General features: G+C 71.4%; 39 protein-coding genes and 1 other RNA gene (1 of these 40 running past the window's edge). 7 read left to right on the top strand and 33 right to left on the bottom strand.

Translation table 11 applies throughout. From position 1 onward, the window contains the following. Nucleotides 1–171: 171 nt before the first annotated feature. From ssrA to pruA, 7 genes are all read right to left on the bottom strand, one after another. Nucleotides 172–547, bottom strand: a transfer-messenger RNA (tmRNA) gene (gene ssrA, locus ACXN5W_RS12300). Nucleotides 548–899: 352 nt separating this feature from the next. Beyond that, nucleotides 900–1,376, bottom strand: coding sequence for an SsrA-binding protein SmpB (gene smpB, locus ACXN5W_RS12295; protein WP_473158352.1), 477 nt, complete (start codon nucleotides 1,374–1,376; stop codon nucleotides 900–902). Nucleotides 1,377–1,901: 525 nt separating this feature from the next. Continuing rightward, nucleotides 1,902–2,777 (bottom strand): permease-like cell division protein FtsX, encoded by an 876-nt coding sequence (ftsX, locus tag ACXN5W_RS12290; protein WP_473158351.1) that lies wholly within the window; start codon nucleotides 2,775–2,777, stop codon nucleotides 1,902–1,904. 69 nt (nucleotides 2,778–2,846) lie between these two features. Then, a complete protein-coding gene (gene ftsE / locus ACXN5W_RS12285) occupies nucleotides 2,847–3,527 on the bottom strand; it encodes a cell division ATP-binding protein FtsE (RefSeq protein WP_377337206.1) in 681 nt (226 codons plus the stop codon). A gap of 118 nt (nucleotides 3,528–3,645) precedes the next feature. After that, a complete protein-coding gene (prfB, locus tag ACXN5W_RS12280; RefSeq protein WP_473158350.1) occupies nucleotides 3,646–4,767 on the bottom strand; it encodes a peptide chain release factor 2 in 1,122 nt (373 codons plus the stop codon). Between the two features lie 77 nt (nucleotides 4,768–4,844). Next, nucleotides 4,845–5,360 (bottom strand): PadR family transcriptional regulator, encoded by a 516-nt coding sequence (locus ACXN5W_RS12275; RefSeq protein ID WP_473158349.1) that lies wholly within the window; start codon nucleotides 5,358–5,360, stop codon nucleotides 4,845–4,847. 298 nt (nucleotides 5,361–5,658) lie between these two features. After that, entirely contained in the window at nucleotides 5,659–7,287 is a 1,629-nt protein-coding gene (gene pruA / locus ACXN5W_RS12270) for an L-glutamate gamma-semialdehyde dehydrogenase (protein WP_473158348.1), read from the bottom strand. A 267-nt stretch (nucleotides 7,288–7,554) separates the two neighbouring features. Here pruA and ACXN5W_RS12265 point away from each other — a divergent pair, with 267 nt between their 5' ends. Continuing rightward, nucleotides 7,555–8,832: a hypothetical protein gene (locus ACXN5W_RS12265; RefSeq protein WP_473158347.1), complete on the top strand. Its 1,278-nt coding sequence runs from the start codon at nucleotides 7,555–7,557 to the stop codon at nucleotides 8,830–8,832. A 223-nt stretch (nucleotides 8,833–9,055) separates the two neighbouring features. Here the strand turns inward: ACXN5W_RS12265 and ACXN5W_RS12260 are convergent, their stop codons facing one another. Beyond that, nucleotides 9,056–9,553, bottom strand: a complete 498-nt coding sequence (locus ACXN5W_RS12260) for a DUF6912 family protein (RefSeq protein ID WP_473158346.1) — start codon at nucleotides 9,551–9,553, stop codon at nucleotides 9,056–9,058. A 236-nt stretch (nucleotides 9,554–9,789) separates the two neighbouring features. Here ACXN5W_RS12260 and ACXN5W_RS12255 point away from each other — a divergent pair, with 236 nt between their 5' ends. Beyond that, complete coding sequence (locus ACXN5W_RS12255; protein WP_473158345.1) at nucleotides 9,790–10,014, top strand: helix-turn-helix domain-containing protein; 225 nt, start codon at nucleotides 9,790–9,792, stop codon at nucleotides 10,012–10,014. 172 nt (nucleotides 10,015–10,186) lie between these two features. Here the strand turns inward: ACXN5W_RS12255 and ACXN5W_RS12250 are convergent, their stop codons facing one another. Then, entirely contained in the window at nucleotides 10,187–10,552 is a 366-nt protein-coding gene (locus ACXN5W_RS12250) for a hypothetical protein (RefSeq protein ID WP_473158344.1), read from the bottom strand. Between the two features lie 300 nt (nucleotides 10,553–10,852). On the opposite strand from ACXN5W_RS12250, the gene ACXN5W_RS12245 reads away from it, so the two are divergent. Further along, nucleotides 10,853–11,236: an Rv3235 family protein gene (locus ACXN5W_RS12245; protein WP_473158343.1), complete on the top strand. Its 384-nt coding sequence runs from the start codon at nucleotides 10,853–10,855 to the stop codon at nucleotides 11,234–11,236. Between the two features lie 199 nt (nucleotides 11,237–11,435). Here ACXN5W_RS12245 and secA read toward each other — a convergent pair whose 3' ends face one another. After that, nucleotides 11,436–14,297 carry a preprotein translocase subunit SecA gene (secA, locus tag ACXN5W_RS12240; RefSeq protein WP_473158342.1) on the bottom strand — a complete coding sequence of 954 codons (2,862 nt, stop codon included), beginning with the start codon at nucleotides 14,295–14,297 and terminating at the stop codon, nucleotides 11,436–11,438. A gap of 343 nt (nucleotides 14,298–14,640) precedes the next feature. Between secA and ACXN5W_RS12235 the strand changes: the two genes are divergently transcribed. Beyond that, nucleotides 14,641–15,816, top strand: a complete 1,176-nt coding sequence (locus tag ACXN5W_RS12235) for a GNAT family N-acetyltransferase (protein ID WP_473158341.1) — start codon at nucleotides 14,641–14,643, stop codon at nucleotides 15,814–15,816. A 49-nt stretch (nucleotides 15,817–15,865) separates the two neighbouring features. Here ACXN5W_RS12235 and hpf read toward each other — a convergent pair whose 3' ends face one another. From hpf to efeU, 8 genes are all read right to left on the bottom strand, one after another. Then, nucleotides 15,866–16,528, bottom strand: a complete 663-nt coding sequence (hpf, locus tag ACXN5W_RS12230) for a ribosome hibernation-promoting factor, HPF/YfiA family (RefSeq protein ID WP_473158340.1) — start codon at nucleotides 16,526–16,528, stop codon at nucleotides 15,866–15,868. 257 nt (nucleotides 16,529–16,785) lie between these two features. After that, nucleotides 16,786–17,499 carry a phosphoribosyltransferase family protein gene (locus ACXN5W_RS12225; protein ID WP_473158339.1) on the bottom strand — a complete coding sequence of 238 codons (714 nt, stop codon included), beginning with the start codon at nucleotides 17,497–17,499 and terminating at the stop codon, nucleotides 16,786–16,788. Nucleotides 17,500–17,555: 56 nt separating this feature from the next. Next, entirely contained in the window at nucleotides 17,556–19,376 is a 1,821-nt protein-coding gene (locus tag ACXN5W_RS12220) for an LpqB family beta-propeller domain-containing protein (protein WP_473158338.1), read from the bottom strand. Continuing rightward, nucleotides 19,373–21,265: an MtrAB system histidine kinase MtrB gene (mtrB, locus tag ACXN5W_RS12215; RefSeq protein WP_473158337.1), complete on the bottom strand. Its 1,893-nt coding sequence runs from the start codon at nucleotides 21,263–21,265 to the stop codon at nucleotides 19,373–19,375. Before mtrB ends, ACXN5W_RS12220 begins: the two co-directional genes overlap by 4 nt. 91 nt (nucleotides 21,266–21,356) lie before the next feature. Next, nucleotides 21,357–22,046: an MtrAB system response regulator MtrA gene (gene mtrA, locus ACXN5W_RS12210; RefSeq protein ID WP_473158336.1), complete on the bottom strand. Its 690-nt coding sequence runs from the start codon at nucleotides 22,044–22,046 to the stop codon at nucleotides 21,357–21,359. Nucleotides 22,047–22,290: 244 nt separating this feature from the next. Then, nucleotides 22,291–23,571, bottom strand: coding sequence for an iron uptake transporter deferrochelatase/peroxidase subunit (gene efeB / locus ACXN5W_RS12205; RefSeq protein WP_473158335.1), 1,281 nt, complete (start codon nucleotides 23,569–23,571; stop codon nucleotides 22,291–22,293). Between the two features lie 15 nt (nucleotides 23,572–23,586). After that, the gene (gene efeO, locus ACXN5W_RS12200; protein WP_473158334.1) at nucleotides 23,587–24,720 is read right to left on the bottom strand and encodes an iron uptake system protein EfeO; all 1,134 of its coding nucleotides are present in this window, start codon (nucleotides 24,718–24,720) and stop codon (nucleotides 23,587–23,589) included. Between the two features lie 15 nt (nucleotides 24,721–24,735). Then, on the bottom strand, nucleotides 24,736–25,731 hold the full coding sequence (gene efeU / locus ACXN5W_RS12195) for an iron uptake transporter permease EfeU (RefSeq protein WP_473158333.1): 996 nt from the start codon (nucleotides 25,729–25,731) through the stop codon (nucleotides 24,736–24,738). A 125-nt stretch (nucleotides 25,732–25,856) separates the two neighbouring features. Between efeU and ACXN5W_RS12190 the strand changes: the two genes are divergently transcribed. Then, nucleotides 25,857–26,021, top strand: a complete 165-nt coding sequence (locus tag ACXN5W_RS12190; RefSeq protein ID WP_473158332.1) for a hypothetical protein — start codon at nucleotides 25,857–25,859, stop codon at nucleotides 26,019–26,021. 26 nt (nucleotides 26,022–26,047) lie between these two features. Here the strand turns inward: ACXN5W_RS12190 and ahcY are convergent, their stop codons facing one another. The 9 genes from ahcY to ACXN5W_RS12145 all read right to left on the bottom strand — a co-directional run bounded on the left by ahcY (nucleotide 26,048) and on the right by ACXN5W_RS12145 (nucleotide 35,661). Then, on the bottom strand, nucleotides 26,048–27,547 hold the full coding sequence (gene ahcY, locus ACXN5W_RS12185; protein WP_473158331.1) for an adenosylhomocysteinase: 1,500 nt from the start codon (nucleotides 27,545–27,547) through the stop codon (nucleotides 26,048–26,050). 222 nt (nucleotides 27,548–27,769) lie between these two features. Continuing rightward, complete coding sequence (gene manA, locus ACXN5W_RS12180; RefSeq protein ID WP_473158330.1) at nucleotides 27,770–29,002, bottom strand: mannose-6-phosphate isomerase, class I; 1,233 nt, start codon at nucleotides 29,000–29,002, stop codon at nucleotides 27,770–27,772. A gap of 2 nt (nucleotides 29,003–29,004) precedes the next feature. Next, nucleotides 29,005–30,060 carry a cation diffusion facilitator family transporter gene (locus ACXN5W_RS12175; RefSeq protein WP_473158329.1) on the bottom strand — a complete coding sequence of 352 codons (1,056 nt, stop codon included), beginning with the start codon at nucleotides 30,058–30,060 and terminating at the stop codon, nucleotides 29,005–29,007. Between the two features lie 28 nt (nucleotides 30,061–30,088). Next, a complete protein-coding gene (locus tag ACXN5W_RS12170; RefSeq protein WP_473158355.1) occupies nucleotides 30,089–31,282 on the bottom strand; it encodes an SIS domain-containing protein in 1,194 nt (397 codons plus the stop codon). Nucleotides 31,283–31,308: 26 nt separating this feature from the next. Next, the gene (locus ACXN5W_RS12165) at nucleotides 31,309–31,512 is read right to left on the bottom strand and encodes a Trm112 family protein (protein ID WP_473158328.1); all 204 of its coding nucleotides are present in this window, start codon (nucleotides 31,510–31,512) and stop codon (nucleotides 31,309–31,311) included. A gap of 203 nt (nucleotides 31,513–31,715) precedes the next feature. Then, on the bottom strand, nucleotides 31,716–33,101 hold the full coding sequence (locus ACXN5W_RS12160; protein ID WP_473158327.1) for a phosphomannomutase/phosphoglucomutase: 1,386 nt from the start codon (nucleotides 33,099–33,101) through the stop codon (nucleotides 31,716–31,718). A gap of 78 nt (nucleotides 33,102–33,179) precedes the next feature. Next, a complete protein-coding gene (locus ACXN5W_RS12155) occupies nucleotides 33,180–34,412 on the bottom strand; it encodes a hypothetical protein (RefSeq protein WP_473158326.1) in 1,233 nt (410 codons plus the stop codon). Between the two features lie 134 nt (nucleotides 34,413–34,546). After that, nucleotides 34,547–35,266 (bottom strand): hypothetical protein, encoded by a 720-nt coding sequence (locus ACXN5W_RS12150; RefSeq protein ID WP_473158325.1) that lies wholly within the window; start codon nucleotides 35,264–35,266, stop codon nucleotides 34,547–34,549. A 26-nt stretch (nucleotides 35,267–35,292) separates the two neighbouring features. Further along, nucleotides 35,293–35,661 carry a DUF3499 domain-containing protein gene (locus ACXN5W_RS12145; RefSeq protein ID WP_473158324.1) on the bottom strand — a complete coding sequence of 123 codons (369 nt, stop codon included), beginning with the start codon at nucleotides 35,659–35,661 and terminating at the stop codon, nucleotides 35,293–35,295. A gap of 294 nt (nucleotides 35,662–35,955) precedes the next feature. Here ACXN5W_RS12145 and ACXN5W_RS12140 point away from each other — a divergent pair, with 294 nt between their 5' ends. Continuing rightward, nucleotides 35,956–36,405: a metallopeptidase family protein gene (locus ACXN5W_RS12140; RefSeq protein ID WP_473158323.1), complete on the top strand. Its 450-nt coding sequence runs from the start codon at nucleotides 35,956–35,958 to the stop codon at nucleotides 36,403–36,405. Between the two features lie 39 nt (nucleotides 36,406–36,444). Here the strand turns inward: ACXN5W_RS12140 and ACXN5W_RS12135 are convergent, their stop codons facing one another. The 6 genes from ACXN5W_RS12135 to ACXN5W_RS12110 form a co-directional block, all read right to left on the bottom strand. Beyond that, nucleotides 36,445–36,702, bottom strand: coding sequence for a WhiB family transcriptional regulator (locus ACXN5W_RS12135; RefSeq protein ID WP_192765159.1), 258 nt, complete (start codon nucleotides 36,700–36,702; stop codon nucleotides 36,445–36,447). 466 nt (nucleotides 36,703–37,168) lie between these two features. Further along, nucleotides 37,169–37,516 carry a phospholipase gene (locus ACXN5W_RS12130; RefSeq protein ID WP_473158322.1) on the bottom strand — a complete coding sequence of 116 codons (348 nt, stop codon included), beginning with the start codon at nucleotides 37,514–37,516 and terminating at the stop codon, nucleotides 37,169–37,171. A gap of 2 nt (nucleotides 37,517–37,518) precedes the next feature. Continuing rightward, the gene (locus tag ACXN5W_RS12125) at nucleotides 37,519–38,919 is read right to left on the bottom strand and encodes a DUF4331 domain-containing protein (protein WP_473158321.1); all 1,401 of its coding nucleotides are present in this window, start codon (nucleotides 38,917–38,919) and stop codon (nucleotides 37,519–37,521) included. A gap of 9 nt (nucleotides 38,920–38,928) precedes the next feature. Then, nucleotides 38,929–39,201, bottom strand: a complete 273-nt coding sequence (locus ACXN5W_RS12120) for a hypothetical protein (protein ID WP_473158320.1) — start codon at nucleotides 39,199–39,201, stop codon at nucleotides 38,929–38,931. Between the two features lie 346 nt (nucleotides 39,202–39,547). After that, a complete protein-coding gene (locus ACXN5W_RS12115) occupies nucleotides 39,548–42,061 on the bottom strand; it encodes a bifunctional FO biosynthesis protein CofGH (protein ID WP_473158319.1) in 2,514 nt (837 codons plus the stop codon). Nucleotides 42,062–42,168: 107 nt separating this feature from the next. Then, complete coding sequence (locus ACXN5W_RS12110) at nucleotides 42,169–42,294, bottom strand: hypothetical protein (RefSeq protein ID WP_473158318.1); 126 nt, start codon at nucleotides 42,292–42,294, stop codon at nucleotides 42,169–42,171. Between the two features lie 208 nt (nucleotides 42,295–42,502). On the opposite strand from ACXN5W_RS12110, the gene ACXN5W_RS12105 reads away from it, so the two are divergent. Beyond that, a protein-coding gene (locus ACXN5W_RS12105; protein WP_473158317.1) for a hypothetical protein crosses the window boundary here: on the top strand, nucleotides 42,503–43,021 show its 5' portion. Its footprint extends 375 nt past the window's final position; the window shows 519 of its 894 coding nt (coding positions 1–519); the start codon lies at nucleotides 42,503–42,505; its stop codon lies off the right edge, out of view.

The following is a 43,021-nucleotide window of genomic DNA, read 5'->3' as shown; positions in this document are numbered from 1 at the left end:
CCCCCCCCCCCTCCCTCGGGTGCTTTTTTTCTAGAAGGTTGGGGGTTGTCTGCCCCTGACCCCCCCCACCCCCCCCCACTTGTCCCGACTCCCTCCCCCCCCACCACTACACGCCCCCCCCTCCCCCACCCGGGTGATCGGGTGGGGCCGCCGCCGTGTCGTGTGGTGCATTCGTGGAGGTGCCGGGAATCGAACCCGGGTCCTTCGGCGCCTTGTCAGGGCTTCTCCGAGCGCAGCTCGCTGTGCCTCTACTCGGCCCCACCGATCACGCGAGCGAGTCGGTGTGACGGGCCCAGCCGCTGATTAATCTCGCCGCACGGACCCCGCGACCGGGTCCGATTGGCCAGCCTTCTAGCTGATGCCGGCTAACTGGGTCGAAGGCACTCCCAGGCCGACAGACTAGCTACTCGCCTCAGGCGGCGAGAGCGTAGTCAGCGCGATTAACCTTGGCGCTTATAGGTTTCCGACGACCGATTATCGAGACGACGTCGGCTTCCTCGGCTCGCTTCCCCTGCCGTAACGAACGAAGTCGAAACCAGTCACCCCCTGGATGGTGCCCGCCACGACTGTCGTGGCCAGGCTGGCTGAAGATCTCAGCCACCCCAAGTCTAACGCCCGCCCACCCCAAGTTCATCCCCGATCCCCCACCGCGAATCAGGACCAACAGCAGGCACACCGGCCCCAATCACCCCAAACACCCCGACCAGCCCATCCGAACCCCGCCAGGCAGCCTGCGCAGGCCCCAGCAAGGCAGCCTGGCCGAGCCCCCCGCAAGGCAGCCCAGCCTTGGCCGGGCCCCCGGCAAGGCCGCCTGGGTGGGCAGCGAGGTTCGCCCAAGAGGTTAGGAGGGGGCCCTTCCTATACAAAAAGCGATAAGAAGGTGCCCTTCCTTTCATCCGTCAGCGCATGCCCTTACCGCGCCGGCCGACGACCCGGGCGATCTCCCGGTCCGCGTCCCGCTTGGCGAGGTCCTGCCGCTTGTCGTACGACTTCTTGCCCTTGGCCAGCCCGATCTCGACCTTGGCCCAGCCGTCCGAGAAGTAGACCTGGAGCGGCACCAGGGTGAGCCCGCTCTCCCGGAGCTTGCCGATCAACCGGTCGATCTCGATCCGCTTGAGCAACAGCTTGCGGGTCCGCCGTGGCTCGTGGTTGGTCCAGGTGCCCTGGGTGTACTCCGGGATGTGCATGGCGTGCAGGAACAGCTCGCCGTTGCGCTCCTGGGCGAACGCGTCGACCAGCGAGGCCCGGCCCGCGCGCAGCGACTTGACCTCGGTACCGGTCAACGCCATGCCGGCCTCGTACGTGTCCAGGATGGCGTAGTCGTGGCGCGCCTTCCGGTTGGAGGCGACGACCTTCCGCCCCTTCTCCCGTGGCATCCGCGCCACCCCCCTCTAGATCATCTGAGCCGCACCATGTTACCCGGCCCACCCGCCACGCCCAGCCGATTTACCAACCACCCCGACAACAGCGGCAACCCCGACAACACAGTCCAGCCGCCAGAGCTTCCCACCCGACAACACCCGCCAGCCCCGCTACCCGCCAGCCCCGCTCAATCCACCCCGCAGGCCCACCGCCGGGACCGGGCCGAACGGATCCGACCGCCCGGCCGAAAATCGAGCCAACCAAAGTTCCCGCCGGCCCCACCCGAAGACCGAGCCCAACGATGGTTTCCGCCGGCCCCGCCCACGACGGGATCAAGCCTGACCGCCCAGAGTGGGCGGGGCCGGCGGAAACCACCCCCACCCCCTGACCGCCCAGAGTGGGCGGGGCCGGCGGAAACCACCCCACCCCCTGACGGCCCAGACTGGGCGACGCCAGCGGAAACCACCCCCACCCCCTGACCGCCCAACGCGGGCGGGGCCAGCGGAAACCAGAACCGGAGCGGCTGGGCCGGGCGAAAACTAGACCCGCAGGTAGAACCGGAGCGTGATCCAGGCGGTGACCGCGCTGACGAGGCAGCCGACGCCGGCCATGACCGGGAACATCAGCAGTACGCTGCTCCACTCGATCTGGGTGAGCAGGTTCGTCAGATCCCGCAGCGAGCCGTCCAGCAGCAACCACTTGAAGATCGCCAGCAGGCCGAAGGCCAGGATCGAGCCGACCAGGCCGGCGACCACCGCCTCCAGCACGAATGGTGCCTGGATGAACCAGTTCGAGGCGCCGACCAGCTTCATGACCGCGACCTCGCGCCGTTTGCTGTACGCGGCCACCTGAATGGTGTTCGCGACCAGCAGCAACGCGGCCAAGGCCATGATCGCCGCGGCTCCCAGTGCCAGGTTCCGGACCGAGTCGAGGATGTTGAAGACCTTGTCGAGCAGCTTGCGCTGGTCGATGATCTGGTCGATGCCCTCGGTGCCCTTGTACTTGTCGTAGATCTGGGTGAACTGTTCGGGGTTGTTCAGCCGCACCCGGTACGACTCCGGAAGCTGGTTCTCGTTCACGGCGCCGACCAGGTCGGGCGCGTCCCGATACATGTCCTTGAACTTCGTGTACGCCTCGGCCCGGGACTCGAAGACGAAGTCCTTGACCAGCGGATCGCTCTTGAGTTTGGCGTCCAGGCTGGCCTTCTGGTCCGGCGTCGCGTCCTGAGCCAGGAACATCGCGACTTCGATCTTGCTGTAGTAGAAGTCCTTCATGCTGTTGACTTGAAGGAACATCAGGCCGCTGGCGCCGAGCATGGTGAGCGAGACCGCCATCGTAATGATCATCGCGATCGTCATGGTGACGTTGCGCCACAGCCCGACGAGGACTTCGGACATGACGTACTTCACGCGCATCGGGGGTTCCTTCCGGATCTCCGCAGAGGATCGTTCGTGGTCGAAGCGGGGGACGACGCGACCAGGGGGTCAGCCGTAGACACCACGGGCCTGGTCACGCACGATCCGACCGCTCTCGATCTCGATCACGCGCCGACGCATCTGGTTCACGATGTTGGAGTCGTGGGTGACCATCACCACGGTGGTACCGGTCCGGTTGATCCGGTCGAGCAGCCGCATGATCTCGATCGACGTGTCCGGGTCCAGGTTTCCGGTCGGCTCGTCGGCCAGCAGGATCAGCGGGCGGTTGACGAACGCCCGCGCGACCGCCACCCGCTGCTGCTCACCACCGGACAGCTCGTGCGGGTACCGGTGCTCCTTGCCACCGAGCCCGACCAGCTCCAGCACCTCGGGCACGACCCGCCGGGCGACCGCCTTGGTCTTGCCGATCACTTCGAGGGCGAATGCCACGTTCTCGTACGCGGTGCGGTTGGGTAGCAGGCGGAAGTCCTGGAAGACACAACCGATCGAGCGGCGGAAGTGGGGGATCTTCCACGACCGCATCGATGTGACGTCCCGGCTGTTGACGACGACCTTGCCCTTGTTGGGGGTCACCTCGTGCAGCAGCAGCTTGATGATCGTGGACTTACCTGAACCGGATGGGCCGATGAAGAAGACGAACTCGCCCTTCTCAATCCCCACCGACACGTTGTCCAGCGACGGCCGGGACGCCTTCGGGTACGTCTTGGTCACTTGCTCAAGCTGAATCACGGGTGGTGAGTCTACGCGGTGTAACGGAAACGCCAAGTCCGGCGCCGGGGCGGCGCCCGATGTTGTCAGCTAGGTGAAATTTGTCGTCCTCATCGAACCGGTCCGGGCGACGGAACGGTCACCCGGCGTCGACGGCCAGCTGCCGCTGCTTACGCCAGCGGATGCCGGCCTCGATGAAGCTGTCCAGCTCGCCGTCGAAGACCGCGCCCGGATTGCCCGTCTCCTGCTCGGTACGCAGATCCTTCACCATCTGGTACGGGTGCAGCACGTACGAGCGCATCTGGTCGCCCCAGGAGCCGGCCGCGTCGGTCTTCAGCCCGTCGAGCTTGGCCTGCTCCTCCTGGCGCTTGCGCTCCAGCAGCCGGGCCTGGAGCACCCGCAGCGCGGAGGCCTTGTTCTGGAGCTGGGACTTCTCGTTCTGGCAGGTGACCACGATCCCGGTGGGGACGTGCGTGAGCCGCACGGCCGAGTCGGTGGTGTTGACGCTCTGGCCGCCGGGACCGGAGGACCGGTAGACGTCGACCCGGATCTCGTTCTCGGGGATGTCGATGTGGTCGGTCTGTTCGGTGACCGGCAACACCTCGACGCCGGCGAAGCTGGTCTGCCGGCGGCCCTGGTTGTCGAACGGACTGATCCGGACCAACCGGTGCGTGCCGGACTCGACGCTGAGCGTCCCGTACGCGTAGGGCACCTTGACCGCGAAGGTCGCCGACTTGAGCCCGGCCTCCTCGGCGTACGAGGTCTCGTAGACCTCGGTCGGGTAGCCGTGCCGTTCGGCCCAGCGCAGGTACATCCGCAGCAGCATCTCGGCGAAGTCCGCCGCGTCCACCCCGCCGGCACCGGCCCGGATCGCCACCAGGGCCTCCCGCGAGTCGTACTCGCCGGAGAGCAGGGTGCGGACCTCCATCTCCTGGATGGCCTTGGTCAGCCGACCGATCTCGGTCTCCACCTCGGCCACGGTCCCGGCGTCGTTCTCGGCCTCGGCCATCTCCAGCAGCAGCCGGGCATCGTCCAGGCGACCGCGCAGGCTCTCCAGCTTGCTGATCTCGCCATTGACGTACGACAGCCGCGAGGTGACCTGCTGTGCCCGCGCCTGGTCGTCCCACAGGTCGGGTGCGGACGCCTCCTGCTCGAGGGCGACCTTGTCCTGGCGGAGCTTGTCGAGGTCGAGAACGGCCTCGATGGTCCGCATCGTGGCGTCGAGGTCCTTGAGCTGATCGGCAAAGTCGGCAGGTGTCACAACAATCAACAATACGTGCCCGCGGACCGGACCCGGTCACCCGCCATGGCGGAGGGGCGGGTGGATTGTGGCGGCGATCACCCGGCCGGGGCGTTCTTGAGCCAGGACAGCGCCGCCTTGTGGTACTGGACCGCGAACTCGAGCGCGGCGGCTCCGTACTGGTCGCCGGCCTTCTTGGCGTCCTTGGCCTGCTCCCGGGCGGCGGCCAGGGCCTCGGCGTGGTAGTCGTTCGCGGTCGCGTAGAGCGACTTGAGCTGGGTGGTCGAGTGCTGCGGGCCGAACGCCACCCGCAGCGCGGTCGGATTGCGCAGCGTGTCGCGGCCCGGGTGCTCGGTCAGCCAGCGGGAGAAGACCCGCTTTCCGGCAGCGGTGATCGCGTACGGCTGGCTCGACCGTGGGCCCGGCTTGCCGAGCCGGACATAGCCCTGGTCGGCCAGCACCGGCAACTCGCGGTAGACCTGGCTGCGGGTCATCGACCAGTACGGCGCCAGCCGGCGCTCGGCGGCGGCCATCAACTGGCCGCCTGTCATCGGTCCCTCGTGGAGCAGTCCGAGCAGCGCCGCGGCTGTCGGGTTGATTGCTGTTTCCGCCATGCCCTCCACGCTGCCACTTTGTCGACCCGGCGTCCAGGATTTGGCACGATCCGCCCTATCTGCTCTCCACTGTGCACTGTCTTGGCGCGACAGCGGGCGGAGAAGATCGACGTGGATCCGGCCACCGAGCCGACCGGATCCACGTCGCCGGTCTCGATCCGGAAGCCCCGGCCCCGCCGCGAATCCGGCCGGAGGGCGCCACGAACTTCCCTCGCCTCCCGGCGATCTTGCGCTGTCGGACACTTTTGTCCGGATTATTCCCTGACCAGCGCAAGATCGCCGGGAAAGGCGGTGGAGGTCAGCTCATGTGCGGGTACGTGTGGTCGGTCGCCGGCACGAAGGTTTCCTTGATCGTGCGCGGTGACATCCAGCGCACCAGGTTGTGCCAGGAGCCGGCCTTGTCGTTGGTGCCGCTGGCCCGGGCCCCGCCGAACGGCTGCTGCCCCACCACGGCACCGGTGGGCTTGTCGTTGATGTAGTAGTTGCCGGCGGCGTACCGCAGCCGGTCGGTGACCCGGTCGATCACCCGGCGGTCGGTCGCGAAGATCGAGCCGGTCAGGGCGTACGGCGCGACCGACTCGGCCTGCGCGACCGTCTCGTCGAAGCGGGCGTCATCGAAGACGTGAACGCCCAGGATCGGGCCGAAGTACTCGGTGGTGAACGTCTCGTGCGCGGCGTCGACACACTCGAACAGCGTCGGCCGGACGAACCAGCCCTCGGAGTCGTCCGCCGTGCCACCGGCCAGCACCCGGCAGTCGGGGTCGCTGGAGATCAGTTCAAGAGCGGCCGTGTGCCGGTCGAACGCCTTGGCGTCGATCACGGCACCGCCGAAGTTGGCGAAGTCGGTGACGTCTCCGTACCGCAGCGAGTCGGCGGTCGCGGCCAGCCGGTCGCGCAGGCCGCCGTCCCAGAGCGACCGCGGGACGTACGCCCGGGAGGCCGCCGAGCACTTCTGCCCCTGGTACTCGTAGGCACCCCGGATCAGCGCGGTGTGCAGCGCGTCGACATCCGCGCTGGGGTGGGCGATCACGAAGTCCTTGCCGCCGGTCTCCCCCACCAGCCGGGGGTAGCCACGGTAGCGGGAGATGTTCTCGCCGACCGTCCGCCACAGGTGCTGGAATACCTTCGTCGAGCCGGTGAAGTGGATGCCGGCCAGGTCGGGGTCGGCCAGCACGACGTCCGAGACCTCCTCGCCGCGCCCGGTCACCATGTTGATCACGCCGGGCGGCAGGCCGGCCGCCTCGAACAGCCGCATCGTGAAGTGCGCCGCGAACTGCTGGGTGGGCGCCGGCTTCCACACCACCGTGTTGCCCAGCAGGGCCGGCGCCGAGGGCAGGTTGCCGGCGATCGCGGTGAAGTTGAACGGCGTGACCGCGTAGACGAAACCCTCCAGCGGGCGGTGGTCGAAGCGGTTCCACACCCCCGGCGACGAGTTCGGCTGCTCGGCCAGCAGGCGCCGGGCGAACGACACGTTGAACCGGAGGAAGTCGATCAGCTCGCAGGCCGAGTCGATCTCGGCCTGGATCGCGGTCTTCGACTGGCCGAGCATCGTCGCGGCGTTCAGCGTGTCCCGCCAGGGCCCGGAGAGCAGGTCGGCGGCGCGCAGGAAGACCGCCGCCCGGTCCGCGAAGGACAGGGCCCGCCAGGCCGGCGCGGCCTCCTTCGCCGCCCGGACCGCCGCCTCCGCGTCGGCGTGCGTGGCGTGCGCCGTGCTGCCCAGCACGTGCGCGTGCCGGTGCGGCTGGACCACGTCGATCCGGTCGCCGCCGCCCATCCGGGCCTCGCCGGCGATGGTCATCGGCAGGTCGAGGCGGTCGGCGGCCAGCTCCGCCAGCCGGCGTTGCAGGCGCTTCCGCTCGGCGCTGCCCGGCGCGTAGTCGTGGACCGGCTCGTTGCGCGGCTCGGGTACGGAGAACACGGCGTCCATTCCAGCTCCTGGCGATCTCGACTGCGGTGGCGAAATCGGACCCGCCGGCCCCGGTCGGATGAACCGGGCACCATGATCCGCGCGAGCCGGTGATGCCACCTCGCGCGGCGGCGGGGCCTCGGCCAATCTTCCCACGCCAGCCCGCGTCCACCCGGCCGGCGGGGGTCACCACCAGCGGCAGCGCGTACCCTCGCAGGCGGCGGTTCGGGACCGCCGCAGCCGGATTCCGCGCCGTCGCTGGCGCGTACCCATTCTCCGAGGGAGACCATGAGCGACAAGCCCGGCAGCACCGCGGCCGAGCGCCCGCCCGCCACGGCCCCGGGCGGCGCCGACACCGCGACCGACACCCCCGGCGGTACGCGGGCGCGGGCCGCCGCCGACGCCCCCGGCGGTACGCGGGCCGCCGCCGCCGCGCCCGCCGCGCCCACCCTGGCGCTGCTCGCGGTCGCCTGGCTGACCGCCATGCTCTGGTCGACCCACCTGGCGCTGTCCGCGAACGGCGGGACGACCGCGATCTTCTCGGCCGCGTACGCGCTGCCCGGGTTGATCTCCGCGAGCCTGGTCGCCGGTGCCGCCGCCGGGCTGCTGGTCACGGGCCTGCTCGACCGTCGGGGTGCGGGCCGGCCGTGGGTACGCTCCGCCGTGGCCGTCGGCACCGGCGCGCTGCTCGGGGTGGCCGCCGCGGTGGTGGTGAGCCTGGGCAACGGGGGCGGATCGGTGGTGGCGGTGCTGGCCGGCACCGTCGCGGCCGCCACCGTGCTCGGCGGTGCGGTCGCCGCGCTGCGCGCCCCGCTGGTGGGCGCCATCGTGACCGCGGCCCTGGCCGTCTTCGCCGCCACGTTCGTGCTCAGCTACTTCCAGCGGGAGATCACCTCGCTGTACGGCTCGGGCGACAGCATCGACTCGCAGTTGACCGCGCTCAAGTGGTTCTCCCGCACCCTGTCGGTGGCCTGCGGGCTGGCCGCCGGCCTCGCCGGGTACGCCTACCTGAGCCGGGCGGACCGGCGGGTGGCGACCCGGGACGCCGGGCACCGGCCGGCGCGCTGGCCGGGATATCTGGCCGTCGGCGCCGGGCCGGGTGCCTTCCTGCTCGTCGCCGAGGCGCTGATCTGGACCGCGGGTGGCCGGCTGCTTCGGCTGGCCGGCCAGCTCAGCGAGGCGGACCGCGCGGCACAGCAACTCCTCGGCGGCTCCCGGGCCGTACACGGGTTGAGCGTGCTCTTCCTCGGCGCCTTCGTCGCGATGATCGCGTTCGGTCGTACCCTCCGCCCGGCCGACGACGGCCCGGAAGTCCCGACAGCCAACGACCCGGCCCGCCCGAGAGCCAACCGCCCGAACCGTCCGACGGCCAACCGCTCGAACCGCTCGGCAGCCGGCGACCCGAACCGTCCGGTGCTCGACGCGGCCGGCGACGGTCCCTCGACGGTCGACGGCCCGGACCGCACGGCGGTCGCCGGCGACGGTCGCTCGGCGGTACGGGATCCCGACCGGAACACCGAGTGGGACAAGCTCAGCCACGACGAGCCGGCGGACGCCCCGGAGTAGTCCGCGGCCCGTCATCACGGCCCTCGCCGGCCCGGCCCACGGAGGCGAGCGGGCGGAAGCGAGGCGGCCAAGCCTGCCGGCAGGGTGAGCGGGAGAGCCGGCCGGCAGGGCGGGTGCAGTTGGCAGGGTGAACGGGCGGCGAGCGCGGCCGGCTGGCGCGGCGGGCGCGGGCGCGGGGCGGGCGCGGGCGCGGGCGGCGGGCGGCGGGCGGGCGGGGCGGGGTTCAGAGCAGGCTGTCCAGCTCCGACACGTCGTACCACTCCAGCTCGTGGTCCTCGGCTCCGTCCACGGTGAACTGGGCGTCCTCGTCGCCGGCCAGTGCCGCCGCCACCGCGTCGGCGGCGGCGGCCACGTCGTCGGTCGCGTCCGCGCCGTCCAGGTGTACGGCGGCGACGGCGGCCAGTGGCACCGGCCCGGTCAGCTGGACGTTGCTGGTGCCCAGTTCCCCGCCGGCGAATCGCACCGTGCCGGGCGGCAGATCGGCGGAGATGACCACCCGACGCCGGGGCGCCGTGGAATCGGCACGCAGCAGCCGCAGCGCATCCTGGGCCGCCCGGGTGAAGGCGACGTACTCCAACTCCTCCTCGTCGCCCTCGGCGTACCACTCCCGCAGCCCGGGGGTCACCGCGTGCGCCGTCTCGGCCAGCAGACCCGAGCGGCGCAGGTCGGCCAGCATCGGCAGCGTGGCCGGCAGGTACACCCGCACGAGTTGGTCGTTCATCGTTGTCGTCTCCCGCTCGCCAGCTCCGCGACCCGGTGGCCGTGCGCCGATCATGCCCGGCGTCGTTCCCGTCATACACCGCGGGGCCGGTCGGCGCAGTACCGGCACGCCGCAGTCCCGGTGGGGTGCTGTCCATCGTCGGCGGGCTGGCTGGCGACGCGCTGCAACGGGTCGGGTCGACCAGTCGTAGGTCAACGATGGCAAACTGAGGAAAAGCCGCCCACCGGGAGAGGTCCGTGGAGCCGAGGTTCCTGCTGCTGTCCGACGTCGCCGCCGAGCTGAACGTCTCGGATTCGCAGGTCTACCACATGGTACGCAGCGGCGAGCTGCCCGCGATCAAGATCGGTGGACGCGGACAGTGGCGGGTCGAGCGAGTCCGGCTGGAGGAGTACATCCAGCGCAAATACGCCGAGACAGCCGACTGGGTACGCCAGAACCCCCTAGCAAGCGACCCCGACTAAACCGCCCCCGCCACCCCCAAACCCACAACTTCCAGATCTTGGAGTCCTGCTGCCCTCCGAGGGGCAGCAGGACTCCAAGATCTTCTTCAATCGATGTTCACGCATTGACCTGACGGTCATCCCTCGATTACAAATGAGAGGCAAGCAGAAGCAAACGAAGGCAAACGCAAGATCAAGGATTCGAGGTGGCGCGATGGGTACGGCGCGAACGCCGGCACGAACCCGGAAGCCGGTCCGGATCAGGCCGGTGCCACCCCTCGATCCGCCGTTCGAGGACGAGTCCCTGCCGTACGCCTGGTGGCGGCAGCCGCCGGGACAACTCGCGCTGGAGTTGCCGCCGGCCCGGACGCAGCATCGTGCCGGCTCCCCCGCCCGCCCGGCTCGCCGCCCCCGGACCGGGCGTACCGACCAGACCAACCGGCCCGGTCACCCCGCAGGCACCGACCAGGCCGGTCATGCCGATCACCCCGCTCGCACCGACCAGGCCGGTCAAGCCGGTCAGGCCGGTCAGGCCGGTCAGGCCGATCAGACCGGTCAAGCCGATCAGACCGGCGACGCCGAGGGCACCAGTCTCATCGACAGCGCCATCCGAACCGACCAGGCCGAGCAGGCGTCGGCCGGGCGAGCATCGGCCGCACAGGCGCGAACCGGACGGGCATCGGCCGCACAGGCGCAGACCGGACGAGCATCGGCCGCACAGGCGCGGGCTCGGACCGGGCAGGTACCGACCGTCGTAGCCCCGGCGGCACCGCACGGAACGCGTCCGTTGGCAGCACACCCGGCGGGCCGGAGGGCACCAACCGCCGCCTCGGTGGCACCGCACACGTCATCGTCGACCATGTCGCGCGCGCCGGCGCCGGCTCCGACCGCGGGGGCCAGTTCGGAGGCCCGGCAGGCGGTACGCCACTTCCTCGGCTCCTGCCTGGAAATCCTCGACGGTCACCGGCCCATCGGGCACATCCGCCAGCTCTGCGACCCCGAACCGGCGCTGCGGCTGGTCGAACGGCTCACCATGGCGACCCGGCGGCTGCGCCGGACCACCAGCACGGTCGGCCGTCGTCCGGACCCGCTGCGGATCCGGGTCGCGCGGATCTGCGAGCCGTCGCACGGGGTCGCCGAGGTGGCCGCGGTGGTCGGGCGGGGCGATCGGAGCTGGGCCCTGGCGGTACGCCTGGAACGCCGCGCCGGCCGGTGGCTCAGCACCGCCATCGACCTGCTCTGAGCCCGGTCGGCGGTCATCGGCAGGCCCTCACCGGACGCCGGAACCCGCTCGCCGAACCCCACGCCGGAGTGCTTCCCCGCCGTCTACACAGCGGCCCCGACCCGGTGCCGGGTCGGGGCCGAAGTGGAACGGGCGGTCAGCTGGCGTACGCGCCGTCGCCGTGGAGCTGGCGTACAGCCGTCGCCGTGGAGCGGAGCGGTCAGCTGGCGTTCGGGGCGCCGTGGCAGCGCTTGTACTTGCGGCCGGAGCCACACGGGCACGGGGCGTTGCGGGACGGGCCGTTGCTGGCGGCCGCGGTACCGACCGGGGCCGGCTGGGCAGCGCCGCGACGGTTCGCGGTGGGCGGCGCCGCCGGTCCACCGAGACCGAGCGCCGGAGCCTGCGGTTCGGCACGCTGCACCGCCACGCCGCCACCGACCCCGGCCTCGCCGTCGATGGTCGGCGCCGAGTACTGGAGACCCTGGCTGCGCGGCGTCGGCTGGAGACCCTTGGCCCGGATCTCCACCGGCTGCTCAAGCAGCTTGACCTCCTCGGCCGGCGCCGGCTCGGGCTCCTCGACCTGGACCTCCAGGTTGTAGAGGAAGCCGACGGTCTCCTCCTTGATCCCGTCCATCATGGTGGCGAACATGTCGAAGCCCTCGCGCTGGTACTCGACCACCGGGTCGCGCTGGGCGTACGCCCGCAGGCTGATGCCCTCCTGGAGGTAGTCCATCTCGTACAGGTGCTCCCGCCACTTGCGGTCGATCACCTGGAGCAGGACCATCCGTTCGAGCTGGCGTACCGCCTCGCTGCCCAGTTCCTCCTCGCGCCGCTCGTACGCGGTGTGCGCGTCCTCCTTGATCCGGGCCAGCAGGAACTCGGCGTCCAGGCTGTTGCGCTCCCCGCCGGCCTCCTCTTCGAGGTCCTCGATGGTCACGCCGATCGGGTAGAGCTGCTTGAGGCTGGACCACAGCTGCTCAAGATCCCAGTCCTCGGGGTAGCCGTCGGAGGTGGCGCCGGTGACGTATGCGGTGATCACGTCGTCGATCATGCTCTGGACCTGGTCGTTGAGGTCCTCGCCGTCGAGCACCCGCTTGCGCTCGGCGTAGACGACCTTGCGCTGCTTGTTCAGCACCTCGTCGTACTTGAGGACGTTCTTGCGGATCTCGGCGTTCTGACCCTCGATCTGGGCCTGGGCGCTCTTGATCTGCCGCGTCACCATCTTGGACTCGATGGGTACGTCCTCGGGGATGTTGAACCGCTCCATGACAGCCTCGACCGCCCCGGCCCGGAACCGCCGCATCAGCTCGTCCTGGAGCGACAGGTAGAACCGCGACTCGCCCGGGTCACCCTGCCGGCCGGACCGACCGCGCAGCTGGTTGTCGATCCGGCGCGACTCGTGCCGCTCGGTGCCCAGCACGTAGAGGCCGCCGACCTCGGTGACCTCCTCGGCCTCGGCGTCGCAGGCTTCCTTCCACTTGGGCAGGACCTCCTCCAGCGCCTTGGCGTAGTCGTCGCCGTGCTCGATCGGGTCGAGGCCCCGCTGCCGCAACTCGTTGGCGGCCAGGAACTCCGGATTGCCGCCGAGCAGGATGTCCGTACCCCGGCCGGCCATGTTGGTGGCGACGGTGACCGCGCCCTTGCGGCCGGCCTGCGCGACGATCTCCGCCTCCTTGGCGTGGAACTTCGCGTTCAGCACCGAGTGCGGGATGCCGCGGCGGCGCAGCAACTGCGACAGCACCTCGGAGTTTTCCACCGACACCGTGCCCACCAGCACCGGCTGGCCCAGGTTGTGCCGTTCGGCGATGTCCTCGACCACGGCGTGGAACTTGGCCTTCTCGGTCTTGTAGATCACGTCGGGCCGGTCCATCCGGACCATCGGACGGTGCGTCGGGATGCTCACGACGCCGACGCTGTAGACCTTGTTGAACTCGCCGGCCTCGGTCTGCGCCGTACCGGTCATGCCGGAGAGCTTGTTGTAGAGCCGGAAGTAGTTCTGCAGGGTGATCGTGGCAAGAGTCTGGTTCTCCTGCTTGATCTCCACGCCCTCCTTGGCCTCGATGGCCTGGTGCATGCCCTCGTTGTACCGACGGCCGTGCAGGATCCGGCCGGTGAACTCGTCGACGATCAGGACCTCGCCCTCGTTGACGATGTAGTCCTTGTCGCGCTTGTAGAGCTCCTTGGCCTTGATGGCGTTGTTGAGGTATCCGACCAGCGGGGTGTTCACCGACTCGTACAGGTTGTCGATGCCCAGCCGGTCCTCGACCTTCGCGACACCGCGCTCGGTGATCGCGATGGTCCGCTTGGAGTAGTCGACCTCGTAGTCGCCCTCGCCGTCCTTGCCCGCCTGCAGCCGCGCGACCACCCGGGCGAACTCGCTGTACCACCGGGCGGAGTGCTCGGCCGGACCCGAGATGATCAGCGGGGTCCGCGCCTCGTCGATGAGGATGGAGTCCACCTCGTCGACCACCGCGAAGTTGTGCCCACGCTGCACCAGCTCGTCGGCCGACCAGGCCATGTTGTCGCGCAGGTAGTCGAAGCCGAACTCGTTGTTCGTCCCGTACGTGATGTCGCAGTGGTACGCGGCCCGGTGCTCGGTGGCCGGCCGGTTCGGCAGGATCACCCCGACCGTGAGGCCGAGGAACTCGTGCACCCGGCCCATCCACTCGGCGTCGCGCTGGGCGAGGTAGTCGTTGACCGTGACCACGTGTACGCCGTCGCCGGAGAGCGCGTTGAGGTAGACGGCCATGACCGAGGTCAGCGTCTTGCCCTCACCGGTCTTCATCTCGGCGATGTTGCCGAAGTGCAGCGCCGCGCCGCCCATCACCTGGACGTCGTACGGGCGCTGGCCGAGCACCCGCGAGGCGGCCTCGCGGGTCACCGCGAACGCCTCGGGGAGCAGGTCGTCGAGGGTTTCGCCGGCGGCCAGCCGCTCGCGGAACTGGTCGGTCATCCCGCGCAGCTCGGCGTCGGTCAGGTCGACGTAGTCGTCCTCGATCGAGTTGACGGCGGCGGCGATGGCCTTGAGCCGTCGCAACATCCGACCCTCGCCGGCGCGAAGGACCTTTTCAAGAATCGACACGGATCAACGCTCCCTAGAGTCTCTGCCAACCCATGGTAGGCGCTCCGTCGGGTTGTCCGTCAGCCGTGCCCAGCCACCGAGTAGAACGAACCAGACATTTCTCCCTGATCAGCGGATGGTTGCCCCCTTCTACAGTTACGCCCAGCGCGAAGTCGTGCCACAGAACGGACATCTCTGACCAATCGCCGGGACCATCGAGGGGCCGGGACCATGGGGCCGCGACCCGCACGGCGCCGGCACCGCCGCGCACGACATCGGCAACGACCCGGCGGCACCGGCAGCGACACGCGCGGCGACCGGAAACCCGGTAGGTCCCAGCCGCGCCGTCGGTCAGGATGGCCGGATGGAGCCGCCGAAGATCGTCGAAGCCGACCTGTCGCTGCGCGGCTGGTCCCCGACCGATGCCGAGGACGTGTGGCGCGCGTGCCAGGATCCGGACATCCAGCGCTGGACGACCGTCCCGGCCCCGTACCGGACGGAACACGCGCGCGAGTTCGTGGCCGGATCCGCCCCCGCCGCCTGGGCCGGCGGCACCGGCGCCCCGTTCGCGGTCTGCGACGCCGGCACCGGCGAGTTGCTCGGCTCCTGCGGCCTGGTTGCCCTGGACCGGCGACTGCGCTCGGGCGAGATCGGTTACTGGGTCGCGCCCTGGGCCCGGGGTCGGGGTGTGGCGGTCCGGGCCACCCGGGCCGTCGCCCGGTGGGCCTTCGACGCGCTCGGCCTGCGCCGGCTGGTCTGGCAGGCCGAGGTGGGCAACCACTGGTCCCGGCTGGTCGCGTGGCGTTCCGGGTTCCGGGTGGACGGCCGGCTACGACTGGCCGCACCGCATCCGCGGGGCACCGACGAGGCATGGGTGGGTTCGCTGCTGCCCGGCGAGGTGCCACCGGCCGATGCCGAGGCCGACGGCGGTACCGGCCCGTACGGTCCCGGGTCGCTGGCCGCCCGCCGGGCCGCCGTGTTCGGCCGGCCCCAACCCGAACTGTTCGCCGGTACGTCCCGGGGCGATCTGCGGCTGCGCCCGCTCGTCGAAAACGATCTTGACCGGATCGTCCTCGCCTGTCGGGATCCGGAGACGGTCCGCTGGACCACGGTGCCCGACCCGTACCACCGGACCGACGCCGAGCACTTCGTCCACCGGATCGCGGTGGACGCCTGGTCCGCCGGCACCGGGGCGTACTTCGCGGTCGCCGACGAGCGGGACGACTACCTCGGCGCCATCGATCTGCGGATCTCACCGACAGATCCGCTGGTGGCAGCGGTCGGCTTCATGATCGCGCCGGAGTTTCGGGGCCGGGGTCATCTGCCGGCCGCGCTGTCCGCGCTCGCCGCCTGGGGGTTCACCTCGCTCGACCTGGCCCGGTTGGAGTGGCAGGCGTACACCGGCAACGCGGCATCGCGCCGGGCCGCCGAGAAGGCCGGTTTCAGCTTCGAGGGGACGCTGCGGGGCGCGCTGAACCATCGCGGCCAGCGGGTCGACGCCTGGACCGGTGCTCTGCTACGCGAGGATCTGCTCGGCTGACCCGCGAGCGCGGCCGGCCCGCGACGGCGGGCCGGCCGGCTCCCGGTGGTCACGCCCCGAGGACGATGAGTCCGTAGTCGTAGCCCTTGCGCCGGTAGATCACGCTCGGGCGGCCCGAGTCCTTGTTGAGGAACAGGTAGAAGTCGTGGCCGACCAGCTCCATGTGGTGCAGCGCGTCGTCCACGGTCATCGGTTCCGCCGGGTGGACCTTCTCGCGGGCGATGTGCCAGGGCTGGTAGTCGTCGTCACGGTCGGCGGCGAAATCGTCGAACCCGGACGGCGCCGGCAGAGTCGCGGTGGCGCTGCGGCCGTTCCCGTTCGACCCGACCGGTGCGAGCGGCTCGTCGAATCCGGCTACCCGCAGTCCCGCGGTGGCCTCGGCCACCGACACCGGGGCGTGCCGGCCCCGGTGGACCCGGCGCCGGTCGGCGGCGCGGCGGAACCGGGCGTCGAGCTTGGCGATCGCGCAGTCGAGCGCGGCGTAGAAGTCCTTGGCACACGCCTCGGCCCGGACAACCGGGCCACGGGAGACGCAGGTGATCTCGACTCGCTGGCAGTTGTCCGACTGTCGCGGATTGCGTTCGTGAAACAGCTCGACGTCGACGCGAATAAGTTTGTGATCGTACCGTTCGATCTTGGCGAGCTTTTCTGCTACGTGTGTCCGGTAGTGCTCCGGCACCTCGACGTTACGACCCTTGACCACGATGTCCACGCGTGACCTCCAGAATTGCGGGCGGTCCTGCACAACAGAATCCGATCGCCCGAGACCTCTGGGCACTCCATTCGGCGGCGATCGGTCGGCTCCGGCTACGCCTCCTTCCACCCACCGGGGATGCGGGTTGAGCTGGCTCTTACCCCGGTCCAAAAACGCTAACCCCTGATCGACCCCGAGTCACCCCCAGTTGCCAAGACCTTTTCGAGAACTTTTGCGACTACGGCACGATAAGGTGAAATGGGCAACACCCTCCGTCACCTGAGGCGCCGTCGACTCGTTGCCGCGAGCACCGCGGCCGCATTCGCCGGCACGCCGCAACCGTCGAGCAGTGCGGCAATTGCCGCGATACTCGAACCGGTGGTGACGATGTCGTCAACCACCACGACTGCCCGACCAGTCGAAACGCTGCGTAACCGACTGACGGCCATCGGACGGACCCGGAAGCCCTCGGCGGCGGCCGTCGCGCGGGCCGCGCTGTCCAGCCCGGCCGAGTCCGGTCGGGGCAGCGCACGCAGCGGCCGGGCCACCGCCACGGGCCAGCCCGCCGCCACCAGCCGGTGCCGCGCCGCGCGGACCATCCGGGCCAGGTGGTCGCCGTGCCGGGCCCGGACCGCCCGCGCGGTGGTCGGCACCGGCACCAGCAGCGTCGGCTGCCGGCTCGGCACGGCCGCCGCCACCGCCTCGGCCAGCAGCGCGCCCAGCGCCCGGCCCAACCCGTGCCGGCCCCGTTCCTTGTACGACAGCAGCACCTCGCGCAGCACCCCGGAGTACTCCCCCAGGGCCGTACAGGGCGGCAGCCCCGGCGGCGCGGGGGTGGGCCGGACCGCCCTCGGCAGCAGCCCGTCGAGTTCACCCGCGCAGCGGACGCAGACGCCCGCCCGCAGTGGCACGCCGGCGCGGCGGCAGCCGGCACAGTCCGCCGGCAGGACCAGGTCGGTCAGCGCCGAGAGCACCGTGTCGGTACGCATCCGGTCACCTCCGTCATCCGTTCCGACGCAGGTAGTCTCGCCCGACCGGGCTGGGTTCAGTAGAGGAAGAAGGGTGCCTTCGGGGTGGCCTCCACCACCCCCGGATCGGCCACATCGTCCGCCGGGATCCGGACACTGCTCCACTGCCGGTAGGCCCAGCCCTGACCGTTCACCTCGTACATGTAGCGGCTGGCCGAGGAGCCGGCCACCGGGTTGTCCGGGTACGCGCTGAGCATCGTGACGATGCCGCCGGTCCCGCTCAACTGTTCGGTGCTCATCCCACCGTCGATCGAAATCTGGTCGATGGTGCCCCGCTGACCGGCCCGGGTGCCCGCGACCAGCAGGTCGCTCTCGTTGATCCAGTCGAGCGCGGTCGGCGCGGACAGCGAGATGGGGACCGGCCGGACGGTGCCGAGGGTGACCGTGCCGCCGTCCAGCGCGAGCGCCACGACGTACACGTGCTCACCGGCGATGATCGCGAGCCGCCGGCCGTCGAGGGCCGCGCCCACGGCGGTGACCGGCCCGTCGGCCCCGGGCAGCGGCACCTCGACCAGCTGCGCGAGCGCGCTGAACCGGTACAGCCGGCCGTCGGCCACGACGAAGCCCACCGGGCCGCCGGGATCGGCACCCTTCAACCAGACCGGCCGGCCCATCGAGGCGTACGTGTCCCGGCTGGCGTGGCTCGGGTCGACGAAGCCCGGACCGACCCCGGTCACCAGGCGGCGTCGCTTGCCGCTGGTGGTGACGAGCGCGACCGCCACCTCGCTGCCACTCCCGCCGCGTGACATGGCGGCCGACTCGACGTCCCGGTTCCGGTCGTTCTGGATCGGCACCGGGTCCCGCGGATCGGAGACACCGATCAGCGGCCGGACCTGGCCGCCGTAGACGCAGAACCGCTGCGGCGGTCCGTTCACCGCGTACAACGGCGCGGCCTGGCGGACGTCCTCACCGACGAACGGGGGGCGGTTGGAGTTGCGCAGCCGCAGCTCGAAGCGGGCCGCGCCGAGGTCCCGCATGGACCAGGCGAGCTGGATCTCCAGCAGCCGCAGCACCGCGTCCTGGTTGTCGGGCTCGCTCGGTGGGCTCAGATTGATGCTCAGCAGCCCGTCGGTCTCGGCCACGTTGCCGGTCAGTTGGACACCGTCCGGCAGCGGGCGGACGGCCTGCCCCAGCCAGTCCGCCGGGCCGCCGTTGAGCCAGCGGGCCACCTCGGTGGCCCGCCGCTCCACGGGCACGATGTTCGGCAGGTAGCGCTGGTCCGGCACCAGTCGGCTGCCGTCGAAACTCCAGAAGTAGACCTGGCGGGGCGTGTAGTACTCGGCCAGCGCGGTGCTGCTCATCACCAGGCCGGGCGGCGCGCTGTCGATGAGCAGCGGGCCCGGCCGACCCGGCTGGTCGGACTCGGTCTGGACCACGGTGAAGGTGTACGAGTCGGGGGCGCCGGTGGACGGTGGCGCCAGCGTGCCGTCGCCACGCAGCACCCCCACCTGCTGTACCGGCACCCGCACCTGGACGGAGCCGTCATCCAGGGTCTGCACGTCGCTCTGGACCGGCTGGACCGGCCGGACCACGGTGATCGTCACGTCGGCGGGCGACTTCGCCCGCAGGTTCCGCTTGGCCGCCGGGGTGAGAAAGGTCCTCACCCGGTCGTACGCGCCGTCGGTCTCCCCCGCCGGCGCCAGGAGGAAGTTCTCCACCAGCTCGGCGGGTTTGGTCGCACCCGCACCGGGCGGTTCGCTGCTGTTGACTCCGGCCGACCCGGTGGACGGCGACGGCCCCCGGCCGTCCACCCGCACCTCGGTGTTGCCCGGGATGCCACAGCCGGCCAGGACGAACGTGATGGCCAGGGTCGCCCCAGCCAGCCCGCGCCGGTTCACGGCCGCACCTGCGCCGGGCCGGGACCGACCGGGCGCGCGGCGGCGCCGGGTGGGTGGGCGCCGGAGGCGCTGTGCGGGTGGGCGCCGGAGGCGCTGTGCGGGTGGGCGCCGGAGGCGCTGTGCGGGTGGGCGCCGGAGGCGCTGTGCGGGTGGGCGCCGGAGACGCCGGCGCGGTCGCCGTCGGGGCCTTCCGCGCCGCCCGGGTCGGCGGCGTCGGGCGTACGGCCGGGTCCGGATCGTTCGGCGGACAGCGCGGGCCCGATGGCCAGGGCACCGTCCGTGCCGGGTCCGATGGCCAGCCGCTGGACGGCGACCGGCGGTGAGCCGAGTTCCACGTCGGCCGGCACCAGCCGCAACGGCGAGGACGTGAGCCGGTCACCGGCCCGGGCCGGCAGGGTCAGCCGGAACTGCGCGCCCTGACCCGGTGCACCCCACGCCTCCAGCCAGCCGCCGTGCAGCCGGGCGTCCTCCAGGCTGATCGACAGGCCGAGCCCGGTGCCGCCGGTCTGCCGGGCCCGGGACGGGTCGGCCCGCCAGAACCGGTTGAAGACCAGCTTCTCCTCACCCGGCCGCAGGCCCACCCCCCGGTCGCGGACCGTCACCGCCACCGATGTCTCGTCCGCGCCGAGCACCACGTCCACCGGGCGCCCCTCGCCGTGCTCGACGGCATTGCCGACCAGGTTGCGCAGCACCCGCTCCACCCGTCGCGGGTCCACCTCGGCGATCACCGGCGCGTCCGGCACCGACACCTTGACCGGCACCCCGACCCGGCCGGCCAGGCCGGCCAGTTGGTTCACCACCCGATGTACGACCGGGGCCAGGTCGCTGGGCTCGACATCGAGCATGGCGAATCCGGCGTCGAACCGGCTGATCTCCAGCAGGTCGGTCAGCAGGCTCTCGAACCGGTCCAGCTCCGCCTGGAGGAGTTCGGCGCTGCGCGCGACGGCCGGGTCGAAGTCCTCCCGCTCCGCGAAGATCAGGTCCGCGGCCATCCGTACCGTGGTCAGCGGGGTGCGCAGCTCGTGCGAGACATCGGAGGTGAACCGGCGTTGCAGCCGGGACATCTCCTCCAACCGGACGATCTGGCGTTGCAGGTTCGTCGCCATCTGGTTGAACGACGCGGCCAGCAGGGCGAGGTCGTCCTCGCCGTTGACCACCATCCGCTGGTCGAGCAGCCCCGCCGAGAGCCGCTGGGCGGTCCGGGCCGCGACCCGGACCGGCGTCACCACCAGCCGGGTGACGAGTGCGGCCAGCAGTCCCAGCAGCAGCACCAGGGCCACGCCGGTGGCCAGCACCGTCGAGCGGGCCTGCGCCGCGATGGCGTCCTGCCGGGTCAGCGGTACGAAGTAGTACAGCTCCAACTGGCCGAACCGGGTCGGCACCGGTGAGCCGTAGACGAGGTACTTGGTCGGCTCGCCGCCACTGACCAGTTCGCCGGTGCGGATCTGCGAGGCGATGTTGCCGGAGTCGACGGAGCGGCGCAGTTCGGGGCTGAGCACCGCCTCGAACCTCGCCTTCGGCGACACCTGGGGCACGATCTGGTTCTGGAAGCTGTCGCCGGTCAACACCACGATCACCCCGCCGACCTGCTCCGGGTCGCCACCGGCCAGGTAGTCGGTGGTGGCGACCATGGTGTCGCGCAGTTTCGGTTCCGGCCGGGTGTGCACGCTGAGCTGCGCGGTCGCGTACGTGCGGCCGTTCAGCAGCCGGTCCCGCACGTCGGCCGTCGCGTTGTCCAGCATGATCTGGGTGATCTTGTCAGCCACGAGGTACGCGAATCCGCCGACCAGCAGGCTGGACGCGACCAGGGTGATGGTCACCACCCGGAACTGCAGCGACCGTCGCCAGGTCCGATGCAGGTGGGCGGCCAGGACCAGGACCCGTCGCACCGTGGCACGCCAATGGTCCCGTACGACGGCCCTGGCACGGGCGACGGGTGGCGGTGCGGAGCTCGGGGGCCTGGTCACAGTGGCTCCCAGGCTATCCGGTGCCCGCCTTGTAGCCCACGCCCCGCACGGTCAGGATGATCTCGGGCCGCTCCGGATCCGGTTCGATCTTGGCCCGCAACCGCTGCACGTGGACGTTGACCAGCCGGGTGTCGGCGGCGTGCCGGTAGCCCCACACCTGCTCCAGCAGCACCTCCCGGGTGAAGACCTGACGCGGCTTGCGGGCGAGCGCGACCAGCAGGTCGAACTCCAGCGGGGTCAGCTTGACCTCCTCGCCGTTCCGGCTCACCGTGTGCGCGGGCACGTCGATGCTGATCTGGTTTCCGGGCGGCCCGATCGCCAACATCTCCGGCGCGGCGTCCTCGCCCCGACGCAACCGGGCGCGCATCCGCGCCACCAGTTCCTTGGGCTTGAACGGCTTGACCACGTAGTCGTCAGCGCCGGACTCCAGCCCGAGCACCACGTCCACGGTGTCGCTCTTGGCCGTCAGCATCACGATCGGCACGCCGGACTCGGCCCGGATCGCGCGGGCCACGTCGATCCCGCTCATGCCCGGCAGCATCAGGTCGAGCAGCACGATGTCCGGCCGGCCCTCCCGGAAGGCGGCGAGGGCGCGCTCACCGTCGGCCACGAACGAGGGCAGGAAGCCCTCGCTGCGCAGCACGATGCCGAGCATCTCTGCCAGTGCGGGATCATCGTCGACCACCAGGACCCGGGCTCTCATGGCACCAATATTTGCACCTCCAGGGCCGGGCATGGTGACCCGCATGCCCGCGCCGTCCGTTCCCCAGTGATCCGAGGGCGATCTCTTGCGGGCATCGGATGGCTGATGCCGGCTTTGTCCCAGGGCGGCGAGCTGGCGTCGAACCGGTATTCCGGACAGCATCGGAGCGGGCGGCCATCCCGCGGCGTTAAGAAGGGGCCCTTCCTCTACCGGAAGCGACAACAGGGGGCCCTTCCTTTCACGGTCAGGCGAAGAGGGCGGCGCCGAAGAATTCGCTGGCGTCCCGGACCCCCGGCGGGCAGGCGAACAGGCCGCTGGAGACGTGCCGCAGGTACTCGTTCATCGCGTCGTTACGGGACAGCCGGGTCTGAATCGGGACGAACTGCTTACGAGGGTCCCGCTGGTACGCCATGAAGAACAGTCCGGCGTCGAGCCGGCCCAGCCCGTCCGACCCGTCCACGAAGTTGTACCCGCGGCGCAGCAGCCGGGCCCCGCCGTTGACGTCGGGGTGGGCCAGCCGGACGTGCGAGTCGGCCGGGATCATCGGCTGGCCGTCGGCGCCGGTCGCCGCCAGGTCCGGCTCGTCGAACTCGGCCTCCCTGCCGAGCGGCGCGCCGCTGCCCTTGGTCCGGCCGATCACCGCCTCCTGCTCGGCCAGCGAGGTCCGGTCCCAGGTCTCCACGGTCATCCGGATCTTCCGGGTGACCAGGTACGTGCCGCCGGCCATCCACTCCGCCCCGTCACCGGGCTGCGCCCACAGCTGCTCCCGCAGCAGGTCGGTGTCCTCGGCCTTCAGGTTGGCCGTACCGTCCTTGAAACCGAACAGGTTCCGTGGCGTCGCCTGGTCGCGCGAGGTCGACGAGGTGCGCCCGAACCCGAGCTGGGACCAGCGCACGCCGACCACGCCCATGCCGATCCGGGCCAGGTTGCGGATCGCGTGCACGGCCACCTGCGGGTCGTTGGCGCACGCCTGGACGCACAGGTCACCACCGGAGATCTCCGGTCGCAGGGCGTCCCCGGCGAACCGGGGCAGCTCCGCGAGCGCGGCCGGGCGGCGGGCCGCCAGGCCGAACCGGTCCTGCCCGGAGGCGTCCCGGAACAGCCCCGGCCCGAACCCGACGGTGATGGTCAGGCCGGACGGTGGCAGGCCCAGCGCCTCGCCGGTGTCGTCCGGCGGCGCCTCGGGAACGCCACTCACCGCCCCGAGCGGGCCGGCGTCCCGGCCGGCCGTCATCCGGGCCGCGGCGGCCGTCCACTGCCGCAGCATGTCGACCAGCCGCTCCCGGTCCCGGGTCAGCACGTCGAAGGCGACGAAGTGCAACCGGTCCTGCGCCGGGGTGACGATGCCCGCCTGGTGTTCGCCGTAGAACGGCACCGCGCCGCTCAGCGGGTCCGGGCCGGGGGTGCCGTCGTGGCTGCCTCCGTACGCCAGGGCGCCCGCCCCGCTCGCCGCGCCGACCACCCCGGCCGCGCCCACCCCGGCCAGGGTCATCGCCCCGCGCCGCGAAAGTCTCCGTCCGCTCATCTCGACCCCTACCTCCTACTTCGCCGCGACCACGCCGGCGATCCGGCTGATCGGCTCGGCCAGCGCGTTGATGGCGTCAGACAGGTCTTTGAGCTGGCCCTGGGAGAGCTTGTCGTGTGACTGCCAACCGTCGCCGACCCGGTGCTTGCCCAGCGCGGTCGCCACGTTCGCGAACTCGGTGTCCAGGGTCCGGACCAGGTCGGGCGAGCGCTGCTCCAGGGCCGGCCGCAGCGCCGCAACGGCCGCCTTGGAGCCTTCGACGTTGGCGTTGAAGTCCCACAGGTCGGTGTGCGAGTAGCGGTCCTCCTCGCCGGTGATCTTGCCGGTGGCGACCTCGTCCAGCAGCTCCTTGGCACCGTTGGCCAGTTGCAACGCGGAGAGCTTCTCGGCGTTCGCCCGCTGCACGATCTCCTTCACGTCGGCCAGCAGCCGGTCCGCGATCGGGCCGTCCTTGCTGACGTCGCCGCTGGTCCAGAGGTCCTTCTCCAGCCGGTGGAACCCGGTGAACTCCATGCCCTCGGCCGCCACCTCGTCCCGGCCGTCGATCTTCGGGTCCAGGTCGCCGAAGACCTCGGCGACCGGCTCGATCCGCTCCCAGTAGGTGCGGGCCACCGGGTAGAGCGCCTTGGCCTTCGCCACGTCCCCGGCCTTGACCGCGGTCACGAACTCGCCGGTCTTGTCCAGCAGCGCGGCGGTCTGGCTGCGCACGTACCGCTGGTAGTTCTCGGCGGCGGCGGCCAGGGCGGCGTCCGGGGCCTCCGACGCGGCCGTGCCGGTCACCGTGAACGCGGCCCGGATGCCGTCGCCGGCCATCCCGGGCTTGCAGGCGGTCTGGTACGTCCCGGCCGGCAGCTCGACCTTGAAATCGCGGCTCAGGCCGGGGGCCACGTTCTCGACCTCGCCCATCACCCGGTCACCCGAGGCGTAGACGTAGAACTCGGTGACCTTGCCACCCGAGTTGGTGACGTTGAACGTGTGGGTGCCGGCCGGCACCTCGGTCCGGGAGACCTCGCAGGCGGTGTCGGTGGCCTTGACCGTGATCGGGCCGCCGGCCGCGCTGTCCGGGGCGCCCTTGTCGGCGCAGCCGGTCAGGCCGGCCGCGGCCAGGACGCCGGCCGCGCCGAGCGCGATGAATCGTGCGGTACGCATCGGATGACTCCCGAATCAGACGTTCTGCGGCGCGGACGCCGGACTGTCGGTGGAGGGGGTGTTGTGGCCGGCGGCACCGTCGGCGGCGGCACCGCCCGAACCGCCAGCCGGGGCACTGCCCGGGGCGGTGGCCGAGCCGCCAGCAGGGGCGGTGGCCGAGCCGCCAGCAGGGGCGGTGGCCGAGCCGCCGGCCGGGGCGGTGCGCCGGGGCCGCGTGGGGCGGAGGAACAGCACGAGTACGGGGATCCCGTAGGCGACCCAGGCGATCACCTCGTACACGGTGGGCGCCGGGGTGATGTTGAACATCCCGGACAGCAGGGCGCCGTACCACGAACTCGGGTCGAGCCAGGACGAGGCGTCGTACGCCAGGTTCCGCAGGCCGGGCAGCACCCCCGCCTCCTGGAAGTCGTGTACGCCGTACTTGAAGATGCCGGCGGCGACCAGGATGAGCAGCGCTCCGGTCCAGGTGAAGAAGCGGCTCAGGTTGATCCGCAGCGCACTGGCGTAGAGCAGGAAGCCGAGCACCACGGCGGTGAGGATGCCACCGACCAGGGCGAGCAGCGGGCCGATGTCCCCGCCCACCGTCTGGGCGGCGGAGAAGAAGATCAGCGCGGTTTCCAACCCCTCCCGGACCACGGCCAGGAAGGCCATCCCGAGCACGGCCCAGCCGCCGAGGGCGAGCGCGTCGGTCAGCTTGCCGCGCAGCTCACCGGCGATGGACCGGGCCGCCCGACGCATCCAGAAAATCATCCAGGTGACGAAGACCACGGCCAGCACCGAGGTGACGGCGTCGAAGAGTTCCCGCTGGGCCGAGGTCTGCAACAGCGTCGTGCTGGTGTAGGTGAGCAGCGCGCCGAACAGCACGGACAGCGCCACGGCCAGCCCGACGCCGAGCCAGACCTGCGGCAGCCGCTCCCGCCGCTTGGACTTGACCAGGAACGCGACGAGAATGCTGACCACGAGCGTGGCTTCCAGGCCCTCGCGCAGTCCGATCAGGTAGGTGGCGAACATCCGCTCTCCGGTTGATAGGTAAGGCACCCCTTAGTAAGGGCAGCCTACCTTCTCGCACCGCCCCCTGAGACGTCAAGTCGGGCAGCGGATGTGCGGATGGGCGGCGGTCTGCTGGAATGGACCCCGTGAAGGCTTTCCTGCCGTGGCTCGCGGTCCTGGTCCTGGTGCTGCTGCTCAGCGCGCTGCGGCTGCGCCCCCTGGCCATCGCCGTCTCGCTGGCCTGGCTGGGTTACTGCGTCTGGACCTGGGTCCGCCCGGCCCGGCGGAAAGAGAATGGGCCGACCGGATAGCCCGGCCGGCCCATGTCCCTCGACGGTCAGTACCGGTAGTGGTCCGACTTGTACGGGCCCCCGACCGGGATGCCCAGGTAGCCGGCCTGCTCCTCGGTGAGCGTGGTCAGCCTGGCCCCGAGGGCGTCCAGGTGCAGCCGGGCCACCTTCTCGTCCAGGTGCTTGGGGAGCACGTGTACGCCCAGCGGGTACTGGTCGCCCTTGGTGAACAGCTCGATCTGGGCGATCGTCTGGTTGGCGAACGAGTTCGACATCACGAAGCTCGGGTGCCCGGTGGCGTTGCCCAGGTTCAGCAGGCGCCCCTCGGACAGCACGATGATCGCGTGGCCGTCGTCGAACCGCCAGACGTCGACCTGCGGCTTGACGTTCTCCCGGGTGACGTCGGACCGCTTGGCCAGCCCGGCCATGTCGATCTCGTTGTCGAAGTGGCCGATGTTGCCGACGATGGCCTGGTGCTTCATCCGGGCCATGTGCTCGTTGGTGATCACGTTGAAGCAGCCCGTGGCGGTGATGAAGATGTCGGCGCTGTCCACCACGTCGTCCAGGGTGGCGACCTGGTAGCCGTCCATCGCGGCCTGGAGGGCGCAGATCGGGTCGACCTCGGTGACCACCACCCGGGCGCCCTGGCCGCGCAGCGACTCGGCGCAACCCTTGCCCACGTCGCCGTAGCCCATGACGACGGCGACCTTGCCGCCGATCAGCACGTCGGTGGCCCGGTTGATGCCGTCGATGAGCGAGTGGCGGCAACCGTACTTGTTGTCGAACTTGCTCTTCGTCACCGAGTCGTTGACGTTGATCGCCGGGAACAGCAGGGTGCCGTCGCGCTGCATCTCGTACAGCCGGTGTACGCCCGTGGTGGTCTCCTCGGTGACCCCGCGGATGCTCGCGGCGATCCGGGTCCACCGCTGGCCGTCCTCGGCGATCGACCGGTGCAGCAGTTCGAGGATGACGGCGTACTCCTCGGAGTCGGCGCTCTCGACCGGCGGCACCGCGCCGGCCTTCTCGAACTGCGCGCCCCGGTGGACCAGCAGGGTGGCGTCCCCGCCGTCATCCAGGATCATGTTGGGGCCGTCCCCGTCCGGCCAGGTCAGCACCCGCTCGGTGCACCACCAGTACTCCGGCAGCGACTCGCCCTTCCAGGCGTACACCGGAACACCGGCCGGCGCCTCGGGGGTGCCCTCCGGGCCGACCACGACGGCCGCCGCGGCGTGATCCTGAGTGGAGAAGATGTTGCAGGATGCCCATCGCACCTGGGCGCCCAGCGCCACGAGCGTCTCGATCAGCACCGCGGTCTGGATGGTCATGTGCAGCGAGCCGGTGATCCGCGCGCCGCGCAGCGGCTGCTGGTCCGCGAACTCCCTGCGGATCGACATCAGGCCGGGCATCTCGTGCTCGGCGAGCTGGATCTCCTTACGACCGAACGCGGCGAGCGACAGGTCCGCCACCTTGAAGTCGCCGTCGGCAAGGGTGCCGGGTCGGGCGTTGGTCGGCGCGCCGCCGGATGGCGCCGGGAGGGTGCTGGTCATCGAAGCTCCTGTCGAACGGGTCTCGTTGCGCGTCCTCCACCTTACGCGGTCGATTTACCGCAAACAGCACGCGGGACGGCGAGCTGCGGGTGGATTCTCCACCCACTGCCCAGCCGTCCCGCGTATCCCCCCGGTTTGGTCTCCGCCTCGCCAGCCACCTCGGCAGCTCACGTTGCGCACTCTTATAGTTACAACGCGTATATGGACTGTCAAGCGGAACGGCTAAACCGACAGCTGTCCAACGGTCGCCACGTACGCCTCGCCACGGCCGGTGAGCAGCAGCGGACCGGCACCCGACCGGCCCACGGCGGCCGTACCGGGGGCGACGGTCACGCTTCCGTCGTCGTCACCGGCGGTGATGGTGCCCGCCGTCGCCAGCACCACCCGGGGACCCGTCCCGGGCGGCCGGACCGCTCCCGCGCCGTCGAGCCGCACCCGGTACAGCGCGAAATCGTCGACCGGCACCGGCCAGGTCACCACGCCGGGCGACACCGGCACCGGCGCGAGTACCGGATCGGCGAGCACCTCGAACCGCAGCACCCGCAGCAGCTCGGCGATGTCGACGTGCTTGGACGTGAAGCCGCCCCGCAGCACGTTGTCGCTGGCCGCCATGATCTCCACACCGGTACCCCGCAGGTAGGCGTGCAGATTTCCCGCTGGCATCCAGATCGCCTCGCCGGGCGCCAGCGTGACGTGGTTGAGCAGCAGCGCCACCAGCACACCCGGATCGGCCGGGTGACGTTCGGCCAGCCGCCGGGCCAGCTCCGCCACCCCGGCGAACTCCGCCGGCACCGCCGCGTCGAGCACCGCCGCGACCAGCCCGGCCCGGTCCTCGACCGGCCAGGCCAGCAGGGTACGCACCGCCACGGGCAGCCCGTCCACCCCCGCCGACAGTGCCGCGGTCACCTCGGCCAGTCCGGGGTGCCGGAACGACTCGAACACCTTCGCCGCCCGCGCCGGTTCCTGGAACCCGCACAACGCCTCGAACGGCGTCACTGCCACCAGCAACTCCGGCTTGTGGTACGGGTCGACGTAGTTGCGCGCAGCGGCCCGAGCCGCCTCATCGGGTGCGGCGGCGCGAGCCGCCTCATCGGGCGCGGCGGTGCCGGCCGCCTCCTCCGCCGCGAACCCGGCTCGGGCCTGCGCGGAGTCCGGATGGGCCTGCAACGACAGCGGCGCCTCGGCCGCGAGCACCTTCAGCAGGAACGGCAGCCGGGGGCCGAACCGTTCGGTGACGGGATCGCCGAGCCATCGTCGCGGCTCGGCGGAGATCAGGTCGAGCAGGCTGCTGGTCGAACCGTCGGCACCGGTCACCACGGCCGGGGCGCCCGGATGGGCGCCCAGCCACAGCTCCGCCTCGGGCCCCTCGCTCGGCACCGGGCGGCCCTGCAACTCGGCGAGCGCAGACCGGGAACCCCAGGCGTAGCCTCGGATCCGACCGTGCAGCGTCTCCACTGTCAGGTCCGGGGCAGGTCCGCCGACGCGGTCCGGTCAGCCGCGTCCGCCGGGCCACCGGTGCCGTCGGCCACGTCCCGCCGCTCCGCCGTACCCTCCCGGCCGCCGGTGCCGTCGGCGATGTCCCGCCGGGGCGGCTCCGCCGCCGCGCTGTAGATGTCCGGCTCCAGGTAGATGACCCGGGCGATGGGTACGGCCTCGCGGATCCGCGCCTCGACGGCGTCGATCCCCCGGGCCACGTCGCCGGCCAGCTCGCACGGCTGGACGGCGATCTTCGCGGCCACCAGCAGCTCCTCCGGGCCGAGGTGCAGCGTCTTCATGTGAATGATCCGTTCGATCTCCGGACCGGCCACGATCGCCGCCTCGATCCGCGCGATGTCCTTGGCCGACGCCGCCTCACCGAGCAACAGGCTCTTGGTCTCCACCGCGAGGGTAACCGCGATGGCCACCAGCAGGATGCCGATCATCGCGGTTCCCAGCGCGTCCCACCGGCCGTTGTGGGTGGCCAGCGTCATGCCCACACCGAACAGCGCGAATGCCAGGCCGACGAGCGCGCCGAAATCCTCCAGCAGCACCACCGGCAGTTCCGGCGCCTTGGCCCGGCGGATGAACCGCACCCACGGGGTCCGGCCACGGATCTGGTTGGACTCCTTGATCGCCGTCCGGAACGAGTAGCCCTCCATGGCGATCGCCGCCACCAGCACGACCACCGGTACCCACTTCCAGCTCTCGATGGGCTCCGGATGGGAGAACTTGTGCCACGCCTCGTAGAGCGCGAACAGCCCGCCCAGGCTGAACAGGATGATCGACACGATGAACGCGTAGATGTAGCGCTCCCGCCCGTACCCGAACGGGTGTTCCGGGGTCGCGGCCCGGCGGGACCGGCGACCACCGATCAGCAGCAGCGCCTGGTTTCCCGAGTCGGCGATCGAGTGCAGCGACTCCGCCAGCATCGACGACGAGCCGGTCAACATCCAGGCGACGAGTTTCGTCAGCGCGATGCCCAGATTCGCGGCGAGCGCGGCGATGATGGCCCGCGTACCGCCCTCGGCACTCATGGACGCGTTCCCGGAGGATTCGGCGGGGTCACTGGTTCGACAGCTCCTTCATCTCCGTGATGGCGGGCACCGCCATCGGGTCCAGGTGGTGCGCCAACGCGAGGTAGACCGACGCGAAGTCGGGCACCGCGATCAGCGACGCCAACCGTTCCAGTGCGGAACCGCCCTCGGCGGTGACGACGTCACACCGCACGCCACGCCGCTCGGCCAGGGTCTGCACGGCGTCGGCTCGCCGTTCCTCCACCGCCAGCGGCTCGTCCGTGTCGTCCTCGGCGTTCAGGCCGCCGTCCCGCAGCAGCACGACCCGCAGCCGGGTGCCGGTCTCCTCCTCGCCCGGGTCGGCGAAGATGTCCCGGGACGCCTCACCCAGCCCGCCGAAGACCCCGTCGAGCAGGCCCACCCGGCCCCGCCCGGCCTCGCCCAGCGCCCCGGCCACCACCGGGTAGCGGGCGTTCGCGGACAGCGTGTCCCCGAACCGCCGGGCGGCCACGGTTGCCAGCGGCGAGGAGCCCCAGACGATCGGGATCGACCCGGCCAGCCCCAGCGCCAGGGACTTGGCGGGATTGACGAACGACTCCGCGGTCGGCCGGCAGCGGTCCGCGTCGGCGTCCAGCCGGGCCGCGGTCTCGGCGAGATCCGCCTCGTTCACCTTGACCAGCCCGAGGGCGCGGGCGGCCAGCAGCACCGGCACGGTCAGCGCCCAGAGGCTCGCCCGGGCCGGGGCCCGGCGCGGCACCGGGATGAACGGCGCACGCGCCCGGTCGGCCACCGACTGCAACTCGGACTCGGGCGCGCCCACCGCGACCAGCCGGGCACCCCGGCGGGCCGCGGCGTCCGCCGCGCCGAGCGCCTCGGGGCTGCGGCCGGAGGCGCTCACCGCGATGACCACGTCCGCCGCGCCGACCCAACCGGGCACCCCGGCGCTGCGGTGCGGGATCACCGGCACCGGGCAACGCGGCCCGGCCACCGTGGCCAGCACGTCACCGGTACGACCGGCGGTGCCCACCCCGGCGATCACGACCGCCCGCGGGCGGCCCTCATCGGCGAGGCCCGCGAGATTGGCCTCGGCCGCCAACGCCGCCGACTCGCGCACCTGCGCGCCCGCCGAGGCGGTGAAGCGCAGCATGCCACCCGGGTCGAACTCGCCCAGCGCCTCAGCCGCGTCCAGCAGTGCCTCGTCGGCGGTCCGCTGCCCGCTCACCCCGGCGGTGCCGTCCATCAGGCTTGCCCTCCAACCGCGGTTGACATCTACCGGTCCGTCCCCGTCGCGTCGCCGGCCCCGGGCCCACCACGGGCCTCGTCCAGCAGCAGGACCGGGACGTCGTCACGGATCTCGAAGACGCGCCCGCACTCCGTGCAGGTGAGCGTCTGGGCGGCCGGATCGTAGTCCAATGGGGCGTGGTGCGTGTCCGGGCAGGCGAGAATCTCCAACAACTGCGGATCAAGGGCCACTTTCGGCTCCTTCCACGTCTGGGCGGCGGACGGTCGGCAGTGTCCCCCGGCGCAGAGGATCCTAATCGCGCCGGCCCCGATCGGCCCGGCCCCCGGGCAAGGGGGGCCAGGACAGGTGCGCGGACGCGGTCAGCCGAGGGCGGGGCGCGCTGGCCGGCCGGGGTCGACCGGCCAGCGGCACGGATCTGCGGCGCGGTGGCCGGTCAGCCGCGGACCAGGGCCAGTACCTGATCGCGGATCGTCTCCATGCGCTCGGTGGTGGGCGCCTCGACGTTGAGCCTCAGCAGCGGCTCGGTGTTGGACGGCCGCAGGTTGATCCAGGCGCCGTCGGCGAACCGCAGGGTCAACCCGTCCAGCTCGTCGACCTCGGCGTCCGGGTACGCGGCCCGCACCTGCGCCGTCCGGGCCGCCTGGTCGTCGACCGTCGAGTTGATCTCGCCCGACGCGACGTACCGCTCGAACTTCCCGGCCAGCTCGGACAGCGGACGGTCCTGCCCGCCGAGCGCGGCGAGCACGTGCATGGCGGCCAGCATGCCGGTGTCGGCGAACCAGAAGTCGCGGAAGTAGTAGTGCGCCGAGTGCTCGCCGCCGAAGATCGCGTTGGTCCGGGCCATGTCCGCTTTGATGAACGAGTGCCCGACGCGGCTGCGCAGCGGCTCCCCGCCGGCCTCCCGGACGATCTCCGGTACGGCGCTGGAGGTGATCAGATTGTGGATGACCGTGCCGCCGGGGTGCTTCGCCAGCTCGCGGATGGCCACCAGCGCGGTGACCGCGGACGGCGACACCGGCTCGCCGCGCTCGTCGACCACGAAGCAGCGGTCGGCGTCGCCGTCGAAGGCCAACCCCAGGTCGGCGCCGTGCTCCCGGACCGCGGCCTGCAGGTCGACCAGGTTGGCCGGGTCCAGCGGGTTCGCCTCGTGGTTGGGGAACGATCCGTCCAACTCGAAGTAGAGCGGGACGATGGTCAGCGGCAGCGCCGGCAGCGCCGCGTCGCCGAGCACGGCCGGCACCGTGTAGCCGCCCATCCCGTTACCGGCGTCCACCACCACCTTCAACGGCCGGATCCCGGACAGGTCGACCAGGCCGCGCAGGTGCGCCGCGTACTCGGGAAGCAGATCCCGGCGTTCCGACCCGGCCACCGGCTCCGCGGCGACGCCGGGCTCGGCCTTGTCCAGCAGCGCCTGGGCCCGGTCTCGGATCTCCGCGAGGCCGCTGGCCTGCCCGATCGGCCGGGCACCGGCCCGACACATCTTGATCCCGTTGTACCGGGCCGGGTTGTGGCTGGCCGTGAACATCGCGCCGGGCAGGTTGAGCGTGCCGGAGGCGAAGTAGAGCATGTCGGTCGAGCCCAACCCGGTGAAGATCACCGACATCCCCTCGGCCCGCGCGCCAGCGGCGAAGGCCGCGGCCAGGCCCGGGGAGGAGTCCCGCATGTCGTGCGCGATGACGACGGTCTCCGGTGCCTCCGCGTCGCCGGCGAGCAGCTGGGCGAAGGCTGTACCGAGTGCCCCCGCCGCCCGCTCGTCCCACTGCTCCGGGACGGTGCCACGGACGTCGTACGCCTTGACGATCTGGGACAGGTCAGACAACGGTTTCGCTCCTGTTCGGCCGGGATGGTCAACCGGAGCGTATCGGAGCGAGTCCCGCCGGCCGCCGGCAACCGCCGGCTACCGGTCGGGTTGGCGCGGCATGATCGCCCGGGGATCGTCGCCGGGCCGGGGCGGCACCGGGCCCACCGGCGGCGGCTCGGCGGCCTGGTCCGCCCCGGGCCGACCGACGGTCCGGTCGATCTCGGGATAGACAGCCGTCCGGTCCACACCCGGATAGCCGACACCCGGCCCCGACCGGGGCCCCTCGGCGCCCGGCCGACCGGCGGTCCGGTCAACTTCCGGATAGAGAGCGGTCCGGTCCGCGCCCGGAAAACCGACACCCGGCCCGGGGCGGGGACCGTCCCCGCCCGGCCGACCGGCGGTCGGGTCCACCGCCGGATACACAGCCGTCCGGTCCGCGCCCGGAAAACCGCCGACCGGCCCGGGGCGGGGTCCGTCCGCACCCGGCCGGGACCCGCCCGGATAGGCGCTGGACCGGTACTCGGTGGACCGGTACTCGCTCGTTCGTGGCGTGCCGCCGAGGAACGGCAGGGCAGCAGCCGGGTCCGGCTCGTCGCGGCGGCGGCGCAGCAGCACCACCAGCAGCGCGACGCCCACGCCCACCATGCCGACGCCGAGCACCATCACCAGGCTGCCGAGGCCGAGCCCGCCGGAGTCGCCGGCCGGCTCGGCGACCCCGCCCGTCGTGGCCGCCGGTACCGCGCCCACCACCGGCTCGTCGGTGGGTGCGGCGGTGGGCTCGCCCGGCGGCGTCGGGGACGGTCGGGTGGACGGCGTCGGGCTGCTCCGGACCGTACCGACGACGCGGCTGTTGTGGGCCGACCGGCCCAGCACCCCGCCGGCGGCGGTGGTGTACTGCCCGATCAGGGCCGCCGTGCCCGAGGGTGTACCGGTCAGGAAGGTGATCCGGTACCGGACCGCGACGCTTTTCTTGGCGCAGAGCACGGGATTGGCCGGCGCGACGGGCGGGGTGGTGACCTCGCCAGCGCCGCCGCTCACCCCGATGGCCCGCCAGCGACCGTCGACGGCCACCTCGGCCCGCACCTGTTCGGCCGTCAGGCCGGTCAGCCGGATCGTCAACTGGCTCCGGACGACCACGCACTCCCGGCTGCGCTTCGCCGCGCCGACGGTGACCGCGCCGGGCGACCCGCCGGCGGTGAAGCTGCTGGGACCGTGGACCGCCACCCGGTCCCGGTCGGCGGCGAACGCCGGTGCCGCCGTCGCGCCCACGACGGCCACGAGCAGCGCGGCGGCTCCGGCCAGCCGGCCGACGTCGGGTCGTCGCATCATGATCCACACCTCACGGTCGCCTGATTTCGGCGGACAGCGTAACTCTCCGGCTCGGTGTGGCCGGGGCGAGCGGTCCGGCGGGACCGTCGGCAGGCGGCGCCGGGCAGGGCGGGGTCCCGGACAACGCGACGGTGTCAGTCCGGTGGCGGGCCGTCGGCGCAGGGCACCTGGGCGAGATCGGTCACCGGCCGGGCCAGCACCCCGCCCGGTCGGTCCACCGCGGCCAGCAGCGCGGTGGCGGCCGGATCGACCGGGATCCCGCCCTCGGCACCGGCCAGGTAGTCGATCAGGAAGTCCCGCAACGGCTCCGCCGCGACGGTGTCGGGACCGTCCGGACCGGCCAGGTCGGGCGCGGTGTGCAGAGTCATCAGCAGCATCCCGTAGACCCGGCCGCCACCACCGAGGGCGGGCTGGAAGTACGGCAGGTCGAGGATCCGCGCGCCGCGCCGGCCGTAGAACCGCAGTCGGGCGGCCGGGTCACCGGTCTCGGTGCTACCCGTGTGCCGATCGGGCCGTTCCACCTCGGCGAGCACGACGCACGGGTGGTACCGCCGCGCCCATCCGGAGACGACCTCGTCGTACAGATATCCGCCGGTACCGCCGCCCCGGCCGTCCGCCGCCACCGCCAGGTAGCTCAGCAGCATCACCCGGCACGACGGGGACCACTCCCCGACCGCCGCGCCGAGCAGCCGGTCGGTGTCGTCGAGCGCCGCCCACGCCTCCTGGTCGCCGTCCCGGACGCCCTGCCGCAGCGAGTCGAGCGAGACCAGTTCGTCGGGCGGAAACGTGGGTTCGAGCAGCGTCTTGTAGAGCACTTCCAGCTCGGCGCCGTCGTCGACCCTGACCAACCGCATGACGACCTCGTCTCGCCGTACCGGACTCAGTGGTGGGGTGGGATGACCCGCAGGTGCCCCCGCCGGCCGGTCTGCTGGTCCCCGGCGAGATCCGGATTGATCTCGTCGGGCCGCGGCTGCACCGGGCGGGCCGCCTCGCGTACCGCCTCGGCCAGCGCGACCAGGTCGTCGGTGGTGGGCGGCGGCGGCTCGAACTCGCCCTCGTGCCGGACGACCTCCCAGCCACGCGGCGCGGTCAGGCTCCGGGCGTGCTGCTCGCAGAGGTCGTACGTGTGCGGCTCGGCGAACGCGGCCAGCGGGCCCACCACCGCGGTCGACTCGGTGTAGACATAGGTCAACGTGGCGACGGCCTGTCGGGGGCAGCCGTTGCGGGAGCAACGCCGTGATGACCTCACGGCGGCACGGTATCTCCATTACCGGCTCCGGCGCATCGGATGCGGGTCCGACACGCCGACCACGGAGATCACAGTTCGGGCGAGGCGCACCGCTGGGACACCCCACCGGGCCCGCATGCCGAGGTCCCGGCCGGCGCGGCGCCGGACCGGCCCGACCCGCCGGGCGTGGTGCCCGATTACGCGCGGAGCGCCACTCCGCGGGCGTCTCGGCCCACCGCACGGCACGCCCCGAGGGCTGACCAGCGGGCCGGGACTACGCTTTTCCCAGCGGTACGGCTCCATGGGGGGTGGCAGGTGACCAGTCCGGACCACCGTCGACCGGCAACCGATCGACGGCCGAAGCGGGATCGGCGCGGGAGAGGTCTGCGCGGACGCCTCGTGCCCGCGACCGTGCCGCTGGCGCGGACCAAGGCCGAGATCTTCGATGATCTTGTCCTCGACACGGTCGAGACCCTGGAACGGCGGTTCGCCAGGGAACTCAGCGGGGTCGAGTTCGCCGTCGAGGACGTACCGCCCGAGCTGAACGTCTACGACTCGGACGTGTTGGAGGACGGCGAGGTGCCGCTGGCCCGATTGCTCCCCGGACGTCCGGGACGTCAGGAGATGCCGCCCCGGATCGTGCTCTACCGCCGGCCGCTGGAGTTCCGGGCGATGGACAACGAGGACCTGGCCGACCTCGTCCACGACGTGATCATCGAGCAGGTCGCGAATCTGCTCGGGGTGGACCCGGACGACCTGGCCTGAACCGGGACGGCCCCCACCGCCCCGGCACCGGACCTCGCCTCAGGCGACCCGCCGCTTCAGCTTGCGCCGTTCACGTTCGGACAGACCACCCCAGATGCCAAACCGTTCGTCGTGACCGAGCGCGTACTCCAGGCACTCGGTCTTGACCTCACAGCGGGAACAGATCCGCTTCGCCTCGCGGGTCGAGCCGCCCTTCTCGGGGAAGAACGCCTCCGGATCGGTCTGCGAGCACAGCGCCCGCTCCTGCCACTCCGGTGCGTTCCCGAGCAGGTCGGCCACCTCGAGTCGGCCGTCCATGCAACTGCCTCCTTTTCGCGCAACGGCAGCAGGCCGCTGCAACCCCCCACGCGGAAGGCGTGTTTTTGTCCGTCCGGTGGCGATTTAATGCGCTCCGTACGAACGACCCCTCCGGAATTACACGCGTGTAATGCGTGCGTCGTCAAGCGGAGCCTGATAGATGGAGCCGCTTCTCGGTACGTCGCAGCCGGCCGGTGAAGCCGTCCCGACAAACTGGCCTATCGGTTCAGACCTGGCCCGGGTAACGCCCGCTCCGGCGAGTCGTCGGAAAACGGCGTGGCGCCCTCGGCGTGTCGAGGTGCGCTCCGAAAAAATCCCCGAACGAGCGCTCACCCATCCAGGATCGTGAGTTGTGTCCGATTACCGTCACAGCGGCGGGCGCACACACGCGCCCGCGCCCCGTCCAATTTGCTGGGACGGGGCGCGGGCGTGGTGGGACCCGCCGGCCGGGTCGGGGCCGGCCCGATCAGCCGGGCGGCCGGTGGAACGGAACATCGGCGGGCCAGCTGAACTCGCCGACCAGGCCGCCGCCGATCGTCACGGTGCCGGCCGGCCGGTCGCCGGTGGCCCAGACGGTGTACGTCCCGGCGGCCAGTTCGGGGTAGACGGCGCAGTGCAGGACCGCGTCCCCCAGCCGCCGGGGCCGGACCGCCGAGTGGGTCCGGCGCGCGTCCGACCCCGGGTCCACCGGGCTGACCTCGATCTCGGCGCCCAGCAGGTCCGGTCCGGTATGGATGACCAGCGCGCCGGTGTCGCCGCCGATGTCCAGCACGACGGTGCCGGTTCCGGACGGGCCCAGATCGTGGTGGTGCATGGTCACCTCTTCGCGGCCGGCGGGTTGTTGAAGCCGTCGTACGGCACTCCCAGGTACGGAAAATGGTTCAGGAACGGCGCCGTGACGTTGGCCGCGGTGAGCCCGTCGGTCAGCTGACCGGCCGCCTTGTCCGGGGTGAAGTTCTTGTCCACGAGTGGGACGGTCACCCCGGCGATCGCCCGCAGCGCGACGCCGACCACGTCGTCGGTGACCCGCCGCCCGTTCGGGAAACCGGCCAGGTCCCCGGCCAGCACGCCGAACGGGTCGGGTTTCGCCGACGGCCGGATGGCGGTGTTCAGCCGCAACATGTCGGCCTGCACCGTGCCGGTGTTGTTCTGGAAACCGTCGATCAGCCCCTCGGGGATACCGGTCAGCAGGATGGCCGCCAGGTCGGCGCGGGGCTTGCCGGACTTGCTCAGGGCGTCCAGGTTGGGAAAGACGCCGGGATACAGCGCCGGCAGCAAGGCGGCCAGTTCCGGCTGCTCGACGAACCTGGCGAACCGCTTGTCGTCGGCCGGCGGCAGCGCGTTGAACCGGTCCTTCTCCGCCATCGGCACGATGACCTCGTTGAACAGTGGGTTACCCAGCCGGGAGACCTGGACGAACGGACCGATGTCGACGGCCGCCTCGTGCCCGTTACCGCGCCGGCGCATCTCCTGCCGACTCGCCGAGGTCCACACCCCGAGCACCGCGCCGGCGTCCCGGTAGCCGTACTTCGCGCCGGGCCGCCGCAGGTGGCTCAGCGGCACCTGGATCGCGATGCTGTGGACGTTCGTCCGGTCCAGCGCGTTGACCGGCTTGCCGGGCTCCTTGAAGATCGCCTTACCGGCCACATGGAACTGTTGGAACGGCCGCAGGGTGCCCAGGTCGAAGATCGAACCGAGGTCGACGAAGAAGCCGTCGGCGCGTTGCCCCGCGAAGACCACCTCACCGCTGCGCAGCCGCAGCGTGGCCTGCTGGGCCAGGTGCGAGTACTTCGGAGTGGACAGCGGGCCGATGTTGCACGGCGGGCAGGGCAGCCGGTGGGCCAACGTGGTGGCCTTGCCGTGCCCGTCCACCCGGGTGACCGAGTAGAACTGCCGGCGGTTCCAGTTCTTGCTGTCCAAGGACTCGATCGGCCCGGTGTTGTACAGGAAGGTCTTGTTGTTGGTGATCTCGGTGGTGAACCGGAACTGATATGTGAGGTCCGGCCGGCCGTCGCCGGTGTTGTCGATATGGATCTCGTAGAGCACGTCGTCGCCGAACTCGAAGAAGTTCGGACCGCCCGAGGGCAACTGCAACGGCACATAGTTGGCGATCAAGGTGACCGTGTCCGGCTTGTCGGGACTGACGAAGGCGTACAGGTCGGCGCTGTCGGCCACCGGGTCCTTGGCGATCTCCGGTGCCTCACGGTGCGAGGACATTGAACTACCTCACTTCGCAGCCGCGGCGCGGCGTAGGCTGTTGGCGAGTTTCCTGTCCCTGACCTCGACCCGGGACGTACCGACGAACACGTCCAGGATCCCGGCTTTCGGATCGCGGAGATGGACGACGATCTGGTCGGCTCCGGAGACGGAATTCTCGCGGGCGAACGACAGGCCGGTGACACTGGTCGCGGCGGCACCGACCCCGACGGTCGCCGCCGCCGTCAACATCTGGCGACGGGTCAGCCGCATCCGGGACCGACCGCGCTGGACTCTACGCATGGACAACCTTTCCGGCGGGCCAGCGAGGCTGGCCGCTGTGCGATGAGGGCTCCAGCCGACGGAAGCACCGCGGTTGCCCGACGCCGGCACGGAAGGGTACGGATCTGGGCGCCGTCGGGTTCACGGTCGGCGACCGTCTCAACGATCAACTCAAATTTCCGGCCACTTTTGTCCGAGAATATCCCGAAATTCGGGGCAGCATTCGTACCGGAGCGTCCACACTCGACTATCGAGAGTAATCAACCGGCCGACCCGGCCTGGCCGTGGGCCGCGAGGTACCGGGTCGACCGGCTGTGAACCGCGAGCTACCGGGCCGACCGGCCGCAGCCCGCGTGGCGGCGGTCGGTCAGACCCGGCCGTAGACCGTGGTACGCGGTCGGGCGGACCGGCCCGCCGCCGTCGCCATCGCCTCCAACTGGGCGACGGTACGGGCCGAGCCGTTGTCGGAGCCGGCCATCCGGGAGATGGTCTCCTCCATCAGGGTGCCGCCGAGGTCGTTGCAGCCGCCGCGCAGCAGCTCCGCCGTACCCTGGTCGCCCAGCTTGACCCAGGAGCACTGGATGTTGCTGATCCGCCCGTGCAGCAGCAGCCGGGCCATCGCGTGGACGACCCGGTTCTCCCGCCAGGTCGGGCCGGGCCGGGCGAGCCCGGCCAGGTAGATCGGGGCGTTCGTGTGGACGAACGGCAGCCCGACGAACTCGGTGAACCCACCCGTGCGGTCCTGCACCCCGGCCAGCACCCGGAAGTGCCCGAGCCACTGCCCCGGATGGTCCACGTGCCCGTACATCATCGTGGAGCTGGACCGGATGCCCAGCTCGTGCGCCGTGGTGATCACCTCGACCCAGGCGGCGGCCGGGAGTTTGCCCTTGGTGAGCACCCACCGCACGTCGTCGTCGAGGATCTCGGCGGCGGTGCCGGGAATCGTGTCGAGTCCGGCCTCCCGGAGTTGGAGCAACCACTCCCGCACCGGCACGCCGGCCTTGGCCGCCGCCGTCACGATCTCCATCGGCGAGAAGGCGTGGACGTGCAGGCCGGGCACCCGTTCCTTGATCGCCCGCACCAGCTCGGCGTACACCCCGACCGGCAGCTTGGGATCGATGCCGCCCTGCATGCACACCTCGGTGGCGCCGGCCCGCCACGCCTCCTCGGCCCGGTCGGCCACCTGCGCCACCGAGAGCCGGTACGCGTCGGCGTCCCGCTCCCGCTGCGCGAAGGCACAGAACCGGCACCCCACGTAGCAGACGTTGGAGAAGTTGATGTTCCGGTTGACCACGTAGGTGACGTCGTCGCCGACCGCGTCCCGGCGGACCTCGTCGGCGATCCGGCACAGCTCGTCCAACGCCGGCCCGTCCGCGCCGAACAGGGCCAGGGCCGCCGCCTGGTGCCGGGGCTCCAGCAGCGCGGCCGGATCGTCCGCCGCCAGCCGCAGCCCGGCCCGCAGCTCCGGGTCACCACCGCCGCCACCGGTCGCCGGGCCGGCCACCCGGGTGGCCACCTCGGCCCAGTCCCCGTACACGCTGTCGAAGTCCCCGCGCCGGTCCCCCGACCGCCCGGCGGTGTCGATCGTGGCGTGGAGGTCGGTCCGGCCGGCGGGCCGGACCCCCTCGTCGGGCTCCTGCCACGGCCGCCCGACCGGTCCGGCCCCCTCGACCGCGAGCCCGGTCACCGGGTCGGCCAGGGCCCGCACGTGCGGCTCCACCCGGGGATCCAGCCAGCCCTCGGCGCGGCGCACATACTCGGGGTAGATGGTCAGGCGCTCCCGCAGGGTGAATCCGGCGGCGGCCGTCCGGGCGGCCAGCCGGTCGATCTGCGGCCACGGCCGCTCCGGGTTGACGTGGTCGGGGGTGACCGGCGAGACACCACCCCAGTCGTCGATGCCGGCCCGCAGCAGCAGGTCGTACTCGTCGTCGATGAGGTTCGGCGGCGCCTGCAACCGGGCCCGGGGGCCGAGCAGGATCCGGGCCACCGCGACCGTGGCGGCCAGGTCGTGCAGCTCGGCGTCGGGCATGCCACGCATGGCGGTGTCCGGCTTGGCCCGGAAGTTCTGCACGATGGTCTCCTGCACGTGCCCGAACTCCCGCTGCGCCCGGCGGATCGCGAAGATCGTGTCGACCCGCTCGGCGTGGTTCTCGCCGATGCCGATCAGCAGGCCGGTGGTGAACGGCACGCCCACCCGGCCGGCGTCGGCCAGCACCCGCAGCCGGACGGCCGGTTCCTTGTCCGGCGACCCGTAATGCGGACCACCGGGCTCGGACCACAACCGGGTCGCGGTTGTCTCCAGCATCATCCCCATGCTGGGCGCGACGGGTTTCAGCCGGTGCAGCTCGTCCCAGGACAGCACGCCCGGGTTCAGGTGCGGCAGCAGGCCGGTCTCCTCCAACACCGCGATGGCACAGGCCCGCAGGTAGTCGAGGGTGGAGTCGTAGCCCCGCTCGTCCAGCCAGCGCCGGGCCGCCGGCCAGCGTTGCTCGGGCCGGTCGCCGAGCGTGAAGAGCGCCTCCTTGCAGCCCTGGGCGGCACCGGCGCGGGCGATGGCCAGCACCTCGTCCCGGTCCAGGTAGGGGGCGGGCAACCGGTGCGGCACGGTGGCGAAGGTGCAGTAGTGACAGCGGTCCCGGCACAGCCGGGTCAACGGCACGAAAACCTTCCGGGAGTACGTGATGACGCCCGGCCGGCCCGTGTCCCGCAACCCGGCGTCCCGGATCCCGCCGGCGACCGCGAGCAGCTCGGTCAGGTCCTCCCCCCGGGCCGAGAGCAGCGTGGCGGCCTCATCCGGCGCGAGCGCCAGCCCTTCGGCGGCCCGGCGTAACGCGCGACGCAGGCTTGCCGGGGTCGGTGCCGGCTCTGTTGCATGGGCCATCCGTCGAGCCTAGGTCCTGGGACTTCTCGTCGGCCGGACGGTCTGGTCACCCGGCCCGTCGCCACGGCCAGCGTGTCGGTGCCCATCACCGCAGCGGCCAGACCGTTCTACGCGACGGCGTCGTAGAAGGCCAGCTCGGCATGGTTGAGCGGCGGATCGAACCGTCGGCCCGGACGGGCGGTGGTCAGCGTCAAGGAGATCAGGCGCCAGGTCGCCCGAGAGTAAAGGCTCACCCAACAGGTGACACCGTTCCCCCCGATTCCCGCCCTGGAAGCAACCTGTGGCGGAATCGAAATGGACGGCCGGCTGACGAAACGGTGGAATCGCCGACTAGCGAGGTCCGAGAGGACACACCCACGGTCACCAACCCGACGCAGCGGCCATCTCCAGCGTTGTCTCCACTCACCATCGACGGGTCGAACGCCAGATTTGGAGTAGGTAATGACCGACCCGCATCAGCCGCCGCCTGTACAGCCGGATCAGCCCGGTGTAATCCAATCGCCCATCGCGCCGCCCGCTGGACCAGTTCTGGTAGCCCCACCGCGCAAGCGGAAGGCGCTGCCGTGGATCGCCGGTGGAGTCGGCGCGGTCGTTCTACTGTGCTGCGGTATCGGCGCGGTCGGGGCGATGTTCGACAACGCTCCGACCAAAAAGACCAGCGTCAGCGGTGTTTCCTCCGCAACCAGCGGTGCGACACCCGCAGGTGGTAGCGCGACTTCCGCGCCCGCCAGCAGCGACCCGGCGCCGGCCACCAGCGAGGCCGAGGCCACCGAGCCGGACCCGGCGCCGTCCAGCGCCGCCCCGCCGCCCGCTCCCAAACCAAAGGTGTATCACGGGCACGGCGACGACGTGGTAAAGGTCGGTGAACTCAGCGACCTGCGGATCGTCAAGTTCTCCTGCCCGCGCTGCACCGGCAACACGGTTTTAAAGTCCGACGGACCGGAATCGCTGCTAGTCAAT

The organism is Plantactinospora sp. A48 (assembly GCF_055793945.1).
The sequence above is the reverse complement of the archived record's forward strand: the minus strand, read 5'-3'. Positions and strand labels throughout refer to the sequence as shown.

What these genes read in the sequence shown, in the direction of transcription:
- smpB (WP_473158352.1), bottom strand. Translation starts at nt 1,376, where the DNA reads ATGCCACGGGAGAAGGGGCGGAAGGTCGTCGCCTCCAACCGGAAGGCG.
- ftsX (WP_473158351.1), bottom strand. Translation starts at nt 2,777, where the DNA reads ATGCGCGTGAAGTACGTCATGTCCGAAGTCCTCGTCGGGCTGTGGCGC.
- ACXN5W_RS12275 (WP_473158349.1), bottom strand. Translation starts at nt 5,360, where the DNA reads ATGGCGGAAACAGCAATCAACCCGACAGCCGCGGCGCTGCTCGGACTG.
- pruA (WP_473158348.1), bottom strand. Translation starts at nt 7,287, where the DNA reads ATGGACGCCGTGTTCTCCGTACCCGAGCCGCGCAACGAGCCGGTCCAC.
- ACXN5W_RS12265 (WP_473158347.1), top strand. Translation starts at nt 7,555, where the DNA reads ATGAGCGACAAGCCCGGCAGCACCGCGGCCGAGCGCCCGCCCGCCACG.
- ACXN5W_RS12260 (WP_473158346.1), bottom strand. Translation starts at nt 9,553, where the DNA reads ATGAACGACCAACTCGTGCGGGTGTACCTGCCGGCCACGCTGCCGATG.
- ACXN5W_RS12245 (WP_473158343.1), top strand. Translation starts at nt 10,853, where the DNA reads ATGTCGCGCGCGCCGGCGCCGGCTCCGACCGCGGGGGCCAGTTCGGAG.
- ACXN5W_RS12235 (WP_473158341.1), top strand. Translation starts at nt 14,641, where the DNA reads ATGGAGCCGCCGAAGATCGTCGAAGCCGACCTGTCGCTGCGCGGCTGG.
- ACXN5W_RS12225 (WP_473158339.1), bottom strand. Translation starts at nt 17,499, where the DNA reads ATGCGTACCGACACGGTGCTCTCGGCGCTGACCGACCTGGTCCTGCCG.
- mtrA (WP_473158336.1), bottom strand. Translation starts at nt 22,046, where the DNA reads ATGAGAGCCCGGGTCCTGGTGGTCGACGATGATCCCGCACTGGCAGAG.
- efeB (WP_473158335.1), bottom strand. Translation starts at nt 23,571, where the DNA reads ATGAGCGGACGGAGACTTTCGCGGCGCGGGGCGATGACCCTGGCCGGG.
- efeO (WP_473158334.1), bottom strand. Translation starts at nt 24,720, where the DNA reads ATGCGTACCGCACGATTCATCGCGCTCGGCGCGGCCGGCGTCCTGGCC.
- efeU (WP_473158333.1), bottom strand. Translation starts at nt 25,731, where the DNA reads ATGTTCGCCACCTACCTGATCGGACTGCGCGAGGGCCTGGAAGCCACG.
- ahcY (WP_473158331.1), bottom strand. Translation starts at nt 27,547, where the DNA reads ATGACCAGCACCCTCCCGGCGCCATCCGGCGGCGCGCCGACCAACGCC.
- ACXN5W_RS12175 (WP_473158329.1), bottom strand. Translation starts at nt 30,060, where the DNA reads ATGAGTGCCGAGGGCGGTACGCGGGCCATCATCGCCGCGCTCGCCGCG.
- ACXN5W_RS12155 (WP_473158326.1), bottom strand. Translation starts at nt 34,412, where the DNA reads ATGATGCGACGACCCGACGTCGGCCGGCTGGCCGGAGCCGCCGCGCTG.
- ACXN5W_RS12150 (WP_473158325.1), bottom strand. Translation starts at nt 35,266, where the DNA reads ATGCGGTTGGTCAGGGTCGACGACGGCGCCGAGCTGGAAGTGCTCTAC.
- ACXN5W_RS12135 (WP_192765159.1), bottom strand. Translation starts at nt 36,702, where the DNA reads ATGGACGGCCGACTCGAGGTGGCCGACCTGCTCGGGAACGCACCGGAG.
- ACXN5W_RS12130 (WP_473158322.1), bottom strand. Translation starts at nt 37,516, where the DNA reads ATGCACCACCACGATCTGGGCCCGTCCGGAACCGGCACCGTCGTGCTG.
- ACXN5W_RS12125 (WP_473158321.1), bottom strand. Translation starts at nt 38,919, where the DNA reads ATGTCCTCGCACCGTGAGGCACCGGAGATCGCCAAGGACCCGGTGGCC.
- ACXN5W_RS12120 (WP_473158320.1), bottom strand. Translation starts at nt 39,201, where the DNA reads ATGCGTAGAGTCCAGCGCGGTCGGTCCCGGATGCGGCTGACCCGTCGC.
- ACXN5W_RS12115 (WP_473158319.1), bottom strand. Translation starts at nt 42,061, where the DNA reads ATGGCCCATGCAACAGAGCCGGCACCGACCCCGGCAAGCCTGCGTCGC.